Origin of the sequence: Streptomyces virginiae (assembly GCF_040638905.1) — a bacterium.
GTDB classification, from domain to species: domain Bacteria; phylum Actinomycetota; class Actinomycetes; order Streptomycetales; family Streptomycetaceae; genus Streptomyces; species Streptomyces virginiae_B.
This window is the reverse complement of the sequence record NZ_JBEZYV010000041.1, coordinates 1-55,869: the sequence shown is the minus strand read 5'-3', so window position 1 is coordinate 55,869 and position 55,869 is coordinate 1. Positions and strand designations below refer to the sequence as shown.

The window sequence follows — 55,869 nt, the reverse complement described above, 5'->3', positions numbered from 1 at the left end:
CCCCTGCCGCCGACCGAGGGGACCGATGGACACCGACCGTCTGCCCGGCTGCTACCGCCACCCGGACCGCGACACGGGGATCACCTGCACGCGCTGCGAGCGCCCCATCTGTCCCGAGTGCATGATCAGCGCGTCGGTCGGCTTCCAGTGCCCCGAATGCGTCCGCGAGGGCTCTGGGACCGGGCACCGCCCCACCGCCAACGCGGCGCGCACCATCGCGGGCGGCGTGGTCGCCGAGGATCCCCAGCTGGTCACCAAGATCCTCATCGGGATCAACGCCGCGGTCTTCTTCGCCGGCCTGCTGGCCCCGGCGTCGGCGGTGCAGCTGCAGCTGCTCGGCGGGTACGTCGACTACCCCGGCGGCCCCCTCCGGGGCGTCGCCGCAGGCGAGTACCACCGACTGCTGACCTCGGTGTTCCTGCACGTCGAGTGGTGGCACATCATCAGCAACATGATCGCGCTGTGGGTCATCGGCGGTCCGCTGGAAGCGGCCCTCGGCCGCAGCAGGTACCTCGCCGTATATCTGCTGTCGGGCCTGGGCGCGAGCGCCCTCGTCTATCTCCTGACCGAGCCCAACGTCCCGACCGTCGGTGCGTCGGGGGCGATCTTCGGCCTGCTCGGCGCGACGGTGGTGCTGGCGCGGCGGCTGCGGTACGAGATGCGGCCGCTGATCATCATGGTCGTGCTGATGCTGGTGCTGACCTTCGTACCGTTCGGCGGCTACCTGCGCGTGTCCTGGCAGGCCCACGTGGGCGGTCTGATCACCGGTGCGCTGGTCGGGCTGGGCATGCTCACGCCCACCGCCGCGAAGCATCGATCACTCGTCCAGTGGGGCACCTGTGCGGTGGTGTTCCTGCTGGCAGCAGGGCTGATCATGCTCCGTACGGCGGAACTCACCTGATCACACCGGCGTCAACTCTCCACAGAGTTATCCACAGATCTTCTGTCTTTTCCTCAGGTGTGGATGACGCTGTGGATAACTCATGGGGAGAGCTTCCGTCAGGGACTGCGGCGTGCTACTTCCACTGCGTGGAAACGCCGAATCCCGCCGCGATGAAGCCGAAACCGACCACGATGTTCCAGTTGCCCAGAGCCTCGACCGGCAGCTGGGTCTCGGTCACGTAGAAGACGACGATCCACGCGAGACCGATCAGGAAGAACGCGAGCATGACCGGGGCGACCCAGCTGCGGTTCGTCAGCCGGATGCTCTGCGGCTGCCGCGCGGGCGGCGGCGTGTAGTCGTCCTTCTTGCGGATACGTGACTTCGGCACGAGGGGCTCTCCTGTCGATGCGCTGGGGACCTTGCCTGCCCCGGGCGTCCGTTAGCGTAGTGGACCTGTGGCGTTGAAGGAGAAGGGTACGTTGAGCAATTCAGACGACTCCTCCGCGGGTCCCCGTCGCCGGGCCAGGCCGGTCCGGTTGCTGACGGCCGCCGTCTTCGCCCTCGCCGGGCTGCTCTTCGTCACCAGTTTCAACACGTCCAAGGGTACGAACATCCGGACGGACGCCTCCCTCCTCAAGCTGTCGGACCTGATCAAGGAACGCAGCCAGGACAACGCCGAGCTGGAGGAGAGTACCGGGGTGGCCCGCAGCCGCGTGGACGCCCTCGCCGACCGCGACGACGGCAGCACCAAGGCGGAGGACGCGAAGCTGGCCGCCCTGCGTGCCGCCTCCGGCACCGAGGAGCTCTCCGGCAAGGGCCTGACCGTCACCCTCAACGACGCCCCGCCGAACGCCACCGCCCGCATCCCCAACGTGCCCGAGCCGCAGCCCAACGACCTCGTGATCCATCAGCAGGACCTCCAGGCGGTGGTGAACGCCCTGTGGCGGGGCGGCGCCGAGGGCATCCAGGTCATGGACCAGCGGCTCATCTCCACCAGCGCGGTGCGCTGCGTGGGCAACACCCTGATCCTCCAGGGCCGGGTCTACTCGCCGCCGTACAAGATCTCGGCCGTCGGCGACCCCGCGGCGCTGAAGAAAGCCCTCGCCGCCTCCCCCGCCCTGCAGAACTACCAGCTGTACGTGAACGCCTACGGCCTGGGCTGGAAAGTGGACGAGCACAAGGCGCTGACACTTCCCCCCTACTCCGGCACAGTGGACCTCCACTATGCGAAGCCGGTGGCCACCACCCCGTGACCGGGCCCGTCCCGACGTCGTACTGCGCCTGGCCGTACGGGCGTTCAGCGAGGTGTGCCTGACCGCCGGCACGCTGATCGTGCTCTTCGTCGCCTACGTCCTGCTCTGGACCGGGGTCGAGGCGGACCGGGCCGCGGACGGCGAGATGGCCCGGCTGCGCGACCGCTGGGCGGCAGGAGCCCCGTCGGCGGCCGCCTCGGCGGCCCCGTCAGCGGCTCCGGCCGCGACCTCCGGGCCCGCCCCGCCACCGGCCGCTTCCGCCGCGCCGGAAGAGCCGCGGTACGCCCCCGGCCGGGCCTTCGCCGAGATGTACGTCCCGCGCTTCGGCCCGGACTGGGTCCGGCCCGTCCTGGAGGGCACGGACGCCGAGCTGCTGAAGAAGGGCCTGGGCCACTACGCCTCCACCGCCCGCCTCGGGGCCGTCGGGAACTTCTCCGTGGCCGGCCACCGCCGCACCTACGGAGATCCCTTCAAGGACTTCCCGAAGCTGCGTCCGGGGGACGAGGTGGTCCTCAGGGACGCGGGCACCTGGTACACGTACACGATCCGCGGCGGGCCCCTGCGCACCGTGCCCACCGACGTCGGGGTGGTCGACCCGGTCCCGCCGAAGTCCCCCTTCACCGCACCCGGCCGGTACCTCACGCTGACCACCTGCGACCCGGAATGGGGACACAGCCACCGGCTGGTGGTGTGGGCGGAACTGACCGGGACGCGCGCCGGCGGACAGGGCCGACCGGGGGGTTCGTCCAGGTGACCCCCTCCGCCGGGCCGCTGGCTTTAGTCTGTTCGCGTACCGCCCCCGCGGTGCAGTGAACGAATGTGGACGAAAAGGAATCAGGCGGCATGTACGGCTGGATCTGGCGGCATCTGCCGGGCAACGCGTGGGTACGCGCGCTGATCTCTCTCGTACTGGTCCTCGCCGTGGTCTTCGTGCTGTTCCAGTACGTCTTCCCATGGGCCGAGCCGCTCCTTCCGTTCAACGACGTGACGGTGGACGAGGGATCGGGAGCCACTCCGTGAGCGCACGCATTCTGGTGGTAGACAACTACGACAGCTTCGTCTTCAACCTGGTCCAGTACCTCTACCAGCTCGGAGCCGAATGCGAGGTGCTGCGCAACGACGAGGTCGCCCTCGCCCACGCGCAGGACGGCTTCGACGGCGTACTGCTCTCCCCCGGGCCGGGCACTCCGGAGGAGGCGGGCGTCTGCGTCGACATGGTCCGGCACTGCGCCGACACCGGTGTCCCCGTCTTCGGCGTGTGCCTCGGCATGCAGTCGATGGCGGTCGCCTACGGAGGCGTCGTGGGCCGGGCGCCCGAGCTGCTGCACGGCAAGACCTCGCCCGTGGAGCACGAGGGCCTGGGCGTCTTCGAGGGACTGCCCTCGCCGTTCACCGCGACCCGGTACCACTCCCTCGCGGCCGAGCCCGCGACCCTGCCCGACGTCCTGGAGGTCACGGCCCGGACCGAGGACGGGATCATCATGGGCCTGCGCCACCGGGAGCACGACGTCGAGGGCGTGCAGTTCCACCCCGAGTCGGTGCTGACCGAATGGGGCCACCGCATGCTCGCGAACTGGCTGGTGCGCTGCGGTGACGCGGGCGCGGTGGAACGGTCGGTGGGGCTGGCCCCGGTGGTGGGCAAGGCCGTCGCGTGACCGCGGTCGCGCCGTCCGCGCCCACGGAGGGCCGGGCCGCGCGACGCAGGGCAGCTCAGGAGGCCGCCAAGCGGGCCGCCAGGAACACCCGGAGGCGGGGCGGGCGGCGGGGCGGGCGGCGGCGCAAGCGGCCGGCGTCCGGCGGCCCGGCGGTCATCGCGAGCCGGCTGGGCGGGGAGCTCTTCATCACGGCGGGCCTGGTGATGCTGCTGTTCGTCGCCTACCAGCTCTGGTACACGAACGTGCTGGCCGAGCGGACGGCGAACGGCGCCGCCGGCTCCCTGCTGCAGAACTGGGAGCGCCGGCCGGACGGCGGCGCCGCCGCACCGCCCGTGACGGCCTTCGAGCCGGGCCAGGGCTTCGCCATCCTCCACATCCCCAAGCTGGACGTGAAGGTCCCCGTCGCCGAGGGCACCAGCAAGGCGAAGGTGCTGGACAAGGGGATGGTCGGGCACTACGGCGAGGGCGCGCTGAAGACCGCGATGCCGGCCGACAAGCAGGGCAACTTCGCGGTGGCCGGACACCGCAACACCCACGGAGAGCCGTTCCGCTACATCAACCGGCTGGTGCCCGGGGATCCCGTCGTGGTCGAGACCCGGGACGCCTACTACACGTACGAGACGACCTCGTCGCTGGCGCAGACGCCGCCGACCAACGTCGGGGTGATCAAGCCCGTGCCGGAGGGCTCGGGGTTCACTTCCGAGGGCCGGTACATCACGCTGACCACCTGCACCCCTGAGTTCACCAGCACCTACCGGATGATCGTATGGGGCAGGATGACCGAGGAACGCCCCCGCAGCCAGGGCCCGCCGCCCGCGCTGACCAGCTAAGGACGAATCAAGCAGTGTCTCGTGCCAGCCGCCGCGCCGCGGCCCCGCCCGCCGGCAGCCGCAGTGTGCTCGCCGGATTCCTGAGCCTGCTGGGCGAGGTACTGATCACGGTGGGCCTGGTGCTGGGCCTCTTCGTGGCCTATTCGCTGTGGTGGACGAACGTGCTCGCGGACCGGCACGCCGCGGCGCGCGGCGACGAGATCCGCCGGCAGTGGCAGGACCCGGCCCCCGGGCAGGCCGGGCCCGGAGCACTGGACACCCGGGGCGGGGTCGGCTTCCTGCACGTCCCGGCCATGAAGAACGGCGAGGTGCTCGTCAAGGCGGGCACCGCGCCGGACGTCCTCGACGACGGCGTCGCCGGCTACTACACGGAGCCCGTGAAGTCGGCGCTGCCGTGGGACGAGAAGGGCAACTTTTCGCTCGCCGCGCACCGCGACGGGCACGGCGCGAAGTTCCACAACATCGACAAGGTGAAGAACGGCGACGCGGTCGTCTTCGAGACCAGGGACACCTGGTACGTCTACAAGGTCTTCGCCGAGCTGCGCCAGACCTCGAAGTACAACACCGACGTGATCAACGCGGTCCCCAAGGAGTCCGGCAGGACCGCCCCGGGCCGCTACATCACGCTGACCACCTGCACGCCGGTCTACACCTCGAAGTACCGGTACATCGTGTGGGGCGAGCTGGTCCGCACCGAGAAGGTCGACGCGAAGCGCACGCCCCCGGCGGAGCTGCGCTGAGCCAGGCCCTGGAGGCCCCCAGAGCCCCCAGGGGCCCCCAGGAGCCACTGCGAGAGTCCCCAGGCCACAGGATCCCCAGGCGCACCCGACAGGGCCGCAGGCGGACGTCTGGCGGCACATCGGAGCCGGTCGTACGAAGCCACCAGCCGTACGAAAAGGTCCGGCCCCTCTCGACCGGAGGGGGCCGGACCTCATTCCTGCGCTGGTACCGCGGTCGGCGCTAGCGGCGGCCTCCGCCGCCGGTCAGGCCGCCGAAGAGGCCGCCGTTGTTCCCGCCGTCCTGCTGTCCGGCGACGGTGAACAGGTTCACGGCCTGCCCCGAGGTGCCCGGGGTGCCGGGCTGCGGGTCGGTGCCGAACACGATCGCGTTGTCGTCCGACGGACCGGTGACGATACCGACCCGCAGGTTGGCGCGCTTGAGGTCGTCCTTGTACTGGCCCACGGTGCGGTTGGCGAAGGGCGGGACGACGGTGGCCTGGGCGGCCTTGGCGATGCTGATGTTCACCGTCTTGCCCTGCTCCAGCTGCTGGCCCGCCGCGAACTGCTGGCTGATGACCGTGCCCGGAGCTGCTCCCGGCTGCTGGTCGGACTCCGTGACGCTGCCGAGCCGCAGGTTGACGGCCTTGAGCGCCTTCTCCGCCTCGTCCTTGGTCTTGCCCTTGAGCTCGGGGACCTCGGACTTGGACTGCTCCTTGGCGACCGTCAGCGTGATCACGCTGTTCTTCTCCGCCTCGGAGCCGGCCTTCGGGTTCTGCTCCAGGACGGTTCCCGGGGTGCGCTCGGACTCCTGGTTCTTGCGGTCGACCTGGAAGCCCTTTTCCCGCAGCGCCTTCTCCGCGTCCTCGAACTTCATGTTGAGCACGTCGAGGACGGACACCTTCGGGGCGCCCGAGGAGATGGTCACCGTGACCGTGGATCCCTCTTCGACCTTGAGGCCGGCCGCCGGGTCCTGCTTGCAGACGTTGCCCTTGGGCTGGTCGTCGCAGGGCTCGTCGGCGCCCTTGACCACCTTCAGCTTGGAGTTCACGCCGCTCTTCGTCGCCACTTCCAGGGTCTGGCCGACGAGTTTGGGCACGGTGGGCCGGTTGTCGGCCGTGTCCCCGAAGAGGGAGCGGCCGATGAGGATCGCGCCGACCAGGACGAGGATGCCGGCCGCCACGAGCAGCACGGTGGACGCCCTGCTCTTCTTCTGGTTCTGGCGGCGGTTCGAGCCCTGGTCGTAGCCGCCGTGGCCCTGGTCGCCGTAGCCGTAGCCGCCGTCGCCCGGGGGCATGGGCGGCATCATCGACGTCTGGGCGCCCGCGTCGGTGGCGCGCAGGGCGGTGGTGGGCTGGTCGTAGCCCTGCGGGCCGTAGCCGTGCCCCTGGTCCGGGTAGCCGTAGCCGGCCGCGCCCATGGCGGCGGTGGCGGCGACGGGCTGGCCGTCGAGGCAGGCCTCGATGTCGGCGCGCATCTCGTCCGCCGACTGGTAGCGGTAGTCGGGGTCCTTGACCAGTGCCTTGAGGACGATGGCGTCCATCTCGGGGGTGATCTCGGGGTCGAAGTTCGACGGGGGCTGCGGCTCTTCCCGTACGTGCTGGTACGCCACGGCCACCGGGGAGTCGCCGACGAACGGGGGTCGCACGCTGAGGAGCTCGTAGAGCAGACAGCCCGCGGAGTAGAGGTCGGAGCGCGCGTCGACCTGCTCGCCCTTGGCCTGCTCCGGGGAGAGGTACTGGGCGGTGCCGATCACGGCGGCCGTCTGCGTCATGGTCATGCCGGAGTCGCCCATGGCGCGGGCGATGCCGAAGTCCATGACCTTGACCTGGCCGGTGCGGGTCAGCATCACGTTGGCGGGCTTGATGTCGCGGTGCACGATGCCGGCGCGGTGCGAGTACTCGAGGGCCTGGAGGATGCCGATGCACATCTCCAGCGTGCGCTCGGGCAGCAGCTTGCGGCCCGAGTGCAGCAGTTCGCGCAGGGTGGAGCCGTCGACGTACTCCATCACGATGTACGGGATGGAGATGTTGTCGACGTAGTCCTCGCCGGTGTCGTAGACGGCGACGATCGCGGGGTGGTTCAGCGACGCGGCCGACTGGGCCTCGCGCCGGAACCGGGCCTGGAAGGACGGGTCGCGGGCGAGATCGGCACGCAGGGTCTTGACGGCGACGGTACGGCCGAGCCGGGTGTCGTGGGCGAGGTAGACCTCGGCCATGCCACCGCGGCCGAGCACGTGGCTCAGCTCGTACCGGCCGCCGAGGCGACGCGGCTCTTCCATAACGTTGCAGCCCTCTCCGTCAGTCCCGACCGCACCTGTGTGTGGTCCGGCGGTGTGCTGTTCGCGCAAAGGCTACCGGCCGATCGTCCGTGATCGGTTCGTGGCCACAGGCTGATACTGGACCGGTACCGTACGCTCGGATCCGGGTCGGATTCAGTGACCTGCGTCACGTATTCCGGCCTGTGATCCCCCTGTTCACCCCTGGCTTCCCAGCACCGCTTCCATGACCGCCTTGGCGACGGGAGCGGCGAGACCGCCACCGCTGATGTCGTCGCGGGCGGTGCCCTCGCTGTCCTCGATCACGACGGCGACGGCGACGGGCGAAGTGCCGTCCGGGTTCTCGGCGTAGGAGATGAACCAGGCGTACGGGCGCTTCTTGTTGCCCTCGCCGTGCTGGGCGGTACCGGTCTTGCCGCCGACCGTCACGTTCTTGATCCTGGCCTTCTCGCCGGTGCCCTTCTCGACGACGTTGACCATCATCTGCTGGACCTTCTGCGCGTTGCCCGCGGACAGCGGCCGGCTCATCTCCTGCGGCTCGTGCTTCTCGATGATGTCCAGGTTGGGAGCCGTGAGGTTGTCCACCATGTAGGGCTTCATCAGCTTGCCGTCGTTGGCGATCGCCGCCGTGACCATGGCCATCTGCAGCGGGGTGGCGGCGGTGTTGAACTGCCCGATCGCGCTCTGGGCGTTGCCGTCCTTGCCCATCTTCTTGTCGTAGACGCTGGCGAAGGCGCGGACCGGAGTGTCGATCTTGTCGTTGTTGAAGCCGAACTTCTCGGCCGTCTCCACCATCTTGTCGCGGGTGACCTTGTCGCCGAGGTTCGCGAAGACGGAGTTGCAGGAGATGCGCAGCGCCTCGTTGAGGCTGGCCTTCTCACAACCGGTGTGGGAGTTGGGCAACTGGGTCTTGGTGCCCGGGAGGATGTACGGCTCGGGGGTGTCCGTCGGGTCGTCGATCCCCTGGACCACGCCGTGTTCCAGCGCGGCCGCGGCGGTGACCACCTTGAAGGTGGAGCCGGGCGGGTAGGTCTCGCGCAGGGCGCGGTTGACGAGCTTCTTGTCCTCGCTGTCCTTCAGCTCGTTCCACGCCTTTCCGTCCGCCGTGGAGTTGCCGGCGAAGCTGGACGGGTCGTACGACGGCGTGGAGACCAGCGCGAGGATGGCACCGGTGCGCGGGTCGATGGCCGCGACCGCGCCCTTCTTGGTGCCCAGCTTCTCGAAGGCGGCCTGCTGCGCGGCGCGGTTGAGCGTGGTGACGACGTTGCCGCCCTGCTTCTTCTCGCCGGTGAACATGCCGATGGTGCGGTCGAAGAACAGCCGGTCGTCGTTGCCGGTGAGGATGCCGTCCTCGAGCGATTCGAGCTGGGTCGCGCCGAAGGCCTGCGAGGCGTACCCGGTGACCGGGGACCACAGCGCCCCGTCCTTGTAGGTGCGCTTGTACTTGTAGTCGCTGCCGTCGGTGACCGTGGAACCGGTGATCGGCTCGCCCTGGACGATGATGTTGCCGCGCTCGGTGGCGTACTGGGCGATCTGGACCCGTCGGTTCTCCTTGCGCGTGCTGAGTTCCTCGGCCTGGACGTACTGCAGCCAGTTGGTCCGGATCAGCAGCGCGAGGACGAGCAGCCCGCAGAACAGCGAGATGCGGCGCAGGGGCTTGTTCATGACGGGCGGACCACCTGGGTCATCTCGGAGTCGGGGGACGGGGCGGGAGCCGGTGCCGGGCGGCGGGCGGTGTCGCTGATCCGGATGAGGACGGCGATGAGGATCCAGTTCGCGAGGACGGAGGAACCGCCGGACGCGAGGAAGGGCATCGTCATGCCGGTGAGGGGGATGAGCCCCATGACTCCGCCGGCGACGACGAAGATCTGGAGCGCGAAGGCGCCGGAGAGGCCGATGGCGAAGAGCTTGCCGAAGGGGTCGCGGGCGGCGAGGGCGGTGCGCACGCCCCGCTCGATGATGAGCCCGTAGACCAGCAGGAAGGCCATTACACCGGAGAGGCCGAGCTCTTCGCCGACGGTGGAGAAGATGAAGTCGGAGTTGGCGGCGAAGCCGATGAGGTCGGAGTTGCCCTGGCCCCATCCGGCGCCGAGGACCCCGCCGGAGCCGAAGCTCATGATGGACTGGCCGACCTGCTCACAGGCGCCCGAGGTGGCGTAGCAGCCGAAGGGGTCGAGCCAGGCGTTGACGCGGGCCTGGACGTGGCTGGCGAAGGAGGCCACCACGACCGCGCCGCCGACCGACATCAGCAGACCGATGACGATCCAGCTGGTGCGCTCGGTGGCCACGTACAGCATGATCACGAACATGCCGAAGAAGAGCAGCGAGGTGCCGAGGTCGTTCTCGAAGACCAGCACCAGCAGGCTCATCGCCCAGATCATCAGGATCGGGCCGAGGTCGCGGCCGCGCGGCAGGTACAGGCCCATGAAGCGGCGGCTGGCCAGCGCGAGCGCGTCGCGCTTCACCATCAGGTAGCCGGCGAAGAAGATCGCAATGACGATCTTGGCGAACTCACCGGGCTGGATGGAGAAGCCGCCGACGCTGATCCAGATCTTTGCGCCGAAGACGTCGGCGCCCAGGCCCGGGACGACGGGCAGGATCAGCAGCACCAGCGCGCCGGCCATGGAGATGTACGTGAACCGCTGCAGGACGCGGTGGTCCTTGAGGATCAGCAGTACGGCGGCGAACAGGGCGATCGCCAGCGCGGTGTACATCATCTGGCGGGGCGCGGAGGGCGAGAAGTCGCCGAAGCTGCGCTTGGCGAGGTTCTGCAGCCGCTGGGACTGGTCCAGGCGCCAGATCAGGACGACGCCGAGGCCGTTCAGCAGGGTGGCGAGCGGCAGCAGCAGCGGGTCGGCGTACTTCGCGTACCGGCGTACGACGACGTGCGCTATCCCGGCGAGGACGGCGAAGCCCGCCCCGTACGCGAACATGCCGGGGGGCAGCTCGCCGTGGATCGCCAGACCCACGTTGGCGTAGGCGAAGATCGGGATGACCACGGCGAAGGCGAGCAGCACGAGCTCGGTGTTCCGCCGGCTCGGCAGCTCGATGGCGCCGATGGTGGTCGTATTGGTGACAACGCTCATGGTGTGGCAGGCCCCCTGTGCCCGCGGGCTACTTTCCGCACAGGCCGACCAGCTGCTGCTCCTCGGGAGTCAGGCTGGGGCCGGGTGTCTGGCTGTTCTGCGCCTCGGCGCCTCGGCGCTCTTCGTCCTTCTTGCAGGCTGTGACCTGGACGCCGAGGTCGTCCAGCTTCTTGCGGGCACCGTCGAGGCTGCCCTCGCTGATGGTGGCCTCGACCAGCTTGCGCTTGAAGGGCGGCAGGTACTTCAGTTCGATGTCGGGGCGGTCGGTCTCCACCTTGGAGAGCTCCAGCGGTCCGAGCTTCGGGCTGATGCCGCGGAAGAGTGCGACGTGCTCGCCCTTCACGCCGACGTAGAACTGGGTCTGGGTCCAGCGCCAGCCGGCGTAGAGGCCGCCGCCGATGACACCGGCGACGACGAGCAGGGTCAGTGTGCGGGTGGTCCACTTGCGCCCTTTGCTGCGGCGCCTGCGGGGGTGGTCGTACGTGTCGCCGTAAGCGGAGTCGGCGTCGTAGCCCTCGGCCTCGCCGAAGGAGCCGTAGCCGCCGCCCTGGCCGTGGTCGCCGTACCCGTAGCCGGCTCCTTCGCCGCTGCCGGGGGGGCCGAAGGAGCCCGCGGGCGGCGCAGCCTGGCGGCCGAGCCCGGCGGCGCGGCCGGCAGCGGACTGCATGGCGTTGCCCCCGTCGAAGAGCTGGTGCTGGTTCTCGGCGACCGCGCCGACGACCACCGGGGTGTCGCTGACCTGGGCGGCGAGGGTGTCACCGCTGTCGGTGTCGAGGACGTCGGCGACGATGCAGGTGATGTTGTCCGGCCCGCCGCCGCGCAGCGCGAGCTGGATCAGGGACTGCACGGTCTCGCGGGGGCCGTGGTAGTCGGCGAGGGTCTCCTCCAGGGTCTGGTGGGAGACGACGCCGGACAGCCCGTCGGAGCAGATCAGGTAGCGGTCGCCGGCGCGGACCTCACGGATGGAGAGGTCGGGCTCGACGATGTCGCCGCTGCCCAGCGCGCGCATCAGCAGGGAGCGCTGCGGGTGGGTCGTCGCCTCCTCCTCCGTGATGCGGCCCTCGTCGACCAGGCGCTGCACCCAGGTGTGGTCCTGGGTGATCTGCGTGAGGACGCCGTCGCGCAGCAGGTAGGCGCGGGAGTCGCCGACGTGGACGAGGCCGAGGCGCTGGCCGGTCCACAGCAGGGCGGTGAGGGTGGTGCCCATGCCCTCGAGCTGGGGGTCCTCCTCGACCATGACGCGCAGCTGGTCGTTGGCGCGCTGCACGGCGGTGGCGAGGGAGGTGAGGATGTCGGAGCCCGGGACGTCGTCGTCGAGCTGCACGAGGGTGGAGATCACCTCGGAGCTCGCGACCTCGCCGGCGGCCTGGCCTCCCATGCCGTCGGCGATCGCCAGGAGACGCGGGCCGGCGTAGCCGGAGTCCTCGTTCCCCTCGCGGATCATGCCCTTGTGGGATCCGGCGGCGAACCGCAGGGACAGACTCATGCGCACCTGCCCTGTCGACGAAGCTTCCTCCGGGTACAACCGGTCTCGAGCCACACTGCCCACCCTCCGGTCGGGAGCGCGCTCGTGTCCGTGTCCTCGGTGGCACGGATCACCGCCGCGCGCTCGCTCCGCTCGCTCATTCTCGTACTACTTCCGCAGCTCGATGACGGTCTTGCCGATGCGGATCGGTGCGCCCGGCGGAATGGGCGTCGGGGTGGTCAACCGGGTCCGGTCGAGATACGTGCCGTTGGTGGACCCGAGATCCTCGACGATCCACTGGCCGTCACGGTCGGGATAGATCCTGGCATGGCGGCTGGACGCGTAGTCGTCGTCCAGCACGATCGTGGAGTCGTGGGCGCGGCCCAGGGTGATCGTCTGTCCGGCGAGGGCCACGGTGGTTCCCGTGAGGATGCCCTCGGAGACGACGAGCTTGGTGGGCGCACCGCGCCGCTGGCGCTGCTGCGGAGGCGAGGCCTGGCGGCCGCCCTGCTGCGGGGCGCCGCCGGCGCCGCCGCGGCGGGACGAACCGCGCTGGGTCACTCTCGTACCGAAGAGATCGCTGCGGATGACCTGAACGGCCACGATGACGAACAGCCACAGAACGGCCAGGAAACCCAACCGCATGACCGTCAGGGTCAGCTCTGACATTGCCCCCGCTTCACCCTTCGGCTTGCCGGTAAATGATGGTGGTGCTGCCCACGACGATCCGCGAGCCGTCGCGGAGCGTAGCGCGGGTGGTGTGCTGCCCGTCCACCACGATGCCGTTGGTGGACCCGAGATCCTGGATCGTCGAGGGCGTTCCGGTCCGGATCTCACAGTGCCGGCGCGATACGCCGGGGTCGTCGATCCGCACGTCGGCTTCGGTGCTTCGGCCGAGTACGAGCGTCGGGCGCGAGATCTGGTGGCGGGTGCCGTTGATCTCGATCCAGTGCCGCCGCGGGCCGCCGGATCCCGCCGGGGCCGGGGCGCCGGGACCGCCCGGGGCCGGCCTGCGTCCGCCGGGTCCGCCCGGAGGCGGGCCGGCGGGCATGGGCGGTGCGGCGACCGGCGGGTAGCCGTAGCCGCTCGCCGGGGAGGGCGGCGCCCCTTGCGGCTGTGAGGTGCTGGAGGCCAGGGTGCGGCTGCGGACCCGGTAGAGCCCGGTGTCGAGGTCCTCGGCCTTCTCCAGGTGGACCTTGATGGGGCCCATGAAGCTGTACCGCTGCTGCTTGGCGTAGTCGCGGACGAGGCCCGCGAGCTCGTCGCCGAGCTGCCCGGAGTAGGGGCTCAGACGGTCGTAGTCGCCGGCGCTGAGCTCCACGATGAAGTCGTTGGGCACGACGGTCCGCTCGCGGTTCCAGATGGTGGCGTTGTTGTCGCACTCCCGCTGGAGGGCTCCGGCGATCTCCACCGGCTGGACCTCGGACTTGAACACCTTGGCGAAGGTGCCGTTCACCAGACCTTCGAGTCGCTGCTCGAACCGCTTCAGAACTCCCATGGGGCACCTCCTCCGTCGTTGTCGCCCTGTACTGCTTACTGATCGTATCCACGCGTGGCGGATTCGGGTGGTTCCCCATCGCTCCTGTGAGGACGAGTGTTGGTCCTCACAAGGGATCGTAGGGGCGCTCCGGGAACAGTGTCCCGCACCGGGAGCGGAGTGCGGGAGGGGCCGCCCGTGCCGGGGCCGGGAGCTGCGGGGAAAGCGATGTGAATCCACCCCGTCCTACGTGCTAATGTTTCGACGTCGCCAGGGGAACGGCCCGAAAGGGAAGAGCCACTGGGACGCTGCTCGGGCGAGTGGCGGAACGGCAGACGCGCTGGCTTCAGGTGCCAGTGTCCTTCGGGACGTGGGGGTTCAAATCCCCCCTCGCCCACATAGACGAGACGGTCGTCACTGCGAAAGCGGTGGCGGCCGTTTCGCTTTGCCTCCGCGACCGGGTGCGCGTGACCCATGCCATGTCGGCAGGTGCCGTCCGGTGTTCGGTGTTCGGTGTGTGGCGTCGGTCACGACGAGGCCGGCCGCAGGCGCGCGCGGCTCCAACTGCTCCCGCCCGATGCGACTTTCGTCGCGGCGGGCAAGACGAAAGAGGGCGGCCGGGGCCGGGATCGGGTCTCTAGGGTCGGGCGCGTGGATGTGATGGCGAAGACACGTGCGGGCTGGGACTGGCTCAGGGGGCCCGAACCGTGGACGCGGCGGATGCTGGCCGGGGACCTCGCGCTCGCCGGTGTGCTGGCCATCCTCGGACTGGGCGTGGAGGAGCTCGACGGGGGGTCCGGGCAGCGGATGCTGCTGGGCGCAGTGGTCGTGGTGACGCTGACCCTCCTGCGCAGGCGGCTGCCGGCGACGACGCTCGTGGCCGGTTCGGCGCTGAGCTCGGCCCTGCCGGGGCTGTTCTTCGTCCTGCCACTGCTGGGCTGGTCGTCCGGGCGGCGGATCGTCGGCGTGGGCCGGGCGCTGGGCTCGTTCACGCTGGCCTTCGTCGCGTCGCTCGCTTTCGGTGTCCTGGACCAGTGGTCGCAGATGCGACCGCTGCTGGTGGTCGTGTTCTCCACGCTGATGTTCCTGGCGGTCACCGTGATGCCGGGGCTGGCCAGTCGGTACTGGTCGCAGCGCCGGACCCTGCTGGCCGCGCTCCACGAGCGCAACGGCCAGCTGCTGCGCGAGCGGGCCATGGTCGCCGGGCAGGCGCGGCTGCGCGAGCGGCAGCGCATCGCCCAGGACATGCACGACAGCCTCGGCCACCAGCTGGCGCTGATCGCCGTGCACACGGGTGCGCTGGAGGTGGATCCCGAGCTCACCGACCGTCAGCGGGAGGCCGTGGGCGTGCTGCGGCAGGCCTCGGTGTCCGCGATGCACGAACTGCGTGAGGTCGTCGGCATCCTGCGCGACGGGGTGGAGGCGCCCCCGCCGGTGGAGGAGGCCCAGCCCGCGGCGCGCGGGGTGGCCGGCATCGCGGGGGTCGTGGAGGCTGCCCGGGGCGCCGGGACCGAGGTGCGGATGAAGACCTCGGGGCGGCCGAGGCCGCTGGTCGCGGCGTGCGACCACGCCGCCTACAGGATCGTGCAGGAGGCCCTGACGAACGCCTACAAGCACGCCCCGGGGGCACCGATCACGGTGGAGCTGCGCTACGAGGACGACTCGCTGGTGGTGGAGATCGCCAACGGGCCGTCGGCCGGCCCGGCCGAGGACGTGGTGTCGGGCGGGCAGGGGCTGACGGGGCTGCGCGAGCGGGCCCGGCTGGTCGGCGGCATGGTGCATGCGGGTCCCGCCGAGGGCGGCGGGTTCCGGGTGGCCGGCGTGCTGCCGTACGGCACGGAGCCGGCCGGCGCCCAGGACATGGCCGACGACTTCGGGCAGCAGGCGCAGGCGCAGAAGCTCACCCAGCCCCCGACGCGCGGGCGGCGCGGCGGGCAGCAGCCGATGGACTGGGCGGCGGTCGACCGGGAGCTGGCCGTACGGGTGCCCAGCCGCAGCGGCGGCATAGCGGTGGGCTGCGGGATCGCCTTCGCGGCGGTGGTGGTACTGGTGATCGTGATGGTCGCCGCGGCGGTCATGCTGATGGACTCGGCGGGCGACGCGATGATCGGCCGGGACGAGTACGACGCCGTGCACGTCGGCGAGACCGAGAAGGCGGTCCGCGAGCGGCTGCCGAGCGGCGAGAGCTTTCTGACCGCAGGCGCCGACCGGAAGGGGCCGCCCCGGCCGGAGGGCTCGGAGTGCCTGGTGCTGCTGGCCAGCGACCAGACCGGCAACACACTGTCCACGGACCTGGTTTTCCGGTTCTGCTTCAAGGACGGCAAGCTCGTGGACAAGCAGGCGTACGAGGTCAAGCAGTAGGAGCACGGGGTGACAGCCGAAGTGATCAGAGTGGTGATCGCCGACGACGAGCCGCTGATCCGGGCCGGGATCAGGATGATCCTGACCTCGGCGCCGGACATCGAGGTCGTCGCGGAGGCGGCGAACGGCCGGGAGGCGGTGGATCTGGCCCTCGCCCACGCCCCCGCGGTGATGCTCCTCGACATCCAGATGCCGGTGATGGACGGCCTGACCGCGCTGGGCGAGCTGCGGCGGGCCGCCCCGGAGGTACGGGCCCTGATCCTGACCACCTTCGGCGAGAAGGAGAACGTGCTGCGGGCGCTGGGCCAGGGCGGGGCGGGGTTCCTGCTGAAGGACTCGGCGCCGGGCGAGCTGATCGGGGCGGTCCGGGCGGCCGCGGCCGGGGACGCCTACCTCTCGCCGGGCGCCACCCGGCACGTGGTGGACCAGCTGGCGTCCGGGAGGGCCGCCGTGCGCGGTGAGGAGGCGCGCCGTCAGGTCGCCGAGCTGAGCGAGCGCGAGCGGGGCGTCCTGGCGCTGCTCGGGGAGGGTCTGTCCAACGCGGACGCGGGCCGGCGCCTGCACATGAGCGAGGCCACGGTGAAGACGTACGTGAGCCGCATCCTCGCGAAGCTGGGCTGCGAGAACCGGGTTCAGGCGGCACTGCTGGCCAGGGACGCCGGGCTGTAGATACGGTCAGCCCGTTCTCGAAGCGATCAAATTGAACGGGTGGGGGCGGCGCCGATGGCGGCGACAGCGGGACAGCGGATTCCGGACGTGGCGGGGTTCGCGCCGCGCGTGGCGGCGGACTCGCCGAAGGAGGCGGGCAAGGCGCTGCGCGCCCGCCTGCCGAGGGCGGCGCACGCCGGCTTCGAGGTGCCGGCCGGGCGGCCGGACGCGGTGCGGGCGGTGGAGGAGTCCAACGCCGGGCGGGTGGCGGAGCTGACACCGATACGGGTCGGCCGGATGGCAGCCAACCCCTTCGCGTTCCTGCGCGGGGCGGCCGGGCTGATGGCACACGACCTGTCCGGCGGACCGGTGACGGGCGTGGGCGCGCAGATCTGCGGCGACGCGCACGCGGCGAACTTCGGCCTGTACGGGGACGCCCGGGGCGGGCTCGTCATCGACCTGAACGACTTCGACGAGACCGTGTTCGGTCCGTGGGAGTGGGACGTGAAGCGGCTGGCGGCCTCGCTGGTGCTGGCCGGCCGGGTGGCCGGAGCGGACGAGGACACCTGCCGCGCGGCCGCGTTCGACGCCGCGGGCGCCTACCGGCGGACCATGCGACTGCTGTCCAAGCTCCCCGCGCTCGACGCCTGGAACGCCATCGCCGACGAGGAACTGGTCTCCCACGCCGATGCCCGCGATCTGCTGGGCACCCTGGAGCGGGTCTCGGAGAAGGCCCGCAACAACACCTCGGCCCGGTTCGCCACCAGGTCGACCGAGACCGGGCCGGACGGCGGCCGCCGCTTCGTCGACGCGCTGCCCGTGCTGCGCCGCGTCACGGACGCGGAGGCGGCGGCCGTGGCGGCCTCGCTCGGCCCCTACCTGCAGACCCTGCAGGGCGACCGGCTGCCGCTGCTGGCCCGGTACGCGATCCACGACGTGGCCTTCCGCGTGGTGGGCACCGGGAGCGTCGGCACCCGCTCGTACGTGGTCCTGCTGCTCGACCACCGGGACGAACCGCTGGTCCTCCAGGTGAAGGAGGCGCGGCCCTCGGTGCTGCTCCCGCACCTGCCCTCGCTGGGCTTCACCTCGGCGCCGGAGGAGCACGAGGGCCGCCGGGTGGTGGCCGGGCAGAAGCGGATGCAGGTGGTCTCCGACATCATGCTGGGCTGGACCACGGTGGAGGGGCGCCCGTACCAGGTCCGCCAGTTCCGCAACCGCAAGGGCAGCGTGGACCCGGCGGCGCTGGCACCCGACGAGATCGACGACTACGGGCGGATGACCGGGGCCCTGCTGGCCCGGGCGCACGCCCACAGCGCCGACCCCCGCCTGCTCGCCGGCTACTGCGGCAAGAACGAGGAGCTCGACGAGGCGATGGCGGCCTTCGCGGTGGCCTACGCCGACCGGACCGAGGCCGACCACGCCGACCTGGTGGCTGCGGTGCGGGCCGGCCGGATCGCCGCGGAGACCGGGGTGTAGGTCGCGCGGTCGCGCAGGCTGCTGCACGACGGGCGATGTTTCACGTGAAACATCGCCCACGGGGGCGGGCCGTACCCTGGCCGGGTGAGCGAGCAGACCGAGCACCCTGAGCAGACAGTCCCCGGCGGGTCCGGCGACTCCTCCGTCACTGGTGAGGAGCGCCCCGAGGCGCGCCTGGAGCGGGCCGTACGGGCCGCCGAGCAGGCGCTGATCGAGTTCGAGATCGCGGTGGAGACCTTCCGCGTGGAGGTGGAGAACTTCTCCCGCCTGCACCACCAGAAGCTCGGCCCCATGTACACGCGGCTCGACGAGCTGGACGCGCTGATCGCCGAGGCGAAGGCGGCGCGCACCGGTGAGGCCGAGGACCTGCGGCGGGCCCGGGACGCGCGCTCGCTGGTCATGCCGATGCCCGGGGTGGACGAGCTGTTCCACGACTGGCTGGGCTCCGAAGGCATCTCCGACGATGCCGCCGCGATGCTCACCGACCGGCCCGTGCGGCCGCCGGAGCGGGTCCGGCCCTCGGAGGAGGTACGCCGCCTCTACCGCGAGCTGGTCCGCCAGGCCCACCCCGACCTGGCCCAGGAGGAGGACGAGCGGGAGCGCCGCGACGCGTTCATCGCGCGGGTCAACGCCGCCTACGGGCGGGGTGACGAGGCGCTGCTGCGCGAGCTGGCCGACGAGTGGGCGGCCGGGCCGGTGCCCGAGGCCTCCGCACCCGGCGAGAGCGACGAGCTGTACGCCCGGCTGGAGTGGCTGGCCCGCCGCAAGGAGCTGCTGGCGCTCGTGGCGAAGGAGCTGGAGGAGAGCGCGATCGGGTCGATGCTGCGGATGGCTCCCGACGACCCGGACCGGCTGCTGGAGGAGATCGCGGAACAGCTGCTGGCGCAGGTCTCCGAGCGCGAGGCGCAGCTGGCGGCTGAGCTCGCCGCCGAGTGAGAGCCGGGTGGGTGCCGGGTGAGTGCCGGGCGGGACCGCGGCTGTCCGCGTGACGTGGCCGGATCTGCGGGTCGGATAGGTTGGCAGCAGACCTGTGAAGAGAGAAGGCGACAGTTATGAACTTCGGACCGCTTCCCTCGGTGGACGCCGCCGCGGTGCCCTCCGAAGGCTTCGTCCTCGACGTCCGTGAGGACGACGAATGGGCGGCCGGGCACGTCGAGGGCGCTCTGCACATCCCGATGAGCGACTTCGTGGCCCGCTTCGGCGAGCTGACGGAGGCCGTCGAGGACGGCCGCCGCGTCTACGTGATGTGCCGGGTCGGCGGGCGTTCCGCCCAGGTCACCCAGTACCTGGTGCGCCAGGACATCGACGCCGTGAACGTCGACGGCGGGATGCAGGCCTGGGACGGTGCCGGGCGGCCGATGGTGACGGACAACGGAAACCCGGCCTTCGTCCTCTGAGCGACCGCTCCGAGCCCTGCGGTCTCAGGCGAGGGGGTGGGCGGCCAGCAGGTCGCCCAGGGCCTCCTCGTGCGCGGCCGCCGGGCCCAGCTGGAGCTCCAGCTGCTTGGCCCAGGCGTGGTAGCGGTGCAGCGGGTAGTCGGTGTCGGCGCCGAAGCCGCCGTGCAGGTGCTGGGCGGTCTGTACGACCCTGCGTACGCCCTCCGAGGCCCAGATCTTGGCGACCGCCACGTCACCGGTGCTCGGCAGCGGACCGCCGGCGCCGCCCGTGGCGGCATCGAGCCGCCAGGCGGCCTGCCACAGCGTGACCTCCATGGCACGCAGGTCGATGTAGCGGTCGGCGGCCTGGACGGCGACCGCCTGGAAGGTGGCCACTGGGAAGCCGAACTGCTCGCGCTTGCTGGTGTACTGGCTCGTCATGCCGAGGACGGCCTCGCCCAGCCCGAGCGCCAGGGCGCAGGTGCCGGTGGTGAGGACCTGGTGGAGCCGCTCCCAGGCTCCCGGGGTGTCGATCAGGTGGGTGCGCTCCACCCGTACGCCGTCCAGGGCGAGTTCGGCGAACCGCTCCCCGCTGGTGGAGACCTGCTCGGCGAGGGCGAGGCCCCCGGCGGTGCGCGGGACCAGTGCGAGGACGGCGTCGCCCTCGCCGGTGTGGGCCGGTACGGCGATCCAGTCGGCGGTGTGCGCCCAGGGGACGGCGGTCTGGGTGCCCTCCAGAATCCACGCTTCGCCGTCGAGGCGTGCGGTGACGGAGAGTTCGGCCGGGTCGTGGCCGGAGCGGCCGTGCGCGGCGGCGGTCAGGACGAGCGTGCCGCGCCCGGCGGCGGGCAGCAGTGCGGCGGCCAGTTCGGGACTGCCGTGCGCCTGGACGGCCATGGCGGTCGCGCAGTGCTCCAGCAGCGGGACCCGGGCCAGCACCCGGGCGGCCTCGCGCAGCACGAGGCACAGGGCGAGGGTGTCCAAGCCCGCGCCGCCGTGCTCCTCGGCGAGGACGAGGCCCAGCAGGTCGGACGCGGCGAGCTTGGACCACAGCCGGCGGTCGAAGTCGTCGGCGACCGCGCCCGGGGTGAGGGCGGGGCTGGGCACGCTGTCGGGCGCGACATCCGCGAACACGGCCCTGGCCGCCTCGACGGCGGCCCGCTGCTCCTCGGTGAAGGTGAAGTCCACTGCCTGTCCTCCCGTTCTGACCTGACGGTGCGTCAAGATAGAACACGTTCCTGAAAATGGACAGGGGAGGACAGTCGGGGACAGCCGGCGCCGGGGACTAGCGGTCGAAGTCGATCTCCACTTCCTCGGTGACGGGGTGCGACTGGCAGGCCAGGACGAAGCCGGCGTCCGTCTCCTCCGCCTCCAGGGCGAAGTTGCGGTCCATCCGGACCTCGCCGGACACCACGAACGCCCGGCAGGTGCCGCAGACGCCGCCCTTGCACGCGTACGGGGCGTCCGCGCGGTTGCGGAGCACCGCGTCCAGCAGGGACTCCCCCTCCTGGACGGGCCAGGTGCCGGAGCGGCCGTCGAGCCGTGCGGTGACCCGGCCGGCCGCGGCGGCCGCGGACGCCGCCGCGCGGACCGGCGCGGGGGTGGTGTCCTCGACGTGGAAGATCTCTTCGTGCACCCGGGTACGGGCGACGCCGAGCGCGTGCAGGGCCCGCTCCGCGCCCTGCACCAGGCCGTAGGGCCCGCACAGGAACCAGCCGGTGACTTCTTCCACCGGCAGCAGCGCGGGCAGCAGGGACGTCAGCCGCTCCTCGTCCAACCGGCCGGAGGGCAGCCCGGACTCCTGCTCCTCCCGGGAGAGGACCGTGACCAGCTGGAACCGCGACGGGTAGCGGTCCTTCAGGTCGGCAACCTCCTCCAGAAACATCGTCGAGGCGGCCGTGCGGTCGCTGCGCACGAGGCAGAAACGGGCGTCGGCCCGCGCGGCCAGCAGGCTCGCGGCGATCGACAGCACGGGCGTGATCCCGCTGCCGCCGACGATCGCGGCGTAGTGCCCGCCGGCCGGGGCCGCGGCGGGGTCCAGCACGAAGCGCCCGGCCGGGACCATGACGTCCAGCACGTCGCCGGCCGCGATCTCCTTGTGCGCGAAGGTGGAGAACTCCCCGCCCTCCACCAGCCGCACCCCGACGCGCAGACGGGCGGGACCCGGGCCGTCGGACATCGGGGCGGGCGAGCAGATCGAGTAGGTGCGGCGGACCTCGACACCGCCTTCGGGGGCGGTGCGGCGCAGCGTCAGGTGCTGGCCGGGGGCGTGCCGGTAGTCCTCGCGCAGGTCCTCGGGAACCCGGAGGGTCAGCGCCACCGAGTCCTCGGTGAGCCGGTCGACTTCCGCCACCGTCAGCGGGTGGAACGCGCCGTGGCGGGGGGCGGCCATCTACAGCTCCTTGAAGTGGTCGAACGGTTCGCGGCAGGAGGTGCAGCGGCGCAGCGCCTTGCACGCGGTGGAGGAGAAACGGCTGAGCAGCTCGGTGTCGGTCGATCCGCAGTTCGGGCAGCGGACGGACAGGGTCACCGGGACCGGCCCGCCGGCCGCGTGCGGCCGGGGCGGGGCGATGCCGAACTCGGCCAGCTTGCGGCGGCCCTCGGCGCTGATGTCGTCCGTGGACCAGGCCGGGGCCAGCACGGTGGTCACCCGCACCTCGGGGATGCCGTGGGTGGTCAGAACCCGCTCGATGTCCGCCGACATGGCCTCGATGGCCGGGCAGCCGGTGTAGGTCGGGGTGAGGGTGACCTCGGCGTGGCCGTCGTCGTGCATGCGCACACCGCGCACCACGCCCAGCTCGCCGAGGGTGAGCACCGGCAGCTCCGGGTCCGGGACGGACCCTGCCAGCTCGGCCAGCTCGGCCTCCAGGCGGGTCGTCGTGGCGTCGGCGGTGGTCACCATGACGCCCCCGGGTGGCTGCGGTGCAGGTGCTGCATCTCGGCCAGCATCCGGCCGAAGGACTCGGTGTGCAGGCCCTGGCGGCCGGCCCCGGCCGCCCAGGCGCCGGTGCGCGCTCCCTCGGGCAGGGTGAGCCCCGCCCGCTCCACAACGTCGGTCAGCGCGGCCAGCCAGCGCTCTTCGAGGGCGGCCCAGTCCACGCCGTCGAGCCCCTCCACAGGCTGGAAGAGCTCCCCGGTGAACTTCCACAGCGCCTTCAGCGCCGCCTGCATGCGCGTCCGGCTCTCCTCGGTCCCGTCGCCGAGCCGCAGGGTCCACTGCTCGGCGTGGTCGCGGTGGTACGCCGTCTCCTTGACGGCCTTGGCCGCGAGCGGCGCGAACGGGCCGTCCCCGCGGGCGAGTTCCGTGTAGAGCTCGTGCTGGTGGACGGAGAAGTAGAGCTGGCGGGCGATGGTGTGGGCGAAGTCGCCGTTCGGCTGCTCGACCAGCTGCAGGTTGCGGAAGGACCGCTCCTCGCGCAGGAACGCCAGCTCGTCCTCGTCGCCGACCATGGACAGCAGGATGCGGGCCTGGCCGAGCAGGTCGAGGGCGATGTTTGCGAGGGCGACCTCCTCCTCCAGGACGGGGGCGTGCCCCGCCCACTCGCCGAGGCGGTGGGAGAGGACCAGCGCGTCGTCGCCGAGGGCGAGGGCCGCCGCGGTGGTGGTGGCGGGGTTGGTGTCGAGGCCGGTCACAGGTGGCTCACTCCCTCCGGGATGTCGTAGAAGGTGGGGTGCCGGTACGGCTTGTCGGCGGACGGGGCGAAGAAGGGGTCCCGCTCGTCCGGCGAGGAGGCGGTGATCGCGGTGGAGGGGACCACCCAGATCGAGATGCCCTCGTTGCGCCGGGTGTAGAGGTCGCGGGCGTTGCGCAGGGCCATCTCCGCGTCGGGGGCGTGCAGGCTTCCCGCGTGCGTGTGCGAGAGGCCGCGGCGCGAGCGCACGAACACCTCCCACAGGGGCCAGTTCTGCGTCATACCCGTGCCTCCTCGTTCTGTCCGGCGGGCTTCGCCGACTGCTGTGCCGCCTGCTTGCGCGCGTACGCGGCGGCCGCGTCGCGCACCCAGGCGCCTTCCTCGTGGGCCTTGCGGCGCTGACCGATCCGCTGCTCGTTGCAGGGGCCGTTGCCCTTGAGCACGTCCCAGAACTCGGCCCAGTCGATGGCGCCGAAGTCGTGGTGGCCCCGCTCCTCGTTCCACTTCAGGTCCGGGTCGGGCAGGGTCAGGCCGAGGGCTTCGGCCTGCGGGACGGCGATGTCCACGAACCGCTGGCGCAGTTCGTCGTTCGAGTGGCGCTTGATGCGCCAGGCCATCGACTGGGCCGAGTGCGCCGACTCGTCGTCCGGCGGGCCGAACATCATCAGAGAGGGCCACCACCAGCGGTTCACCGCGTCCTGCGCCATGGCGTGCTGCTCCTCGGTGCCCTTGGACAGGGCCATGAGGAGCTCGAAGCCCTGGCGCTGGTGGAAGGACTCCTCCTTGCAGATCCGGACCATGGCGCGGGCGTAGGGCCCGTAGGAGCAGCGGCAGATCGGCACCTGGTTGGTGATCGCCGCGCCGTCCACGAGCCAGCCGATGGCGCCGACGTCCGCCCAGGTCAGGGTCGGGTAGTTGAAGATCGAGGAGTACTTCTGCTTCCCCGAGTGGAGCTTGTCGAGGAGCTCGTCGCGGCTGGTGCCGAGGGTCTCGGCCGCGCTGTAGAGGTACAGGCCGTGGCCCGCCTCGTCCTGGACCTTGGCCATCAGGATGGCCTTGCGGCGCAGCGAGGGCGCGCGGGTGATCCAGTTGGCCTCGGGCTGCATGCCGATGATCTCGGAGTGGGCGTGCTGCGCCATCTGTCGGACCAGGGAGGCGCGGTACTGCTCGGGCATCCAGTCGCGCGGCTCCACGCGCTCGTCCGCCGCCACGGCGGCGTCGAACGCCGCTGCGAGCTGTGCGCCCAGGTCAGCCGTCATGCCCGTCCCGTCCGTCCCGTCTGTCCCCAGGGCCGCGTTCGGGCCCGTTTCCGGGGTCACTGCCACCATTCCGGCCCCTTGTCAGTGTTTGCCGACCGTCCGTCCAGCCGACCGACCGATCGTTCGGTTCATTCGCTTCAATGGTGAGTCGGCGGCCCGTAGGGTGTCAACCTCTGTGGTCAACCCTGTGGACGCCGGACGATCGGGGCGGGATGGATTCGAACGGGCACGAGCTCGCCGAAGGGGCCGCTCCGCCACCCCCGAGGGCGCCCGGAATCGCCGGTCTCTCCACGCCGTACCGGGTCGTGACCTCCCTGGTCCTGGGCGCCGTGTGCCTGGCCGCGTGCGCGCACCTCGCCCTTGTCTTCCTGCACGTGGCTCCGTCCAACACGGTGAGCAAGCAGCACGCGGGGACGATCGACGCCTGGATCTATCCCGAGTTTGAACAGAACTGGAAGCTCTTCGCGCCCAACCCGCTCCAGCAGAACATCGCCGTGGAGGTGCGCGCCGAGGTGCGTACGGCCGGCGGCGAGCTGATCACCACCGGCTGGCGGGACCTGAGCGCCGAGGACGCGGCGGCGATCCGGCACGGCCTGCTGCCGAGCCACACCGAGCAGAACGAGCTGCGCCGGGCCTGGGACTTCTACACCGGCTCCCACGGCGAGGACGAGAAGCCCGTCGGCGAGCGCGGCGAGCTGTCCGAGCAGTACCTGCGGCGCATCGCGGTGAACCGGCTCGCCCCGCACCACCGGGGCGGGCACGTCCTGCGGATCCAGCTGCGCTCGGCCACGACGGCCGTGCCCGCGCCGAAGTGGAGCACCGAGACCACCGACACCCAGACGTACTACCGGGAGCTGCCGTGGTGGAAGGTGTGAGACGGGTCCGCGCCGCGCTGACCAGGGCCGTCGCCACGGTGAGCGGGCAGGCGCTGGGCCCGTACCAGAGCGCCGTCGTGCGCATCGGGTTCGCCGGCACCTGGCTCTTCTTCCTGCTGCGGGAGTTCCCCCACCGGGCCGAGCTGTACGGCCCGGACGGGCCCTGGAGCCTGGACCTGGCGGAGCGGCTGCTGGACTCCAACGGCGCCTTCACGGTCCTGACGTGGTCCGGCTCGGCCCTGTGGTTCGAGACCGTCTACGCGGTGGCCGTGCTGGCGAGCGTCGGCCTGCTGCTGGGATGGCGGACGCGGGCGACGTCCGTGGTGTTCATGGCCGGCGTGCTCTCCCTGCAGAACCGCAGCGTGTTCATGGGCGACGGCGGGGACAACGTCATCCACCTCGTGGCGATCTACCTGGTGCTGACCCGGTGCGCGCAGGTGTGGTCGCTGGACGCGCGCAGGGCGCGTGCGCGGGGCTCCGCGACGGCGGGGGCGGCCGGGCCGGTGCTGTGGTGGGTGCTGGGGGCGGTCTTCGCGTACGGGGCGGCCACCGGGCGCTTCAGCCACGGCTGGCTCGCGGGGTTCGCGGCGGTGTGGGTGCTCTGCGGGCTGTGGTGGCTGGTCGACCGCTACGAGCCGGAGGGCGAGGGGCGGGCGGCCTTGGACGTCCTGGCGAACGTGCTGCACAACGCGGGCATGCTGGTGATCATGGCGGAGGTCTGCCTGATCTACGCGACGGCCGGCTGGTACAAGATCCAGGGATCGCGGTGGCAGGACGGGACGGCGCTGTACTACCCCCTGGGGCTGGACTACTTCACCCCGTGGCCGGCGCTGTCCGGGCTGCTGGCGGGCAGCGGGACGCTGGTGATGCTGCTGTCGTACGGGACGGTGGCGGTGCAGGTGGCCTTCCCGTTCACGCTTTTCAACCGGCGGATCAAGAACGTGCTGCTGGTTCTGATGATGCTGGAGCACGCGGGGATCGCGGTGCTGCTGGGGCTGCCGTTCTTCTCGCTGGCGATGATCGCCGCCGATGCCGTCTTCCTGCCGACCGGGTTTCTGGTGTGGCTCGGCGCCAGGGCTGCCGTGCTGCGGCCCCGGCGGAGCCCTGCGGGGCTTTCCCCCGCCCCGCCCCTTCCCGAAACCGGGCTCTGCCCGGATCCGGACCCCGATCCGGACGCGGCCCTCGAACGCCGGACGGGCTGAAGAGCCGGGGGCTCCGCCCCCGGACCCCGCGCCTCAAACGCCGGCGGGGCTGGAATGCGGAATGCGGGCCCCGTGCTGCGGACGGCGGCGGGGTTGCGTCGTAGGGTCGGGGGATGAGCGAGCGGGCGGGCGGGGACGAGACGGTGCGGCAGTGGCGCAAGGACGCCGGGCGGGCGGACCTCGTGCTCCTCGACGGGTTCCACGCGCTGAAGCACGCCCTGCGCTTCGGGGCCGACGTACGCCTGGTCGTCGCCGACGACCCCGGCGCCGTCCGGGCACTGGCCCGGGAGCTGGCGCCGGACGTCGAGGCCGACGTGGACCGCCTGGTGCGGCCGGCCGTGCTCAAGGAGCTGCTGCCCCGCGTCCACCCCACCGGGGTCGCGGCCCTCGCCGTACGCCCCGACCGCGCTGCGGGCCTCGCGGGCCTGCGGCGGACGCCCAGGCCCGCGCCCGTCGTCGTGCTCGACAACCCCCGCAACCTCGGCAACGTCGGAGCCGTCGTCCGGCTCGCCGCCGGTTTCGGCGCCACCGGCGTGGTGACCCGCGGCGACCTCGACCCCTGGCACCCGAACGTGGTCCGGGCCGGCGCCGGACTGCACTACGCCACCACCGTCGAACGCCTCGCCCTGGACGAGCTGCCGCCCGGGCCGCTCTACGCGCTCGACCCGGAGGGCGAGGACGTCCGCGGCACCACCCTCCCGGACGACGCGCTGCTGGCCTTCGGGTCGGAGCGGCACGGGATCTCCCCCGAGCTGCGCGCTCGGGCCGACCACCTGGTGTCCCTGCCGATGCGCCCCCAGGTATCCAGCTACAACCTCGCCACCAGCGTGGCCATGACCCTCTTCCACTGGGGCGGCCCCCCGCCCGCCGGCCAGGGCGCCCCGTAGTCCCCGCCCACGCGCCTGGTGCCCGAGGCACGGTGCCAGGCGACGCGGTCCTCTCCGCCCGGCGCAGGGACGGCCCCGTCCAGGGTTTGGACGGGGCCGGGCGGGCTAGGCCTGTCGGCGGACCTCCACCACGCGGAAGCGGTTCGCGACGAAGGCGCCGTCGCACAGCGCGGCGTTGGCCGCGGGGTTGCCGCCGGAGCCGTGGAAGTCCGAGAAGGCCGCCGTCTGGTTGACGTAGACCCCGCCGGTCAGGTTCAGGGAGAGCTGCGCGGACTCCTCCAGGCAGACCTCCTCGACGGCCCGCTCGGTGTCCGCGGAGGTGGTGTAGGCGCCCACCGTCATGGCGCCCTTCTCGCGCACGGTACGGCGCAGCAGGTCCAGTGCGTCCGCCGTGGAGTCCACGGCCACCGCGAAGGAGACCGGGCCGAAGCACTCGGACAGGAAGGGCGCCTCCGGGTCCGGCTTGGCGGCGTCCAGCTTGACCAGCACCGGTGTGCGGACCACCGCGTCCGGGAACTCGGGGTTGGCGACCTCGCGGGAGGCCAGCGCGACCTCGCCGAGGCCGGCCGCCGCCTCCAGGCGGGCCTTGACGTCCGGGTTGACCAGCGCGCCGAGCAGCGCGTTGGCCCGGGCGTCGTCGCCGAGCAGGCCGCCGACCGAGGCCGCCAGGTCGGCCACGACCTCGTCGTACGACTTGTGGCCGGCGTCCGTCGCGATGCCGTCGCGCGGGATCAGCAGGTTCTGCGGGGTGGTGCACATCTGGCCGCTGTAGAGCGACAGGGAGAAGGCCAGGTTGGCCAGCATCCCCTTGTAGTTGTCGGTGGAGTCCAGGACGACGGTGTTGACGCCCGCCTTCTCCGTGTAGACCTGTGCCTGGCGGGCGTTGGCCTCCAGCCAGTCGCCGAACTCCGTGGAGCCGGTGTAGTCGATCAGCTTGATCTCGGGGCGGACGGCGAGGTCCTTGGCGATGCCCTCGCCCGGACGCTCGACCGCGAGCGCCACCAGGTTCGGGTCGAAGCCCGCCTCCGCGAGGACCTCCCGCGCCACCTGCACGGTCAGCGCGAGCGGCAGCACGGCCCGCGGGTGCGGCTTGACCAGCACCGGGTTGCCGGTGGCCAGCGAGGCGAACAGGCCCGGGTAGCCGTTCCAGGTCGGGAAGGTGTTGCAGCCGATCATGAGGGCGATGCCGCGGGGGACCGCGGTGAAGGTCTTGCCGAGTTCCAGCGGGTCCTTCTTGCCCTGCGGCTTCGACCAGTCGGCCTGCCCCGGGACCCGGGTCTGCTCCTCGTACGCGTACGCCACGGCCTCCAGGCCGCGGTCCTGCGCGTGGGGACCGCCCGCCTGGAACGCCATCATGAAGGCCTGGCCGCTGGTGTGCATGACCGCGTGCGCGAACTCGTGGGTGCGGGCCGAGATGCGGGCCAGGATCTCGATGCAGACCAGGGCGCGTGCCTCCGGTCCCGCGTCGCGCCAGGCGGCCATGCCGGCCTTCATCGCGGGCAGCAGCACGTCCGCGTCCACGTGCGGGTACTCGACGCCCAGCTCGGGGCCGTACGGGGACTTCTCGGCGCCCGTCCAGCCGTCGGTGCCGGGCTGGCCGAGGTCCAGCCGGGTCCCGCGGAGCGCCTCGAAGGCGGCCAGCCCGTCGGCCGGGGCGGTCTCGCCGTACGCCTTGGGGTGTTCGGGATGCGGGGACCAGTAGGCGCGGCTGCGGATCGCCGACAGGGCCTGGTCCAGAGTGGGCCGGTGCTTGGCGGACAGCTGGGGGACGGTGAGCTCGGCGGCCATCAGGGACCAACTCCTCGTTGAGCCGGGCGAAGGAGAGCAGACTGGAGTTAGAGTAACCGAACGATCGGTCGGGACAAGAGGGCCCGGCGGACCTGTGGACAAGTCGGTGCGGGAGGATCAGGACATGACAGGAATCGAGCGGTCCCGCACTGTGGCGGTCGTCGGAGCGGGCACCATGGGCCAGGGCATCGCCCAGGTCGCCCTTCTCGCAGGTCACAGCGTGCTGATCTACGACATCGACGCCGCCCTCGCCTCCGACGGCGTCGGCATCGTGCAGGACCGCGTCGAGCGGATGGCCGCCAAGGGCCGTCTGGACCGGGCCGAGGCCGAGGATGCGGTCGGCCGGATCGCCGCCGCCGGCGCCCTGGCCGACCTCGCCGGGGCCGCCCTCGTCATCGAGGCGGTCGTCGAGAACGTAGGGATCAAGCAGACGCTCTTCGCGGCCCTCGAAGACGTGCTGGAGCCGGACGCGCTGCTCGCCACGAACACCTCCTCCCTCTCCGTCACCGAGCTCGCCGCCGGTCTCGCGCACCCGGGCCGCTTCCTCGGCCTGCACTTCTTCAACCCGGCCCCGCTGCTCCCGCTCGTCGAGGTGGTCAGCGGCTCCGCGACCGCCCCGGAGGCCGTCGAGCGCGCGTACCGCACGGTCCTCGGCTGGGGGAAGACGCCGGTCCGCTGCGCCGACACCCCCGGCTTCATCGTCAACCGGATCGCCCGCCCCTTCTACGCCGAGGCCTTCGCGGTGTACGAGGAGCAGGGAGCAGACCCGGCCACCATCGACGCCGTGCTCCGCGAGAGCGGCGGCTTCAAGATGGGCCCCTTCGCACTGACCGACCTGATCGGCCAGGACGTCAACGAGGCCGTGACCCGCTCCGTGTGGGAGTCCTTCTTCCGCAGCCCCAAGTTCACCCCGTCCCTCGCCCAGCGCCGGCTGGTCCAGTCGGGCCGCCTGGGCCGCAAGTCGGGGCACGGCTGGTTCCCGTACGGCCCGGAGGCCGTCGCCGCGCAGCCGCACACCGCCGGTCCCGAGGAGGCTCCGGACAAGGTGACCGTCGTCGGCGACCTCGGCCCGGCCGCCGAACTGGCCGACCTGCTGGAGGAGGCCGGGATCGCGGTCACGGCCACCGAGCAGGGCGGCCCGTACATCCAGCTGCCCGGGGAGGGGCAGCTGGTGCTCGCGGACGGCAAGACCTCCGTCGAGTTCACGGATGTCGTCTACTTCGACCTCGCGCTCGACTACCGGGGCGCCACCCGGGTCGCGCTCTCCGCCGGCGAGGACACCAGTGAGCGCACCCTGGCCGAGGCGATCGGCCTCTTCCAGAAGCTCGGCAAGCAGGTCTCGGTCATCGGCGACGTCCCCGGCATGATCGTCGCCCGGACCGTCGCGATGCTGATCGACCTCACCGCCGACGCCGTCGCCCGCGGCGTGGCCTCCGCCGAGGACATCGACACCGCGATGCGGCTCGGCGTCAACTACCCGCTGGGCCCCTCCGAATGGCACGAGCGGCTCGGCCAGGACTGGGCCTACGACCTGCTGCACCACCTCGACGAGCGCTGCCCCGGCGGCCGGTACGCGCCCTCGCTGGCGCTGTTCAAGCTGGGTTACGCGGCGGGCGACGAGGAGGGCACGCAGTGACGACGGTCAAACGCGACACCTACACCCCCGAGACGCTGCTGTCCGTGGCCGTCCAGGTCTTCAACGAGCGCGGTTACGACGGCACCTCGATGGAGCACCTCTCCAAGGCCGCGGGCATCTCGAAGTCCTCGATCTACCACCACGTCACGGGCAAGGAGGAGCTGCTGCGGCGGGCCGTCAGCCGCGCCCTCGACGGGCTCTTCGCAGTGCTGGAGGAGCCGGGGGCCGTCCGCGGCCGGGCCGTCGAGCGCGTCGAGTACGTCACGCGCCGCACGGTCGAGGTGCTGGTCTCCGAGCTGCCGTACGTGACGCTGCTGCTGCGGGTGCGGGGCAACACCCGGACCGAGCGGTGGGCGCTGGAGCGCCGCCGGGAGTTCGACCACCAGGTCGCGGACCTGCTCAAGGCCGCCGCCGCGGACGGCGACCTGCGGGCGGACGTGGACATCCGCCTCGCCACCCGCCTCCTCTTCGGCATGGTGAACTCGCTGGTCGAGTGGTACCGCCCGCACCCGGGCACCGGCTCGGAACAGCTCGCGGACGCGGTCGTCCACATGGCCTTCGACGGCCTGCGCACCACCCGCTGACCCCGCGGGTCCGCACCGCCCCGAAAGCGGCCGGAAACGGCCGCACCACCGGCGGCGTCACACCCGGACGGGCTACTGGACGGGCTACTCCTCCGCGATCGCGGGGCCGCCGCCCGGGCCGGGGCCGGGGGCCAGGAGGTCTGTTTCCTCGAAGACCAGCAGGGTGCGCGTCGAGAGGACCTCCGGGATGGCCTGGAGGCGGGTCAGGACCAGCTCGCGCAGGGTGCGGTTGTCCGGGGTGTGCACCAGGAGCAATACGTCGAAGTCCCCGCTGACCAGGGCGATGTGCGCGGCGCCCGGCAACTCGCGCAGCTGTTCGCGGACCGTGCGCCAGGAGTTCTGGACGATCTTCAGGGTGATGTAGGCGGAGGCGCCCTGGCCCGCGCGCTCGTGGTTGACGCGGGCCGTGAACCCGCGGATCACCCCGTCGTCGATGAGCCGGTTGATCCGCGCGTACGCGTTCGCCCGCGAGACGTGCACCTGCTCGGCCACCGACCGTACGGAGGCCCGGCCGTCCGCCTGCAGCAGCCGCATGATCGACCGGTCGATCGGGTCCAGGGGCCGGGGCGCGACGGGCGGGACCGCGGGGGCTCCCGGGGCGGCCCCCGGCGCAGCCGGTGCGGAACCTCCTGCGGCCATTTGTTCATCCGGCATTGCCCGATGCCTCCCTCTCCTGGACGTCCTGCGTCCATCCCAGGGCTCCGGCGCCCGTTTGTCCACAGCCTGGAGCCGCCTGTAGCCAAATTGCGCGGACAACCGAACAATCGGTAGGTGAGGGGCCTCACACCCGGGGCCACCCCTGCCCGCTTCCCACGAGGAGGTGTACGCCGCCATGACGGTCCAAGAGCTGCCCGGTGCCGGTGCGTCCCACCGTTCCACCCCGCCGCCCGCCTGGAGGCCCCGTACGGACGCCGCCCCGCTGCTCCCGGACGCCGAGCCCTACCGGGTGCTGGGCACCGAGGCGGCCGACCGGCTCGACCCCGCGCTGATGCGCCGGTGCTACGCCGAACTGGTGCGCGGCCGTCGCTACAACGCCCAGGCCACGGCGCTCACCAAGCAGGGCCGGCTCGCCGTGTACCCCTCGACCGTCGGCCAGGAGGCCTGCGAGATCGCGGCCGCGATGGTCCTGGAAGAGCAGGACTGGCTCTTCCCGAGCTACCGCGACACCCTGGCGGCCGTGGCGCGCGGACTGGACCCCGTACAGGCACTGACCCTGCTGCGCGGCGACTGGCACACCGGCTACGACCCGCGTGAGCACCGCATAGCCCCGCTCTCGACCCCGCTCGCCACCCAGCTGCCGCACGCGGTGGGCCTGGCGCACGCGGCGCGGCTGCGCGGCGACGACGTCGTCGCCCTCGCCATGGTCGGCGACGGCGGCACCAGTGAGGGCGACTTCCACGAAGCGCTGAACTTCGCCGCCGTCTGGCAGGCCCCTGTGGTCTTCCTCGTGCAGAACAACGGCTTCGCGATCTCCGTCCCGCTCGCCAAGCAGACCGCCGCCCCGACGCTGGCCCACAAGGCCGTCGGGTACGGCATGCCGGGCCGGCTGGTCGACGGCAACGACGTCGCGGCGATGCACGAGGTGCTCTCCGAGGCCGTCCGGCGGGCCCGGGCCGGTGGCGGCCCGACCCTGATCGAGGCCGTCACGTACCGCATGGAGGCGCACACGAACGCCGACGACGCGACGCGCTACCGCGGTGACGCCGAGGTCGAGGCGTGGAAGGCGCACGACCCGATCGATCTGCTGGAGCGCGAGCTGACGGCGCGCGGGATCCTCGACGAGGCGGGCATTACGGCCGCGCGCGACGAGGCCGAGGCGATGGCGGCGTCCCTGCGCGACGGGATGAACGCCGATCCGGTGGTGGACCCGATGGACCTGTTCGCGCATGTCTACGCGGAGCAGACCGACCGCCTGCGCGAGCAGGCGGCCATGCTCCGTGCCGAGCTGGAAGCCGAGGACCAGGCGTGACGACGGTGGCGGCGAAGTCCGCGAAGACGGGGGTCAAGCCCGCGACGATGGCGCAGGCCCTGACGCGGGCGATGCGCGACGCGATGGCCGAGGACCCGACGGTCCACGTCATGGGCGAGGACGTCGGGACGCTGGGCGGGGTCTTCCGCATCACGGACGGCCTGGCGAAGGAGTTCGGCGAGGACCGCTGTACGGACACCCCCCTCGCCGAGGCCGGGATCCTGGGCGCGGCGGTCGGCATGGCCATGTACGGGCTGCGGCCCGTGGTGGAGATGCAGTTCGACGCCTTCGCCTATCCGGCCTTCGAGCAGCTGATCTCGCACGTGGCGAAAATGCGCAACCGCACCCGCGGCGCCATGCCGCTGCCGATCACCATCCGCGTGCCGTACGGCGGCGGCATCGGCGGCGTGGAGCACCACTGCGACTCCTCCGAGGCGTACTACGTGGCGACGCCCGGCCTGACGGTGGTCACCCCGGCGACCGTCGAGGACGCGTACGGGCTGCTGCGCGCGTCGATCGCGAGCGACGACCCGGTGGTCTTCCTGGAGCCCAAGCGGCTGTACTGGTCGAAGGCCGACTGGTCGCCGGAGGCGCCGGCGGCCGTCCCCGGCATCGGCAAGGCCCTCGTCCGGCGGACGGGTACGAGCGCCACCCTGATCACCTACGGCCCTTCGCTGCCGGTCTGCCTGGAGGCGGCCGAGGCGGCCCGCGAGGAGGGCTGGGAGCTGGAGGTCGTCGACCTGCGCTCGCTGGTCCCCTTCGACGAGGAGACGGTCGTGGCGTCCGTACGCCGCACCGGCCGCGCGGTCGTCGTCCACGAGGCCGGCGGCTTCGGCGGACCGGGCGCGGAGATCGCCGCCCGTGTCACGGAGCGGTGCTTCCACCACCTGGAGGCCCCGGTGCTGCGGGTGACGGGCTTCGACATCCCGTACCCGCCGCCGATGCTGGAGAAGTACCACCTGCCCGGAGTCGAACGGATCCTGGACGCCGTGGCCCGCCTGCAGTGGGAGAACTGATGCCGCAGGTCATGGAATTCAAGCTGCCGGACCTCGGTGAGGGCCTGACCGAGGCCGAGATCGTGCGGTGGCTGGTGGCGGTGGGCGACGTCGTCGCCATCGACCAGCCGGTCGTCGAGGTCGAGACGGCCAAGGCGATGGTGGAGGTGCCCTGCCCGTACGGCGGTGTGGTCACCGCCCGCTTCGGCGAGGAGGGCGAGGAGCTGCCGGTCGGCGCCCCGCTGATCACCGTGGCGGTGGGGGCGCAGTCGGTGCCCGCCGAAGACGCGGAGGCCGCCGGGGCCGAAGGCTCGGGCGAGGCGCCCCGGCCGCTGATCGGCTACGGCTCGGACCACTCGCGCCCGGCGCGTCGGCGACGGGTGCGGCCCGTCACCGCCGCGGTGTCGGCGCCGGTGGCGCCGGTCACCGCCGCCCCGGCTCCCGTCGCGGTGGCTCCGGCCGCTCCGGCTGCCGCCGCCGGTCCGGTGCCCGTTATCTCGCCGCTGGTGCGCAAGCTCGCCAAGGACCACGGGGTGGACCTGCGCGCGCTGCACGGCTCCGGGCCGGAGGGCCTGATCCTTCGGGCCGACGTCGAGGCGGCCCTGGCCGCACTGCGCGAGCCGGCCCCGGCCCCCTCCCCCGCGACGGTCGCGGTGGCGGCCCAGGGCGAGCGGATTCCGCTCAAGGGGCTGCGCGGCGCGGTCGCCGAGAAGCTGTCGCGCAGCCGCCGGGAGATCCCGGACGCCACCTGCTGGGTCGACGCGGACGCCACCGAGCTGATGGCGGCCCGGGCCGCGATGAACGCGGTGGGCGGGCCCAAGATCTCGGTGCTCGCGCTGCTGGCACGGATCTGCACGGCCGCGCTGGCGAAGTACCCGGAGCTGAACTCCACCGTGGACCTCGCGGCCAAGGAGATCGTCCGGCTCCCGTCGGTGCACCTGGGCTTCGCCGCGCAGACCGAGCGGGGCCTGGTGGTCCCGGTGGTCCGGGACGCGCAGGGGCGCAACCCGGAGTCGCTGTCGGCGGAGTTCGCGCGGCTGACAGAGCTGGCCCGTGCGGGCAAGCTGGCCCCGGCCGACCTGACGGGCGGCACCTTCACGCTGAACAACTACGGGGTGTTCGGGGTCGACGGGTCCACGCCGATCATCAACCACCCCGAAGCGGCGATGCTCGGCGTCGGCCGGATCATCGACAAGCCGTGGGTCCACGACGGGCAGTTGGCGGTGCGCAAGGTCGTCCAGCTGTCGCTGACCTTCGACCACCGGGTCTGCGACGGCGGCACGGCGGGCGGCTTCCTGCGCTACGTGGCGGACTGTGTGGAGTCCCCGGCGGTCCTGCTGCGCAGCCTGTAGCCGTGCGGCGCGGGGCGGGGTCCCGGGGCTCAGCCCCGGACCTCGCGCCTCACACGCCGGCGAGGCCGGATCGAGCTGGTCTCACACCGTGAGCAGCAGTTTGCCCACGTGGGTGCTCGACTCCATGACCCGGTGGGCCTCGGCCGCTTCCCGCATCGGGAACGTCGCGTGGACCACCGGCCGCACCCGGCCGGCGGCCACCAGCGGCCACACGTGTTCGCGCACGGCGGCGACGATCGCCGCTTTCTCCTCCAGCGGCCGTGCCCGCAGCGACGTGGCGGTGATCGCCGCCCGCTTGGCCAGCAGCGCACCCAGGTTCAGCTCGGCCTTCACCCCGCCCTGGAGCCCGATCACCGCCAACCTGCCGTTCACGGCCAGAGCGTCCACGTTCCGGGAGAGGTACTTGGCGCCCATGATGTCCAGGATCACGTCCGCGCCGGCCCCGCCCGTCGCCTCCCGCACCGCGGCCACGAAGTCCTGCTCGCGGTAGTCGATGAGGACGTCCGCGCCCAGCTCCTTGCAGCGGGCCAGCTTCTCCGGTCCGCCGGCCGTGACGGCGACCGTCGCGCCCACCGCTTTGCCCAGCTGGATCGCCATCGTCCCGATGCCGCTGGCCCCGCCGTGCACCAGCAGGGTCTCGCCGGGGCGCAGTCCGGCCACCATGAACACGTTGGACCACACCGTCGTGACGACCTCGGGCAGCGCCGCGGCCGTCACCAGGTCCACCCCCGCCGGGACCGGCAGCAGCTGCCCGGCCGGGACGGCGACCCGTTGCGCGTAGCCTCCGCCGGCCAGCAGGGCGCAGACCTCGTCGCCCACGGACCAGCCGGACACCCCCGCCCCGACGGCGGCGATCCGCCCGGAGCACTCCAGCCCCGGATGGCGCGAGGCGCCCGGCGGCGGATCGTAGAAGCCCTGCCGCTGGAGGACGTCGGCGCGGTTCACGGCGCTCGCCGCGACCTCGACGAGGACCTCGCCCTCGCCCGGCACCGGATCGGGTACGTCGGCCCAGACGAGGGCCTCGGGGCCGCCGGGCTGCTCGATGGTGATCGCATGCATGGCCCGGAGGCTACGCCACGGCGCGGCTACTCGGCAGGACCCAGTGTCGTCTTCGGAGCGGTGGACGGCGCCGCCCGCACGATGGTGATGAGACGGTCCGTCAGCTGGAGGGGGCTCGCGTGCGGGTCGTCGTAGGGGAGCAGCCGGTGCCCGCGGAGCACGTTCACGACCAGGTCGTCGGTGTCGCGCACCGACTTGCCGACCTCGGACTTGCGGACGGGCCGCTCGATGAGGTCCAGGCCGCTGCCCTGCTGGATCAGGTCCTCCATCACGGTGCCCGCGCTCGGGCTGAGCACCGACAGGCCCAGCAGCCGGCCGGCCGCGCTCGCGCTCGTGATGACCGCGTCGGCCCCGGACTGGCGCAGGAGCGGGGCGTTCTCCTCCTCGCGCACCGCGGCGACGATCTTCGCTCCGCGGTTGAGCTGCCGGGCCGTCAGCGTGACCAGCACCGCCGTGTCGTCGCGTTGGGTGGCGATGACGATCTGACGGGCCTTCTGGAGCTCGGCGCGCAGCAGTACGTCCGAGCGGGTGGCGTCGCCGACCACGCCCGTGAACCCTTCGGCGTTGGCCATGTCGATGACCTTGGCGCTGGGGTCGACGACGACGACCTGTTCCTTGGAGAGGCCGGTGGCCAGCAGCGTCTGCAGGGCCGAGCGGCCCTTCGTACCGAAGCCGACGACGACCGTGTGCTCGCGCAAGTTCTTCCTCCAGCGCTTCAGCCGCCACTCTTCCCTCGTCCGTTCCGTCAGGACTTCGAGGGTGGTACCGACGAGGATGATCAGGAACAGCACGCGCAGCGGCGTGATCAGCATGATGTTGATCAGTCGTGCGCTGTCGCTGTAAGGGACGATGTCGCCGTAGCCGGTCGTCGACAGCGTCACCGTGGCGTAGTAGAAGCAGTCGAGGAGATCGACCGTCTCGTTGGCGTTGTCGTGGTAGCCGTCGCGGTCCAGCCACACGATGAAGACCGTGAGGAAGAGGACGAACAAGGCCATCAGCAGGCGCTTGGCGACCTGGCGCAGCGGATGCTCGACGATGCGCTTGGGCAGCTTGATGCGTCGGGAGACGAGCTTCTCGTCGGCCCCGCGGGCCATGGCGTCCTGTCCGGGCAGTTTCACGTGAAACATCCTCCCGAAGCCCACGGCAGGTCGAGGACCTCCAGCTCCTGCCCGGACCGGGCGCCCTTGGGCGGTACGACGGCCAGCGCGTCCGCGGCCGCCACGCCGCGCAGCATCGCGGGGCCGTGGTAGCGCAGCGGTACGGCGTGCTCGTCGTCGAGCCGGACCGGGACCAACCGCGTGTCGTACGGGTGGCCCGGTACGTCGCCCCGCACGGGCGCGGTGTAGCGCGGGCGCGGGCGGCGGCCCGCGAGGGCGCGCAGCAGCGGCTCGGCGAGGGTCAGCAGGCCGGAGACGGCGGCGAGGGGGTTGCCCGGGAGGCCGACCACGTGCCGCCCGTCCGCCCGGTCGCCGATCCGCGCCAGCAGCATCGGGTGCCCCGGCCGGACCGCCACTGCGTCGACCAGCAGCCGGGCGCCGGCCTTCTCCAGGACGGGGTGGACGTGGTCGACGGGACCGGAGGCGGTGCCGCCGGTGGTGACCACGACGTCGGCGGTGGAGGTGCTGACGGCCTCCAACAGGGCCGCGGCCCCGTCCGGGTCGTCGCCGAGCGTGCGGGCGGCGGTGACCTCGGCGCCCAGACGCGTGAGCCAGGGCCCCAGCATGGGGCTGAGGGCGTCACGGATCAGCCCGTCGTGCGGGCGGCCCTCGGTGAGCAGTTCGTCGCCCAGTACCAGGATCTCCACACGGGGGCGGGGCCTGGTGGTCAGCTCGTCGTAGCCCGCGGCGGCGGCGAGGCCGAGTACGGCGGGGGTGACCAGTGAACCGGCGGGCAGCAGCAGGTCCCCCGAGCGGCACTCCTGGCCGCGCGGGCGGATGTCCTGGCCGGTGACGACGGGCCGGCCGGCGAAGAGCTGCCCGCCCGCCTCGCTGCAGTGCTCGCTGCGGATGACCGCGGTGGCGTCGGCGGGGATCCGGGCGCCGGTGGCGATCCGGACGGCCTCGCCGTCGGCGAGCGGCTCCGGCCGGCCGGAGCCGGCCAGGACGCCGTCGCCGGCGCGGACGTGCCACGGGCCGGGGCCGGCCACGGCCCAGCCGTCCATGGCGGAGGTGTCGAAGGAGGGCAGGTCGGTCAGCGCGTCCAGGGAGGCGGCCAAGACCTCGCCGAGGGCGTCCGCGAGGGGCACGTCATGGGTACGGGCCCGCACCCCGGCCCCGGCATGCGCGGCGACCTCCCGGGCCTGCGGCCAGGAGGCGGCCCGGTGGCCGCCCGCACCGCCCCCTTCGGGGTTGCGGCTGACCAGGGCCAGGGCCTCGTCGAGGGCCTGCTCGGCGGAGTTCGTGGGGGTCATCCCGGGCCGTTCTCTCCGGCGGCGGCGTCGGCCTCCGCCTCGGCGGCCCAGCGCAGCGCCAGGTCGGCGGCCTTGCGGGAGGCCTCGGCCACGGCCCGGGCGGGGTCGGCGCCGGTGGCGGCGGCGTGGGCGGCCGCGTAACCGACCAGGAAGGTGGTCAGTGGGGCGGCGGGCCGGGCGACGCCGTGGGCGGCGTCCCGGGCGAGGTCGAGCAGGGTGTTGGTGTCGACGGCGAGGTCGATGCCCAGCTCGTTCTTGACGGCGGTGATCCATTGGTCCAGCACGGTTCCATGCTCCCTGATCCGGGCGCGGGCGACGGCGAGATCGTCCCAGGTGTCGCAGTCGAAGGCGGCGAGGGGCTGCGCCGCGACCGGAGTCAGCTCCAGTTCCGCGGTGAGCGCGCGCAGCGGGAGCCCGGCGAGGCCGCCGTGTTCGGTGGCGAGCAGCGCGATCTCACGGCGCAGGGGCTCCGCCCGGTAGGCGGCGACCAGCGGCTGGTCACGGCCGTCGGGATCCCGCAGCATCGCCCCGTCCGCGCCGTACGCGTCGGGAGCGGCCAGCAGGGCCCGCACGGTGTCCCGGTCCAGGAACGGCAGGTCCGCGGAGAGTACGAGGACCAGCCCGGCGGTGGTGTCGCGCAGCCCGGCGTCCAGCGCGGCGACGGGGCCGCCCCCGGGCGGGTCCTCGCGGGTCCACCGCACGGGGCGCGCGGTGGGCCGCCGGCCGCCGACCACGACGGTGCGGCGGGCGTCCGGGCAGGCGTCGAGGACGCGGTCGAGGAGCGCCCGTCCGCCGACGCTCAGCGCGGGCTTGTCCGCCCCGCCGAGTCGCCGAGCGGCGCCGCCCGCCAGCACGATCGCGTCATAGCTCATGTCCCGAGTATGGGGGGCCCATCTCCGCTGTGCGGAACCCCCCTTGCCCGGGGCTTGTCCCGCGGGCGCGGCGCCACTACCGGGGCTCCGCCCCGGAGCCCGCGCCTCAATCGACGGCGGGGCTGGGAGACGGCGGGGCCGGACAGGGGTACGGGCCCGGCCCGCGCCCGCAGGCGCGGACCGGGCCCGCTTGTTCCGCTGACTGCCGGCGGCTCAGAGGTAGGGGCCCGAGCGGACCGCGCCGTGGCCGCCGTCTTCTTCGTCGTCGTGGGGACCGCCCGGCGGGAGGGCGCGGCGCATCTGCTCCAACTGGGCGCGCGCGGCCATCTGCTGCGCGAACAGTGCCGTCTGGATACCGTGGAAGAGGCCTTCCAGCCAGCCCACCAACTGGGCCTGCGCGATGCGCAGTTCGGCCTCGGAGGGGATGGCCTCCTCGGTGAACGGGAGGGACAGGCGCTCCAGTTCCTCCACGAGTTCGGGCGCCAGGCCGTCCTCCAGCTCCTTCACGGAGGCGGCGTGGATGTCCTTGAGCCTGACCCGGCTCGCCTCGTCGAGGGGCGCGGCGCGTACCTCTTCCAGGAGTTGCTTGATCATGCTGCCGATCCGCATGACCTTGGCGGGCTGTTCGACCATTTCCGTCACCGGGACCTCGCGCGACTCGTCATCGGCGTCGCCGACCGCCGTCCCGTCCTGTCCCACGATCAGGACGTGCGGGGGACTGTCCTGCGACCGTTCACTCCTCGGCATCTCCATGCCGTCATTCTCTCGCACACCTTCGCTCTCACTCGGTGTGCCCCCGTACAGACGTGATCCACCCTGTACGGGGGCACCGGACTCAGCCCGCGGCCCGGCGGGCCAGCGCGCCGTTGGAGCGGGTGACCAGCGCCGCCAGCAGGGCCGCGCCCAGCGGGACCACCACGAGCAGCTGGGCGAGGGTCTCCCACGGCACGGATATCGGGACGTACGGGGCGGCCTCGCCCGCCAGGGAATAGCCTTCGTCGACGGCGCGCCGGGTGAGCGCCTCCAGCGCCCGTCGCTCCGTCAGGCGCAGGCCGATCGCGGGCAGGATTCCGGCCGCCGAGCCCAGGACGACGCCCATCAGGGCGACGACCCCGCACTGGAAGCCGCTCAGCGTCCGCCGCACCCGCGGCGGGGCGCCCACGGCGGCCAGCGTCTTCAGATCGGCCTCGGCATCGGCCTGCGAGAGCCCGGTGGCGATACCGGCCGCGCCGATGGTGACCAGGCCGGCGAAGACGGTCAGGGCGAGCAGGGCCAGGCTGTCGTCGCCCTGGTAGCCCGCTTCGATCCGCAGGGAGGCCTCCACGCCCATGCGGTCGATGTCCCCTGCGACCCTCTGCCGCTGCTCGGAGGACGCCGTCCCGTCGAGGGCGAAGTACGAGCCGACCGGTGCCGTGGTCAGCCCCGTGGCCTGGACCGCCGCGGGCGGCAGGACCAGTTCCAGCCCCCAGCCCTCGGTGCCCTCCGGGGCCAGGTGGACAGGGATGATCTTGTCCACGCCGACCGGTTCCTTGGGCGGACCGACGAAGGAGTCGGCCCCGTCCGGTCCGGACACGATCCGCAGGGTGAGCTTGCCGTCCTTGACCTGGCGCTTGTCGAAGGCGACGGCACGGCCCTCCTTGAGGGCGGACACGGAGCCCGGGTCGGTGACCGCGAGCACGCTCAGCAGCTTCTCGTCGGCGACGACCGTGGAGTGCTGTGCGCCGCGCCCGGCGTCTTTGCAGCGCCAGTCCTGGCGCAGCCGGCGGGCCTCCTGCGCGCTGAAGGCGTCGGAGCCCTCGGCGCTCTCGTAGAGCGGACACCGCTGGTCCTTGGGCGTGATGATCTCGGTGCGACCGCAGGCCGGGTCCTGGGAGAACGTCGCGCAGCCCGGCTTGCCGACGACCAGCCGTTCCACGTCCGCGCGCCGGGCCACCGGGAGCTGCTTGGTGAGGGACTCGCGCAGGGCGGGGACCTCCTTGTAGGCGCCGTTCTCGGTGGTCAGCAGCCGGCCGGTGCCGTGCGGCAGATCGGCGACGTACTCGTGCCGGCTCTGGATGTCACTGCTGTGCTGGTAGGTGGCCACCGCCACGGTGCCGGCGACGGCGGCCAGGACCGCGGCCACGGCGGGCGCCGTACGGCCCCGGTTGCGCACGGCGTCGCGCAGCGCGAGGCGCGGGGACAGCGGCAGCCAGCGTCCGAGCCGCCCGAAGAGGCCGACCAGGACCGGGGTGAGGGCGACGATCCCGAGCTCGGCGAGGGCGCTGCCGCCCGCCACGACGGTGGAGCCCAGGTCCGACGTGCTGCCGTACAGGGCGATCCCGGCGCCGGCGGCGACGGCGACCAGGCCGATGACCGGCAGCACCCGGTTGGAGCGGCGCACACCGCGGCGGCCGGTCAGCGAGGCCAGCACCGTCTGTCGGGAGGCGGTGACCGCGGGGACGATCGCGGACAGCAGTCCGGTCACCACGGCGAGCAGGGCGATGCCGGCCAGTTCCAGCGGGCGGAAGTCGAGGTCGCCGAAGCGGTTGCCGAGCTGCTCCTCCAGCACCGGCTGGAGCGCGACGGTCAGGGCGATGCCGATCGCGGTGCCGCAGACGGCGGCCGCGGCGCCGATGACCAGGCCGCCGGAGAGCACGATGGACCGGATGTGGCGGCGGTCGCCGCCGTTGGCGCCGACCAGGCCGAGCTGGCGGCGCGAGCGGCGGGCGCCGACCGCGAAGGCCGGACCGGCGAGCAGGCAGATCTCCAGCATGGCGAGGCCCACGACCGTGGCCAGGATGGCCATTTCGGTGGCTCCGCCGGCGCTGCGCTCGAACTGCTCCTTCGGCTGCTGCCGGTAGAGCGGGACGTCGGCGTCGGCGGGCGGACGGTTGGCGACGGCACGGGAGACGACGAGCAGGGACTTGGCGTTGGCCGCCTGGACCATGTTCCACGTGAAACCATCGCCGCCCACCTTGATCAGGTAGGAGTCCTCCGGGTGCACCCCGGTGCCTCCTGAGGCCTGGAGCGCCTTGTCGAGGGGGTCGATCAGGCTCCCGGGCGGGGCGGTGATCTGGTCCTTCTTGAGGTCGTTCGGCAGCTCGTACGCGCCGACGATCCTGTAGGCGGAGGTGGCGCCGCGCGGGGTGACCGAGGAGCCGACGAACAGGCCGGAGTTCTCCAGGAAGGCGTTGGTCGCGACGACCTCGCCCGCCCGCTCGGGCAGCCGGCCGCGGTCGAGCGTGAACAGGCCCTCCGCCAGCGGGTCGTGCAGGTCGATCTCGCGCAGATCGGCTTCGAGCAGCCCGTGCTTGGTGCGGACCTTGCCGAAGCCGGCGGAGTCCTTCAGGAGCCGGCTCCCGGGCGGGAGCGCGGCGGCCACCTGGGCCGGGGAGTCCTCCTCCGGTCTGGACGGAAGGTGGGCGCCGTCGTAGCCGCCGACGGGCACGTAGTGCGATCCGTCGGGCACCTGGTAGACGGGCTTGCCCGCGTGCGAGGTGCTGACCCGGGCGTCGGCGGCGCCGACCACACGGCTCACGGCTTGGTCGGGGGAGAGTTCGGCGCTGCGCAGGGTGAGGTCGGCGGCGCTCACGCCGACGATCGGCAGGGCGATCATCGCGAGGACCAGGGAGCTGCGGCCCTTGGCGCGCCAGGCGTCGCGGCGCGCGATGCGCAGGGCCGCGACCCAGGAGTGGTACCAGCCTTGGAGCGAGGAGGTCACTGGCCGCCCGCCTGCCCGGAGAGGAGGGAGTCGGCGTGGCTGCGCAGGGTCTCGTCGACCACGCTGCCGTCGCGGAGGAAGACCACGCGGTCGGCCCATGCGGCGAAGCGCGGCTCGTGGGTGACGAGGATCCCGGCCGCGCCCGCGTCGCAGCGGGAACGCAGCAGGCCGAGGACGGACTCGCCGGTCTCGGAGTCGAGGGCGCCCGTGGGTTCGTCGGCGAGGACGAGGCGCCGGTCGCCGACGAGGGCGCGGGCGATGGCGACGCGCTGCTGCTGGCCGCCGGACATCTCGTCGGGGAAGCGGTCGGCGAGGACGCTCAGATTCATCTCCGCCAGCGCCGCGAGGGCCGCGACGCGGGCCTTGCGGGCCGAGGTGCCGTCCAGTTCGAGCGGCAGGGCCACGTTCTCCGCGGCGGTCAGGGCCGGGATCAGGTTGTAGTCCTGGAAGACGTACCCGATGCTGCGGCGGCGCAGCGCGGCCAGCTGCTTGCGGCTCGCGGTGGTGATGTCGGTGCCTTCGACCAGCACCCTGCCGCTGGTGGGGGTGTCGAGGCCGCCCGCGAGGGTCAGCAGCGTGGACTTGCCGGAGCCGGAAGGGCCCATGACGGCGACGAGTTCGCCGGGGTGGACGGCGAGGTCGATCCCGCGCAGGGCGTGCACTTCGGTGGCGCCGCTGCCGTGGGTGCGGACGAGCCGCTCCAACTGCAGTACGGGTTGCCGGGACTGGCGCTGGTCGGACATGAGGGTTCCCCCCTGGAACGGTGGTTCAGGCGCGCCGCGTGCGGGCGGTGCGGGGCCGGTCGGTGGTGGTAGGGGCCGTGGTCTCGGCGGCGGCCTGGGGCGGCTCGGGTGCGGTGGCTCTCCGGTCGGCCGGCAGGGAGAGCCGGACGAGCCGGGCTTCGCAGTGGTCGAGCCAGCGGGCCTCGGCCTCGGTCTGGAAGATCAGCTGTTCCAGGACGAGCAGCCAGGCGACGTCGTCGCGTTCGCGGGACTGCCCGCTCTCGACCGCCGCGAGCGCGGTGGCCTTGAGCCGGGTGTAGTCCTGCATCGCGCGGATCGTGGCGTGCCGCTGGGACTGGATGACGGCGCGGATGTCCACGCCCGGGGCGCCCACGGCCATGGCGAGCTTGATGGACAGCTCGTCTCGGGGCGGGTTGGCCCGGTCGACGGGGCGCTCGTACCACTCGCGCAGCTCGGTGCGCCCGGTGTCGGTGATGGCGTACAGCGTGTGCCCCGCGGCGTCCTCGCCGTCGGGTGCGACGAGGCCGTCGCGTTCGAGGCGGGCGAGGGTCGTGTACACCTGCCCGACGTTGAGCGGCCAGGTGGAGCCGGTGCGGGATTCGAACTCGGTGCGCAGCTGGGAGCCGTACCGAGGACCCCGTTCCAGTAGGGCCAGGAGCCCGTGACGGATCGACATACTCGGTATGTATACCGAGTATGTTCACGCAGGGCAACCATCCCGGGGTGTGCTGCGGAGCGGGGAAGGGGCCCGGGCGGTGCTACGCGCCCCGGCGCAGCCGTACGCCCAGATAGCCCAGACCCAGTCCCATCAGGGCGAATCCGGTTCCCAGTGGCAGTATGTGCGCGGCCAGGTCCGCAGCGCGGTCGTTCGGCTCGGTGCCGAGTGCGGTGACCGTGTCACGCACCGTCGGGGCGGCCGCCGTTGGCCGTCCCTGGGCCTGCGGCGGCCGCGGCGGCAGCGGCGTCGGGGGCTGCGCGGGCGGCGGGGGTGGCGGGGGTGGCGGTGTGGGCTCGGTGCGGGGGCGCACGGGCAGCGGCCTGGAGGCGATGAGCAGCTCCGGGTTGGCGGGCTCACCGACCGGCCGGCCCGGCCGCTCGCGGCCGACTCCGGCGGCGCTCCCCGCCAGCTCCCCGTGGGGGTGGTCGCCGTCGCCCTCGTCCCTCTCGAAGGCCGCGGTGTGCGCCGCCAGGGCCGCCAGGGCCGCCCGTGCCGCCTGGGCCTCACGTACCGCATAGGCCGTCCGTGCCGCCCGTGGGTCGGCGCGCTCGGCGGGGGTGCGGTGCGGCTGGGACGGGCTGAGGGGCCCGGCGTACGCGGAGGCGGCGGGCGCGAGGGCGGCGGCCGCCAGTGCGGCGCAGGCCAGCCAGCGCGAAGGGCGGAAGCCTTGGATCACGGGGTGCCCCTCCCGTCCCGAGCGGCCGGCGTGCTCGCTGGAGTCAGCGATATGCGCTCAGATTTACATGGTGGGGCAAAACCGGCATCCCGGACGCCCTATCGGGTGTCCGGGATGCCGGTGTGTCGTGAAGTCCGCGCGGGCCGGCTACTCCGGATTGCCGGTGGACACGGTGAGCGTGTACTCCGTGCCCTCCTTGTTGATCTTGTCTCCGGCGGCGGGGGACTGGCTCAGCACCGTGTCCTTGCCGTACACGGCCTCGTCCTTCGGGACGATGTTGTACTTGCCGCCCGACGCCTGGATGCAGGCCTTCACCGAGAGCAGGTTCTTGTACTTGAGGTCCGGCGCCGAGTACTTGCCGGACTCGCTGTAGTGCTTCGTGGGCTCCGAGCACTTCTTCGGGTCGATCGTGCGCGTGACGTCGGGGCCCTTGAACCCGGCCTTCGCCGACGCGGACGTGGAGGCGCCCGGATCGGCCGTGGTGCCGCCCTTGTCCTTGTCGTCGCCGTTCATCGAGATCGCCGCGATCAGACCGCCGACGGCCAGCAGCGCCACCGCGATCGCGCCCACGACCACCGGCATGTTCCGCTTGCCGTCACCGCCGGAGCCCGACGGGCTCGCCGTGCCCGTCGGGGAGATCGTGTACGGGGGCGGGGTCTGCGGCGCGTACTGCGCCTGCGGCGGGGGCGTGTGCGGGTAGGCGTAGCCGCCCTGCGCGTGCGGCTGCGGGGCGGGCGTCGGCGCGTACGGGGCCGGCGTCGGGGTGTGCGGCGCCTGGTAGGGCTGCTGCACCGACTGCGGCGGGGCCTGGAAGCCGGAGTCCACCGGCGGGAACACGGCCGAGGACACGCCCGCACCGCTGCTCAGGGGCCCGTTGCCCTGCACGATGACCGGCGCCCCGGTCTGCCCGGAGCCCAGCACCCGCGCGACCTCGTCGCCCATGGCCGCGGCCGTCGGGAAACGCTCGTTCGGGTTCTTCTTCAGCGCACGGGCCACCAGCGCGTCCATCGCCGGGGTCACCGACCGGTTGATGGAGGACGGGGCGACCGGCTCCTCCTGCACGTGGGCGTACGCGATGGCCAGCGGCGAGTCCGCGTCGAAGGGGATCCGCCCCGTCAGCAGCTGGAACAGCATGATGCCGACCGAGTACAGGTCGGACCGGGCGTCGACGCCGCGCCCCAGGGCCTGTTCGGGCGAGAGGTACTGCGGGGTGCCGACGACCATGCCGGTCTGCGTCATCGAGGTGACCCCCGACTGCATGGCGCGGGCGATGCCGAAGTCCATCACCTTGACCACGCCGCGCTTGTTGACCATCACGTTGCCGGGCTTGATGTCGCGGTGGACGAGCCCCATCTCGTGGCTGGTCTCCAGGGCGGCCAGCACGTCGGCCGTCACCTTCAGCGCCTTGTCCGCCGGCATGGCCCCGTACTGCCGGATGTCCGCTTCGAGCACCGAGCCGAGCGGCTTGCCCTCCACGTACTCCATGACGATGTACGGCATCACCGCGCCGTCGCCGGAGCGGCCGCCGCCGAACGTCACTTCGCCTTCACCGGTGTCGAAGACCGAGACGATGTTCGTGTGCGACAGTTTCGCTACAGCCTGGGCCTCGCGGCGGAACCGCTCGCGGAAGGACTGCTCCCGGCCGAGATCGCTGTGCAGGGTCTTGATGGCGACCTGCCGGTCGAGCGCCGAGTCGTACGCCAGGTACACGGAGGCCATGCCGCCGGCCCCCAGCAAGTCCCTTAGCTGGTAACGGCCACCGGCCAGAGAGCCGCCCGCGTACTGGCCCTGAGTGCCGTCCTGGCTCATGACTGTTGCTTCCCCTCGGCGTGTGTCCCCGCGCCCCTGGCATGGCGCACGTGGCGCCCAGTCTGCCCCAGGGCAAGCACACGTCAAGCCAGGTGCCCGTTCCGTGACCACACCTGCACAGGGTGGCCTTGTCCGAACGGTGACCGGTTCGGAGGCTGTAGCGTTCACCGGAGCACCAATAAAGAGGACTACCGCTGAGCGGCGGCCGAGAGATACGACGGCGAGGACTGATGGCACCCGAACCCGAGGGAAACGGCGCCGGGATGACCGATGGTCCTGAGCACTGGGGCGACGGTGGCGTGGTGGGCGACGGCCGTTACCGGCTGACGCACCGGCTGGGCCGCGGCGGCATGGCGGAGGTGTTCGCGGCCGAGGACGTACGCCTGGGCCGCACCGTCGCCGTGAAGCTGCTGCGCGCCGACCTGGCCGAGGACCCGGTGTCCAAGGCCCGCTTCACCCGCGAGGCCCAGTCCGTCGCCGGGCTCAACCACCACGCCGTCGTCGCCGTGTACGACTCGGGCGAGGACCGGGTCGGCCCGAACACCGTCCCGTACATCGTGATGGAGCTGGTCGAGGGCCGCACCATCCGCGACCTGCTCCTCAGCGCCGAGGCGCCGGGCCCGGAGCAGGCGCTCATCATCGTCTCGGGCGTGCTCGAAGCCCTCGCGTACTCGCACCAGCACGGCATCGTCCACCGCGACATCAAGCCGGCGAACGTCATCATCACCGACGCCGGCGCGGTCAAGGTGATGGACTTCGGCATCGCCCGCGCCCTGCACGGCGGGCAGGCGACGATGACCCAGACCGGCATGGTCATGGGCACCCCGCAGTACCTGTCGCCCGAACAGGCCCTCGGCAAGGCCGTGGACCACCGCTCCGACCTGTACGCGACCGGCTGCCTGCTGTACGAACTCCTCGCGCTGCGACCCCCGTTCACCGGCGAAACCCCGCTCTCCGTGGTCTACCAGCACGTCCAGGACGCGCCCGTACCCCCTTCGCAGCTGCCGGAGGGCCACCACATCCCGCAGGAGCTCGACGGCCTCGTCATGCGCTCCCTCGCCAAGGACCCGGACGACCGGTTCCAGAGCGCCGAGGAGATGCGCGGCCTGGTCCAGTACGCGCTCCAGATGCTGCACGACCAGGGGCCGAACACCGGTACCTGGAACACCGGTCCGGTCACCATGGCGCTGCCGCACGGACGCGGCGGCGCCGCCGCCACCACGGCCATGCCCGTGGGCGGAGGCGGCGGCGGGCACGGGTACGCCTCGAACGCCTCGACCTCGCAGTTCCAGCAGCCGATGGTGCCGCCGCTGAACCCGGACGACGGCACGGCCTTCCCCGGCGGTCCCGGCGGCGGCCAGGGCGGTCACAGCGGCGGTTACGAGGTCTACGACGGCGGCGGCAACGGCAGCCGCTGGAAGATGTGGCTGTTCGCGGTGCTCGCGATCGTGGCGATCGCGGGCGGCGTGGCCTACGCCGTCAACAACTTCGGCGGCGGCAAGGGCGGCCAGAAGCAGGACCCGGGGACCAGCCAGACCACGCCCAGCGCGAAGCCGAGCGCTTCCGACTCGCCGGACCCCACGCAGTCGCGTCAGACGACGGACAACACGCCGTCGAACAACGACACCCCGCCTCCGGCGACCCGCACCCGGACGCAGACCGCCAGCCAGTCGCCCACGGCGTCGGCGTCGCAGTCGCCGACCGCGACGGCGACGAAGAGCGCCACGGCGACGGCGACCGCCACGGCGACCAAGACCGCTCCGGTCACCACGCCGCCGACCAAATCCCAGCCGCCGCCGGGACCCGAGAGCGCGGAGTGAGCACGGGACGGGCCCGGCGGAATCAATTCCGCCGGGCCCGTTCCTGTACGACGCCCGGTCAGCCGGCGGCTTGGTACAGCCGGTCGGGATTGCCGTTCCCGGCGAGCGAGTGCACGGTGATGAACCACAGTTCGAACCGCATGCGGACCGGGTCGAACACATCGCCGTCCACGAAATGCGGACCCGGACCGAAGAGTTCCAGTGTTCCGCGGTCGGCTCGACGACCTGCGCCGTTCCGGTGAACCGCACCGACCGGAGCCGAGGGTCCGGGGAATAGGAATTGTGGGCCCCGTACGAACCACGCTCGGGTTGCACACCTGGCGCCCCTCCCGTTACCGGCACCCCCGCCCGTGGAGCCGGATCGCGGTCGGACCGGGTGCTACCGCTTCTCCGCCTGCAGCCGGGCCACGTAGGCGGCGGCCTGGGAGCGGCGCTCCATGCCCAGCTTGGACAGCAGGCTGGAGACGTAGTTCTTGATCGTCTTCTCGGCCAGGTGCAGGCGCTCGCCGATGACGCGGTTGGTCAGGCCCTCGCCGATCAGGTCGAGGATCTTCCGCTCCTGCTCGGTGAGGTTGGCGAGGCGGTCGTCGCCCTTGCCGCCCTTGCCGTCGCGCAGCCGCTCCAGTACGCGTGCGGTGGCGACCGGGTCCAGCAGCGACTTGCCGGCGGCGACATCACGCACGGCGCTGAGCAGCTCGTTCCCGCGGATCGCCTTGAGCACGTAGCCCGAGGCGCCCGCCATGATCGCGTCGAAGAGGGCCTCGTCGTCGGCGAACGAGGTCAGCATCAGGCACTTGACGTCCTCGCTCCGGGAGCGCACCTCGCGGCACACCTCCACACCGCTGCCGTCCGGCAGGCGGACGTCGAGGACGGCCACGTCGGGGCGGGTGGCGGGGATGCGGACCATGGCGTCGGCGGCCGTACCGGCCTCGCCGACGATCTCGATGTCCGCTTCGACCGACAGCAGCTCGTGGACGCCGCGACGGACCACTTCGTGGTCGTCCAGGAGGAATACCTTGATTTTTCCGTCTTCGCGCACGAAGTCAGTTTCACACACTCACCCCTTCCCTGCCGGAGTTACCCGGGATAACGTGCCGTTGTTCCCGGCCCCTGCAAGGCTGTGACCAGTGGTTGTTCCCGTCGCTGCGCATTTACTTGGAAATCCAAGCAAAAACGCAGGTCAAGCGGGGTTTCGCAGTTATGCGGCGCACTGGGTAACGTGCATTGCGCAGGGCACTCGCCGGGACGCCTGTCACGCCTGAATCCCGTACGCGACGCGCACCCACCCCGTGCGCTCGTTACGGATGCAGGTGAGCCGCACTGGACCCCGGAGAACCCGGGTGCCGGACCGACGGAGGAGCACAAGTGACCGTGGAGAGCACTGCCGCGCGCAAGCCGCGACGCAGCAGCGGCACCAAGCGGGCGGCAGGTGCGGCAAGCGCCGCCAAGCCCGCCGCTGCCACCGCGCAGACGCAGGACGTTGAACCTCAGCTCGTACAGCTGCTGACGCCCCAAGGGGACCGGGTCGACCACGCTGAGAACGCGGAGTTCGCATCCTTCGTCGCAGACATCACCACCGAGGACCTGCGCGGCCTGTACCGCGACATGGTCATGACCCGCCGCTTCGACGGTGAGGCGACCGCCCTGCAGCGCCAGGGCGAGCTGGGCCTGTGGGCCTCGCTGCTGGGCCAGGAGGCCGCGCAGATCGGCTCCGGCCGGGCGCTGAACGACGCGGACTACGTCTTCCCGACCTACCGCGAGCACGGCGTGGCCTGGTGCCGCGGGGTCGACCCGACCAACCTGCTCGGGATGTTCCGCGGCGTGAACCACGGCGGCTGGGACCCGAACCTCAACAACTTCCACCTCTACACGATCGTCATCGGCTCGCAGACGCTCCACGCGACCGGTTACGCGATGGGCGTGGCCAAGGACGGCGCCGACGCGGCCGTGATCGCCTACTTCGGCGACGGCGCGTCCAGCCAGGGCGACGTGATGGAGGCCTTCAACTTCTCCGCGGTCTACAACTCCCCCGTGGTGTTCTTCTGCCAGAACAACCAGTGGGCGATCTCCGAGCCGACCGAGCGCCAGATGCGCGTGCCGCTCTACCAGCGCGCGCAGGGCTTCGGCTTCCCCGGCGTCCGCGTCGACGGCAACGACGTCCTGGCCTGCCTGGCCGTGACCCGCTGGGCCCTGGACCGGGCGCGCCGCGGCGAGGGCCCGACCCTGGTCGAGGCGTTCACGTACCGCATGGGCGCCCACACCACCTCCGACGATCCGACGAAGTACCGGCGGGACGAGGAGACGGCGGCCTGGGAGTCCAAGGACCCCATCCAGCGCCTGAAGGCCCACCTGCTGGCCACCGGAGGCGCCGACGAGGCGTTCTTCACCGAGCTGGAGGCCGAGAGCGAGGCGATGGGCAAGCGCGTGCGCGAGGCCGTGCGCGCCATGCCCGACCCGGACACCATGGCGATCTTCGAGAACGTCTACGCGGACGGGCACGCGCTCGTCGACGAGGAGCGCGCCCAGTTCGCCGCCTACCTCGCGTCCTTCGAGTCGGCCGAGGAGGGTCACTGATGGCTGCCCAGAAGATGTCGATCGCCAAGGCGCTCAACGAGTCGCTGCGCAAGGCCCTGGAGCAGGACCCGAAGGTCCTGATCATGGGCGAGGACGTCGGCAAGCTGGGCGGTGTCTTCCGGATCACCGACGGCCTGCAGAAGGACTTCGGCGAGGAGCGGGTCATCGACACCCCGCTCGCCGAGTCGGGCATCGTCGGCACCGCCATCGGCCTGGCCCTGCGCGGCTACCGGCCGGTCGTGGAGATCCAGTTCGACGGTTTCGTCTTCCCGGCGTACGACCAGATCGTCACGCAGCTCGCGAAGATGCACGCGCGGGCCTTGGGCAAGATCAAGCTGCCGGTCGTCGTGCGCATCCCGTACGGCGGCGCGATCGGCGCGGTCGAGCACCACTCGGAGTCCCCCGAGACGCTGTTCGCGCACGTCGCGGGCCTGAAGGTGGTCTCCCCGTCGAACCCGAGCGACGCCTACTGGATGCTCCAGCAGGCGATCCTCAGCGACGACCCGGTGATCTTCTTCGAGCCGAAGCGCCGCTACTGGGACAAGGGCGAGGTCGACACCGAGGCCATCCCGGGCGAGCTGCACAAGTCGCGCGTGGTGCGCGAGGGCTCCGACCTCACCCTGGCCGCCTACGGCCCGATGGTGAAGGTCTGCCTGGAGGCCGCGGCCGCGGCCGCCGAGGAGGGCAAGTCGGTGGAGGTCCTGGACCTGCGCTCGATGTCCCCGGTCGACTTCGACGGGATCCAGGCGTCGGTGGAGCGGACCCGCCGGCTCGTGGTCGTCCACGAGGCGCCGGTCTTCCTCGGCGTGGGCTCGGAGATCGCCGCCCGCATCACCGAGCGGTGCTTCTACCACCTGGAGGCCCCGGTGCTGCGCGTGGGCGGTTTCCACGCCCCCTACCCGCCGGCCCGCCTGGAGGACGAGTACCTGCCGGGCCTGGACCGGGTGCTCGACGCCGTCGACCGCTCGCTGGCGTACTGAGGAGCCACGTTCCATGACCATCCGCGAATTCAAGATGCCCGATGTGGGCGAGGGCCTCACCGAGGCCGAGATCCTCAAGTGGTACGTCCAGCCGGGTGACACGGTCACCGACGGCCAGGTCGTCTGCGAGGTCGAGACGGCCAAGGCCGCCGTCGAGCTGCCGATCCCGTTCGACGGCGTCGTGCACGCGCTCCTGTTCGAGGAGGGCACCACGGTCGACGTCGGCCAGGTGATCATCTCGGTGCAGACCGGTGAAGCCGGCGCCGAGGCCCCGGTCCAGACGGCGGCCGCGCCCGTCGCCGAGGCCGCTGCGTCGGCCGAGGAGCCCGTCGCCGAGGCCCGCCAGCCCGTCCTGGTCGGCTACGGCGTCTCCACCGCCTCCACCAAGCGCCGCCCGCGCAAGGCCACGGCGGCCCCGGCCGCGCAGAACGGCACGGCCGCTCCGGCCGCGCCCGCGGCTCCGGCCGCCCCCGCTGCCCCGGCCGCGCCGGTGCTCCCCGCGGTCCCGGCGCAGCCCATCGGCGAGCGTCCGCTGGCCAAGCCGCCGGTGCGCAAGCTCGCGAAGGACCTCGGCATCGACCTGGCCTCGGTGGTCCCCACCGGTGACGGCGGGGTCGTGACCCGGGAGGACGTCCACGCGGCGGCCGCCGCGGCGATCGCCCTGCAGGCCGTGCCCGCCGCCGCGGCTCCCGTCGCGGCGCAGGCCCAGGCCCAGACCCCGGCCCCGGTGGCCGAGGCCGCGCCGACCGCCGAGACGTCGGCCCGGGAGACCCGCATCCCGGTCAAGGGCGTCCGCAAGGTGACCGCCCAGGCCATGGTCGGCTCGGCCTTCACCGCACCGCACGTCACCGAGTTCATCACCCTCGACGTGACCCGCACGATGAAGCTGGTCCAGGAGCTCAAGGACGACCCGGACCTCGCCGGTCTGCGGATCAACCCGCTGCTCCTGATCGCGAAGGCCGTCCTGGTGGCCATCCGCCGCAACCCGGACGTCAACGCGTCCTGGGACGAGGCGGCCCAGGAGATCGTGCTCAAGCACTACGTGAACCTGGGCATCGCGGCGGCCACCCCCCGCGGGCTGATCGTCCCGAACATCAAGGACGCCCACGCCAAGACCCTGGGCGAGCTGTCGGAGTCCCTGTCCTCGCTGGTCGCCACGGCCCGCGACGGCAAGACCTCCCCGGCCGACATGCAGAACGGCACGATCACCATCACCAACGTCGGCGTCTTCGGCGTCGACACCGGTACGCCCATCCTGAACCCCGGCGAGTCCGCGATCCTCGCGGTCGGCGCGATCAAGCTCCAGCCGTGGGTCCACAAGGGCAAGGTCAAGCCGCGCCAGGTCACCACGCTGGCGCTGTCGTTCGACCACCGTCTCATCGACGGCGAGCTCGGCTCCCGCTTCCTGGCCGACATCGCGGCGGTCCTGGAACACCCCCGCCGCCTGATCACCTGGTCGTAGCGGACCCCGGTACGAAGCCGACGGCCGGTCTCCCGCGAGGAGGCCGGCCGTCGGCCGTTCCGCTCCCGAATTCCCTGGTCGGCCGCCGGGCTACGTGTGATCATCGGCGGATGCTCTTCCGCGCTGCCACCGCAGACCCCGCAGACCTCGACCAGGCCGTCGCCTACCCGGCCGACGGCCCCGTCCCCGCCCTCACCGCCGAGAAGGTCCGTGAGGAGCTCGCCGAGAACCGGATCCGCCCCGAGTGGATCTGGATCGCCGAGGACGAGGAAGGCGAGATCCTGGCCCGTGCGCTGTGGTGGGGCCGCGGTGACAGCGAGCGGCCCATCGCGCTCGACTGCCTGCAGGTACGGGCCTCCGTGGCCGACCCGGCCGCGGTCGCCGCCGAACTGCTGCAGGCCGGGCACGCCGCCTTCGGCAAGCGCCCCGGCTACAACATCTCCCTCCCCCGCGGCTGGCGCGCCGACCCGGAGCTTGCCGCGGCGGTCGCCTGGCGCCAGGAGGCCGCGAACCGGACCGGGCTGACCCGTGAGATCGAGCGCCTGCGCTACGAGTGGACCCCGGCCGCCGGGACGGCCGGGCCCACCGGACGGCTCGTCTTCCGCGACGGCACCGACGAGGAGTTCCTGGACGCCTTCATCCGGCTGTCCGCCGGCAGCCTCGACCTGCACACGCAGACCGAGCTCCAGTCGGTGGAGGCGGAACAACTGGCCCGCGAGGACATCGAGTTCTACCTCGACTGCCCCGGCGAGCGCTCCTGGTGGCGGCTCGCCCACCTCCCGGACGGCACCCTCGCGGGCATGGCCATCCCGTCGGCGACCCCGTACCACCGCAACGTCGGCTACCTGGGCGTCGTGCCCGAACAGCGCGGCCAGGGCCTGATCGACGAGATCCTGGGCGAGATCACCCGCTTCCACGCGGCCGAGGGAGCGCAGCGCATCACCGCGACCACGGACACCGTCAACATCCCGATGGCCGCCGCCTTCGACCGGGCCGGCTACGAGGTCACCGAGATCCGGCTGGTGTGGGAGGAACCGTCCGGGGTCTGAGGAACGTTCCCCGCCCAAGCCCTCGTACGCCGAACAGCTCAAAGACGGCATGGACTACCTGGAGCTCGCGGAAACCCACCTGGCCGGCGGCGTCATCAAGGGCCCGAACTCGTTGACGAGCGCGGCGGACTGGCCTGGCGCAGCCGCTCCACACTGTGGGGATCCACGGCCTGGAACCGGGACGCCACGGCCTACACGCCGCTGCGCTTCCCCGGCCAATACTTCGACGCCGAATCAGGCCTGCACCACAACTACTTCCGCACGTACGACCCCGAGACCGCCCGCTACCTGAGCCCGGACCCGCTGGGCCTGGC

The 55,869-nt window shown here is 72.2% G+C and carries 50 protein-coding genes, 1 tRNA gene and 2 pseudogenes; 27 read left to right on the top strand and 26 right to left on the bottom strand.

The window, feature by feature from the left end; genetic code table 11:
• Window positions 1–25 precede the first annotated feature (25 nt).
• A complete protein-coding gene (locus AB0F82_RS33790; RefSeq protein ID WP_362634564.1) occupies window positions 26–901 on the top strand; it encodes a rhomboid family intramembrane serine protease in 876 nt (291 codons plus the stop codon).
• 115 nt (window positions 902–1,016) lie between these two features.
• Here AB0F82_RS33790 and crgA read toward each other — a convergent pair whose 3' ends face one another.
• On the bottom strand, window positions 1,017–1,271 hold the full coding sequence (gene crgA, locus AB0F82_RS33785) for a cell division protein CrgA (RefSeq protein WP_031155982.1): 255 nt from the start codon (window positions 1,269–1,271) through the stop codon (window positions 1,017–1,019).
• A gap of 91 nt (window positions 1,272–1,362) precedes the next feature.
• Between crgA and AB0F82_RS33780 the strand changes: the two genes are divergently transcribed.
• The 6 genes and pseudogenes from AB0F82_RS33780 (at window position 1,363) to AB0F82_RS33755 (ending at window position 5,361) form a co-directional block, all read left to right on the top strand.
• The gene (locus AB0F82_RS33780; protein WP_356814449.1) at window positions 1,363–2,136 is read left to right on the top strand and encodes a DUF881 domain-containing protein; all 774 of its coding nucleotides are present in this window, start codon (window positions 1,363–1,365) and stop codon (window positions 2,134–2,136) included.
• On the top strand, window positions 2,108–2,890 hold the full coding sequence (locus tag AB0F82_RS33775; RefSeq protein WP_362634560.1) for a class E sortase: 783 nt from the start codon (window positions 2,108–2,110) through the stop codon (window positions 2,888–2,890). Before AB0F82_RS33780 ends, AB0F82_RS33775 begins: the two co-directional genes overlap by 29 nt.
• Before the next feature lie 89 nt (window positions 2,891–2,979).
• Window positions 2,980–3,156, top strand: a complete 177-nt coding sequence (locus tag AB0F82_RS33770; protein WP_030011120.1) for a hypothetical protein — start codon at window positions 2,980–2,982, stop codon at window positions 3,154–3,156.
• Window positions 3,153–3,791: an aminodeoxychorismate/anthranilate synthase component II gene (locus tag AB0F82_RS33765; RefSeq protein ID WP_356814451.1), complete on the top strand. Its 639-nt coding sequence runs from the start codon at window positions 3,153–3,155 to the stop codon at window positions 3,789–3,791. Before AB0F82_RS33770 ends, AB0F82_RS33765 begins: the two co-directional genes overlap by 4 nt.
• Window positions 3,773–4,621: pseudogene (locus AB0F82_RS33760) on the top strand (class E sortase); the annotation flags it as partial. The gene AB0F82_RS33765 and the pseudogene AB0F82_RS33760, both read left to right, overlap by 19 nt.
• A 14-nt stretch (window positions 4,622–4,635) precedes the next feature.
• On the top strand, window positions 4,636–5,361 hold the full coding sequence (locus AB0F82_RS33755) for a class E sortase (protein ID WP_362634556.1): 726 nt from the start codon (window positions 4,636–4,638) through the stop codon (window positions 5,359–5,361).
• 220 nt (window positions 5,362–5,581) lie between these two features.
• On the opposite strand, the gene pknB is transcribed toward AB0F82_RS33755, so the two are convergent.
• From pknB to AB0F82_RS33725, 6 genes are all read right to left on the bottom strand, one after another.
• Window positions 5,582–7,618, bottom strand: a complete 2,037-nt coding sequence (gene pknB / locus AB0F82_RS33750) for a Stk1 family PASTA domain-containing Ser/Thr kinase (RefSeq protein ID WP_356814453.1) — start codon at window positions 7,616–7,618, stop codon at window positions 5,582–5,584.
• Window positions 7,619–7,813: 195 nt separating this feature from the next.
• A complete protein-coding gene (locus tag AB0F82_RS33745) occupies window positions 7,814–9,280 on the bottom strand; it encodes a peptidoglycan D,D-transpeptidase FtsI family protein (protein WP_362634554.1) in 1,467 nt (488 codons plus the stop codon).
• A complete protein-coding gene (locus AB0F82_RS33740) occupies window positions 9,277–10,701 on the bottom strand; it encodes an FtsW/RodA/SpoVE family cell cycle protein (RefSeq protein WP_362634552.1) in 1,425 nt (474 codons plus the stop codon). Before AB0F82_RS33740 ends, AB0F82_RS33745 begins: the two co-directional genes overlap by 4 nt.
• A gap of 28 nt (window positions 10,702–10,729) precedes the next feature.
• Window positions 10,730–12,241 (bottom strand): PP2C family protein-serine/threonine phosphatase, encoded by a 1,512-nt coding sequence (locus AB0F82_RS33735; RefSeq protein ID WP_362634550.1) that lies wholly within the window; start codon window positions 12,239–12,241, stop codon window positions 10,730–10,732.
• Between the two features lie 93 nt (window positions 12,242–12,334).
• Entirely contained in the window at window positions 12,335–12,835 is a 501-nt protein-coding gene (locus AB0F82_RS33730; protein ID WP_356814457.1) for an FHA domain-containing protein FhaB/FipA, read from the bottom strand.
• 10 nt (window positions 12,836–12,845) lie between these two features.
• On the bottom strand, window positions 12,846–13,664 hold the full coding sequence (locus AB0F82_RS33725; RefSeq protein ID WP_356814458.1) for a DUF3662 and FHA domain-containing protein: 819 nt from the start codon (window positions 13,662–13,664) through the stop codon (window positions 12,846–12,848).
• A 293-nt stretch (window positions 13,665–13,957) separates the two neighbouring features.
• Between AB0F82_RS33725 and AB0F82_RS33720 the strand changes: the two genes are divergently transcribed.
• From AB0F82_RS33720 to AB0F82_RS33695, 6 genes are all read left to right on the top strand, one after another.
• Window positions 13,958–14,040, top strand: a tRNA-Leu gene (locus AB0F82_RS33720).
• A 263-nt stretch (window positions 14,041–14,303) separates the two neighbouring features.
• Window positions 14,304–16,004: a sensor histidine kinase gene (locus AB0F82_RS33715; protein ID WP_362634547.1), complete on the top strand. Its 1,701-nt coding sequence runs from the start codon at window positions 14,304–14,306 to the stop codon at window positions 16,002–16,004.
• A gap of 9 nt (window positions 16,005–16,013) precedes the next feature.
• On the top strand, window positions 16,014–16,673 hold the full coding sequence (locus tag AB0F82_RS33710; protein WP_362634544.1) for a response regulator transcription factor: 660 nt from the start codon (window positions 16,014–16,016) through the stop codon (window positions 16,671–16,673).
• A 54-nt stretch (window positions 16,674–16,727) separates the two neighbouring features.
• Window positions 16,728–18,128, top strand: a complete 1,401-nt coding sequence (locus AB0F82_RS33705) for a DUF2252 domain-containing protein (protein WP_362634542.1) — start codon at window positions 16,728–16,730, stop codon at window positions 18,126–18,128.
• 174 nt (window positions 18,129–18,302) lie between these two features.
• Window positions 18,303–19,064 (top strand): hypothetical protein, encoded by a 762-nt coding sequence (locus AB0F82_RS33700; RefSeq protein WP_362634573.1) that lies wholly within the window; start codon window positions 18,303–18,305, stop codon window positions 19,062–19,064.
• Window positions 19,065–19,180: 116 nt separating this feature from the next.
• Window positions 19,181–19,525 (top strand): rhodanese-like domain-containing protein, encoded by a 345-nt coding sequence (locus AB0F82_RS33695; RefSeq protein WP_078094686.1) that lies wholly within the window; start codon window positions 19,181–19,183, stop codon window positions 19,523–19,525.
• A gap of 24 nt (window positions 19,526–19,549) precedes the next feature.
• Here AB0F82_RS33695 and AB0F82_RS33690 read toward each other — a convergent pair whose 3' ends face one another.
• The 6 genes from AB0F82_RS33690 to paaA form a co-directional block, all read right to left on the bottom strand.
• Complete coding sequence (locus AB0F82_RS33690) at window positions 19,550–20,692, bottom strand: acyl-CoA dehydrogenase family protein (protein ID WP_362634540.1); 1,143 nt, start codon at window positions 20,690–20,692, stop codon at window positions 19,550–19,552.
• A gap of 97 nt (window positions 20,693–20,789) precedes the next feature.
• The gene (locus tag AB0F82_RS33685) at window positions 20,790–21,896 is read right to left on the bottom strand and encodes a 2Fe-2S iron-sulfur cluster-binding protein (protein ID WP_362634538.1); all 1,107 of its coding nucleotides are present in this window, start codon (window positions 21,894–21,896) and stop codon (window positions 20,790–20,792) included.
• Window positions 21,897–22,406 carry a 1,2-phenylacetyl-CoA epoxidase subunit PaaD gene (gene paaD / locus AB0F82_RS33680; RefSeq protein WP_356814464.1) on the bottom strand — a complete coding sequence of 170 codons (510 nt, stop codon included), beginning with the start codon at window positions 22,404–22,406 and terminating at the stop codon, window positions 21,897–21,899.
• A complete protein-coding gene (gene paaC / locus AB0F82_RS33675) occupies window positions 22,400–23,137 on the bottom strand; it encodes a 1,2-phenylacetyl-CoA epoxidase subunit PaaC (RefSeq protein ID WP_362634536.1) in 738 nt (245 codons plus the stop codon). The genes paaD and paaC overlap by 7 nt, the downstream gene beginning before the upstream one ends.
• Window positions 23,134–23,418 (bottom strand): 1,2-phenylacetyl-CoA epoxidase subunit PaaB, encoded by a 285-nt coding sequence (paaB, locus tag AB0F82_RS33670; RefSeq protein WP_030026914.1) that lies wholly within the window; start codon window positions 23,416–23,418, stop codon window positions 23,134–23,136. The genes paaC and paaB overlap by 4 nt, the downstream gene beginning before the upstream one ends.
• Entirely contained in the window at window positions 23,415–24,464 is a 1,050-nt protein-coding gene (gene paaA / locus AB0F82_RS33665; protein WP_390075398.1) for a 1,2-phenylacetyl-CoA epoxidase subunit PaaA, read from the bottom strand. The genes paaB and paaA overlap by 4 nt, the downstream gene beginning before the upstream one ends.
• 143 nt (window positions 24,465–24,607) lie before the next feature.
• Between paaA and AB0F82_RS33660 the strand changes: the two genes are divergently transcribed.
• The 3 genes from AB0F82_RS33660 to AB0F82_RS33650 all read left to right on the top strand — a co-directional run bounded on the left by AB0F82_RS33660 (window position 24,608) and on the right by AB0F82_RS33650 (window position 27,359).
• Complete coding sequence (locus AB0F82_RS33660) at window positions 24,608–25,270, top strand: DUF5819 family protein (RefSeq protein ID WP_362634532.1); 663 nt, start codon at window positions 24,608–24,610, stop codon at window positions 25,268–25,270.
• Window positions 25,255–26,472 carry an HTTM domain-containing protein gene (locus AB0F82_RS33655; protein ID WP_362634529.1) on the top strand — a complete coding sequence of 406 codons (1,218 nt, stop codon included), beginning with the start codon at window positions 25,255–25,257 and terminating at the stop codon, window positions 26,470–26,472. The genes AB0F82_RS33660 and AB0F82_RS33655 overlap by 16 nt, the downstream gene beginning before the upstream one ends.
• A gap of 113 nt (window positions 26,473–26,585) precedes the next feature.
• Window positions 26,586–27,359: a TrmH family RNA methyltransferase gene (locus tag AB0F82_RS33650; protein ID WP_362634526.1), complete on the top strand. Its 774-nt coding sequence runs from the start codon at window positions 26,586–26,588 to the stop codon at window positions 27,357–27,359.
• Between the two features lie 105 nt (window positions 27,360–27,464).
• Here AB0F82_RS33650 and paaN read toward each other — a convergent pair whose 3' ends face one another.
• The gene (gene paaN / locus AB0F82_RS33645; RefSeq protein ID WP_356814469.1) at window positions 27,465–29,147 is read right to left on the bottom strand and encodes a phenylacetic acid degradation protein PaaN; all 1,683 of its coding nucleotides are present in this window, start codon (window positions 29,145–29,147) and stop codon (window positions 27,465–27,467) included.
• Window positions 29,148–29,271: 124 nt separating this feature from the next.
• On the opposite strand from paaN, the gene AB0F82_RS33640 reads away from it, so the two are divergent.
• Both AB0F82_RS33640 and AB0F82_RS33635 read left to right on the top strand, forming a co-directional pair.
• A complete protein-coding gene (locus tag AB0F82_RS33640; protein WP_362634522.1) occupies window positions 29,272–30,783 on the top strand; it encodes a 3-hydroxyacyl-CoA dehydrogenase in 1,512 nt (503 codons plus the stop codon).
• Window positions 30,780–31,367: a TetR/AcrR family transcriptional regulator gene (locus AB0F82_RS33635; protein WP_053611666.1), complete on the top strand. Its 588-nt coding sequence runs from the start codon at window positions 30,780–30,782 to the stop codon at window positions 31,365–31,367. The genes AB0F82_RS33640 and AB0F82_RS33635 overlap by 4 nt, the downstream gene beginning before the upstream one ends.
• A gap of 84 nt (window positions 31,368–31,451) precedes the next feature.
• Here the strand turns inward: AB0F82_RS33635 and AB0F82_RS33630 are convergent, their stop codons facing one another.
• Window positions 31,452–32,021 carry an Lrp/AsnC family transcriptional regulator gene (locus AB0F82_RS33630; RefSeq protein WP_362634519.1) on the bottom strand — a complete coding sequence of 190 codons (570 nt, stop codon included), beginning with the start codon at window positions 32,019–32,021 and terminating at the stop codon, window positions 31,452–31,454.
• A gap of 178 nt (window positions 32,022–32,199) precedes the next feature.
• On the opposite strand from AB0F82_RS33630, the gene pdhA (AB0F82_RS33625) reads away from it, so the two are divergent.
• Genes pdhA (AB0F82_RS33625) through AB0F82_RS33615 form a run of 3 tightly spaced genes read left to right on the top strand, consistent with a single transcriptional unit; the run spans window position 32,200 to window position 35,683 of the window.
• Window positions 32,200–33,336, top strand: coding sequence for a pyruvate dehydrogenase (acetyl-transferring) E1 component subunit alpha (pdhA, locus tag AB0F82_RS33625; protein ID WP_362634516.1), 1,137 nt, complete (start codon window positions 32,200–32,202; stop codon window positions 33,334–33,336).
• Between the two features lie 47 nt (window positions 33,337–33,383).
• A complete protein-coding gene (locus AB0F82_RS33620; protein WP_356814476.1) occupies window positions 33,384–34,352 on the top strand; it encodes an alpha-ketoacid dehydrogenase subunit beta in 969 nt (322 codons plus the stop codon).
• Window positions 34,352–35,683, top strand: a complete 1,332-nt coding sequence (locus AB0F82_RS33615) for a dihydrolipoamide acetyltransferase family protein (RefSeq protein ID WP_362634514.1) — start codon at window positions 34,352–34,354, stop codon at window positions 35,681–35,683. Before AB0F82_RS33620 ends, AB0F82_RS33615 begins: the two co-directional genes overlap by 1 nt.
• Before the next feature lie 81 nt (window positions 35,684–35,764).
• Here AB0F82_RS33615 and AB0F82_RS33610 read toward each other — a convergent pair whose 3' ends face one another.
• The 10 genes from AB0F82_RS33610 to AB0F82_RS33565 all read right to left on the bottom strand — a co-directional run bounded on the left by AB0F82_RS33610 (window position 35,765) and on the right by AB0F82_RS33565 (window position 47,670).
• A complete protein-coding gene (locus AB0F82_RS33610; protein WP_362634512.1) occupies window positions 35,765–36,742 on the bottom strand; it encodes an NAD(P)H-quinone oxidoreductase in 978 nt (325 codons plus the stop codon).
• Between the two features lie 26 nt (window positions 36,743–36,768).
• Entirely contained in the window at window positions 36,769–37,869 is a 1,101-nt protein-coding gene (locus tag AB0F82_RS33605) for a potassium channel family protein (RefSeq protein ID WP_362634509.1), read from the bottom strand.
• Complete coding sequence (locus tag AB0F82_RS33600) at window positions 37,857–39,152, bottom strand: molybdopterin molybdotransferase MoeA (protein ID WP_362634507.1); 1,296 nt, start codon at window positions 39,150–39,152, stop codon at window positions 37,857–37,859. The genes AB0F82_RS33605 and AB0F82_RS33600 overlap by 13 nt, the downstream gene beginning before the upstream one ends.
• Complete coding sequence (locus AB0F82_RS33595) at window positions 39,149–40,024, bottom strand: NTP transferase domain-containing protein (RefSeq protein WP_362634504.1); 876 nt, start codon at window positions 40,022–40,024, stop codon at window positions 39,149–39,151. Before AB0F82_RS33595 ends, AB0F82_RS33600 begins: the two co-directional genes overlap by 4 nt.
• Before the next feature lie 213 nt (window positions 40,025–40,237).
• On the bottom strand, window positions 40,238–40,777 hold the full coding sequence (locus AB0F82_RS33590; RefSeq protein ID WP_356813612.1) for a bacterial proteasome activator family protein: 540 nt from the start codon (window positions 40,775–40,777) through the stop codon (window positions 40,238–40,240).
• An 82-nt stretch (window positions 40,778–40,859) separates the two neighbouring features.
• On the bottom strand, window positions 40,860–43,619 hold the full coding sequence (locus tag AB0F82_RS33585) for an ABC transporter permease (RefSeq protein WP_362634571.1): 2,760 nt from the start codon (window positions 43,617–43,619) through the stop codon (window positions 40,860–40,862).
• Between the two features lie 101 nt (window positions 43,620–43,720).
• Window positions 43,721–44,467, bottom strand: coding sequence for an ABC transporter ATP-binding protein (locus AB0F82_RS33580; RefSeq protein ID WP_362634500.1), 747 nt, complete (start codon window positions 44,465–44,467; stop codon window positions 43,721–43,723).
• A gap of 25 nt (window positions 44,468–44,492) precedes the next feature.
• On the bottom strand, window positions 44,493–45,143 hold the full coding sequence (locus AB0F82_RS33575) for a PadR family transcriptional regulator (RefSeq protein WP_362634497.1): 651 nt from the start codon (window positions 45,141–45,143) through the stop codon (window positions 44,493–44,495).
• An 82-nt stretch (window positions 45,144–45,225) separates the two neighbouring features.
• Window positions 45,226–45,861, bottom strand: coding sequence for a hypothetical protein (locus tag AB0F82_RS33570; RefSeq protein WP_362634494.1), 636 nt, complete (start codon window positions 45,859–45,861; stop codon window positions 45,226–45,228).
• Window positions 45,862–46,008: 147 nt separating this feature from the next.
• Window positions 46,009–47,670, bottom strand: coding sequence for a protein kinase domain-containing protein (locus AB0F82_RS33565; RefSeq protein ID WP_362634491.1), 1,662 nt, complete (start codon window positions 47,668–47,670; stop codon window positions 46,009–46,011).
• A 230-nt stretch (window positions 47,671–47,900) separates the two neighbouring features.
• Here AB0F82_RS33565 and AB0F82_RS33560 point away from each other — a divergent pair, with 230 nt between their 5' ends.
• Window positions 47,901–49,490: a protein kinase domain-containing protein gene (locus tag AB0F82_RS33560; RefSeq protein ID WP_356813606.1), complete on the top strand. Its 1,590-nt coding sequence runs from the start codon at window positions 47,901–47,903 to the stop codon at window positions 49,488–49,490.
• A 379-nt stretch (window positions 49,491–49,869) separates the two neighbouring features.
• On the opposite strand, the gene AB0F82_RS33555 is transcribed toward AB0F82_RS33560, so the two are convergent.
• Window positions 49,870–50,529, bottom strand: coding sequence for a response regulator transcription factor (locus AB0F82_RS33555; protein ID WP_362634488.1), 660 nt, complete (start codon window positions 50,527–50,529; stop codon window positions 49,870–49,872).
• A 326-nt stretch (window positions 50,530–50,855) separates the two neighbouring features.
• Here AB0F82_RS33555 and pdhA (AB0F82_RS33550) point away from each other — a divergent pair, with 326 nt between their 5' ends.
• From pdhA (AB0F82_RS33550) to AB0F82_RS33530, 5 genes and pseudogenes are all read left to right on the top strand, one after another.
• Window positions 50,856–52,064, top strand: a complete 1,209-nt coding sequence (gene pdhA, locus AB0F82_RS33550) for a pyruvate dehydrogenase (acetyl-transferring) E1 component subunit alpha (protein WP_362634485.1) — start codon at window positions 50,856–50,858, stop codon at window positions 52,062–52,064.
• On the top strand, window positions 52,064–53,044 hold the full coding sequence (locus AB0F82_RS33545) for an alpha-ketoacid dehydrogenase subunit beta (protein WP_356813602.1): 981 nt from the start codon (window positions 52,064–52,066) through the stop codon (window positions 53,042–53,044). Before pdhA (AB0F82_RS33550) ends, AB0F82_RS33545 begins: the two co-directional genes overlap by 1 nt.
• Window positions 53,045–53,057: 13 nt before the next feature.
• A complete protein-coding gene (locus AB0F82_RS33540; RefSeq protein WP_362634481.1) occupies window positions 53,058–54,506 on the top strand; it encodes a dihydrolipoamide acetyltransferase family protein in 1,449 nt (482 codons plus the stop codon).
• Window positions 54,507–54,616: 110 nt separating this feature from the next.
• On the top strand, window positions 54,617–55,555 hold the full coding sequence (locus tag AB0F82_RS33535) for a GNAT family N-acetyltransferase (protein WP_362634478.1): 939 nt from the start codon (window positions 54,617–54,619) through the stop codon (window positions 55,553–55,555).
• Between the two features lie 105 nt (window positions 55,556–55,660).
• Window positions 55,661–55,869, top strand: a pseudogene (locus tag AB0F82_RS33530) (RHS repeat-associated core domain-containing protein); the annotation flags it as partial.

Excerpts from the sequence above, each read along its gene's own strand:
- AB0F82_RS33790 (WP_362634564.1), top strand. The coding sequence starts at position 26 with ATGGACACCGACCGTCTGCCCGGCTGCTACCGCCACCCGGACCGCGAC.
- AB0F82_RS33775 (WP_362634560.1), top strand. The coding sequence starts at position 2,108 with ATGCGAAGCCGGTGGCCACCACCCCGTGACCGGGCCCGTCCCGACGTC.
- AB0F82_RS33770 (WP_030011120.1), top strand. The coding sequence starts at position 2,980 with ATGTACGGCTGGATCTGGCGGCATCTGCCGGGCAACGCGTGGGTACGC.
- pknB (WP_356814453.1), bottom strand. The coding sequence starts at position 7,618 with ATGGAAGAGCCGCGTCGCCTCGGCGGCCGGTACGAGCTGAGCCACGTG.
- AB0F82_RS33745 (WP_362634554.1), bottom strand. The coding sequence starts at position 9,280 with ATGAACAAGCCCCTGCGCCGCATCTCGCTGTTCTGCGGGCTGCTCGTC.
- AB0F82_RS33740 (WP_362634552.1), bottom strand. The coding sequence starts at position 10,701 with ATGAGCGTTGTCACCAATACGACCACCATCGGCGCCATCGAGCTGCCG.
- AB0F82_RS33730 (WP_356814457.1), bottom strand. The coding sequence starts at position 12,835 with ATGTCAGAGCTGACCCTGACGGTCATGCGGTTGGGTTTCCTGGCCGTT.
- AB0F82_RS33725 (WP_356814458.1), bottom strand. The coding sequence starts at position 13,664 with ATGGGAGTTCTGAAGCGGTTCGAGCAGCGACTCGAAGGTCTGGTGAAC.
- AB0F82_RS33715 (WP_362634547.1), top strand. The coding sequence starts at position 14,304 with ATGGCGAAGACACGTGCGGGCTGGGACTGGCTCAGGGGGCCCGAACCG.
- AB0F82_RS33705 (WP_362634542.1), top strand. The coding sequence starts at position 16,728 with ATGGCGGCGACAGCGGGACAGCGGATTCCGGACGTGGCGGGGTTCGCG.
- AB0F82_RS33695 (WP_078094686.1), top strand. The coding sequence starts at position 19,181 with ATGAACTTCGGACCGCTTCCCTCGGTGGACGCCGCCGCGGTGCCCTCC.
- AB0F82_RS33685 (WP_362634538.1), bottom strand. The coding sequence starts at position 21,896 with ATGGCCGCCCCCCGCCACGGCGCGTTCCACCCGCTGACGGTGGCGGAA.
- paaD (WP_356814464.1), bottom strand. The coding sequence starts at position 22,406 with ATGGTGACCACCGCCGACGCCACGACGACCCGCCTGGAGGCCGAGCTG.
- paaB (WP_030026914.1), bottom strand. The coding sequence starts at position 23,418 with ATGACGCAGAACTGGCCCCTGTGGGAGGTGTTCGTGCGCTCGCGCCGC.
- paaA (WP_390075398.1), bottom strand. The coding sequence starts at position 24,464 with ATGGTGGCAGTGACCCCGGAAACGGGCCCGAACGCGGCCCTGGGGACA.
- AB0F82_RS33660 (WP_362634532.1), top strand. The coding sequence starts at position 24,608 with ATGGATTCGAACGGGCACGAGCTCGCCGAAGGGGCCGCTCCGCCACCC.
- AB0F82_RS33650 (WP_362634526.1), top strand. The coding sequence starts at position 26,586 with ATGAGCGAGCGGGCGGGCGGGGACGAGACGGTGCGGCAGTGGCGCAAG.
- paaN (WP_356814469.1), bottom strand. The coding sequence starts at position 29,147 with ATGGCCGCCGAGCTCACCGTCCCCCAGCTGTCCGCCAAGCACCGGCCC.
- AB0F82_RS33640 (WP_362634522.1), top strand. The coding sequence starts at position 29,272 with ATGACAGGAATCGAGCGGTCCCGCACTGTGGCGGTCGTCGGAGCGGGC.
- AB0F82_RS33630 (WP_362634519.1), bottom strand. The coding sequence starts at position 32,021 with ATGCCGGATGAACAAATGGCCGCAGGAGGTTCCGCACCGGCTGCGCCG.
- pdhA (WP_362634516.1), top strand. The coding sequence starts at position 32,200 with ATGACGGTCCAAGAGCTGCCCGGTGCCGGTGCGTCCCACCGTTCCACC.
- AB0F82_RS33620 (WP_356814476.1), top strand. The coding sequence starts at position 33,384 with ATGGCGCAGGCCCTGACGCGGGCGATGCGCGACGCGATGGCCGAGGAC.
- AB0F82_RS33615 (WP_362634514.1), top strand. The coding sequence starts at position 34,352 with ATGCCGCAGGTCATGGAATTCAAGCTGCCGGACCTCGGTGAGGGCCTG.
- AB0F82_RS33610 (WP_362634512.1), bottom strand. The coding sequence starts at position 36,742 with ATGCATGCGATCACCATCGAGCAGCCCGGCGGCCCCGAGGCCCTCGTC.
- AB0F82_RS33605 (WP_362634509.1), bottom strand. The coding sequence starts at position 37,869 with ATGTTTCACGTGAAACTGCCCGGACAGGACGCCATGGCCCGCGGGGCC.
- AB0F82_RS33600 (WP_362634507.1), bottom strand. The coding sequence starts at position 39,152 with ATGACCCCCACGAACTCCGCCGAGCAGGCCCTCGACGAGGCCCTGGCC.
- AB0F82_RS33595 (WP_362634504.1), bottom strand. The coding sequence starts at position 40,024 with ATGAGCTATGACGCGATCGTGCTGGCGGGCGGCGCCGCTCGGCGACTC.
- AB0F82_RS33590 (WP_356813612.1), bottom strand. The coding sequence starts at position 40,777 with ATGGAGATGCCGAGGAGTGAACGGTCGCAGGACAGTCCCCCGCACGTC.
- AB0F82_RS33585 (WP_362634571.1), bottom strand. The coding sequence starts at position 43,619 with ATGATCGCCCTGCCGATCGTCGGCGTGAGCGCCGCCGACCTCACCCTG.
- AB0F82_RS33580 (WP_362634500.1), bottom strand. The coding sequence starts at position 44,467 with ATGTCCGACCAGCGCCAGTCCCGGCAACCCGTACTGCAGTTGGAGCGG.
- AB0F82_RS33575 (WP_362634497.1), bottom strand. The coding sequence starts at position 45,143 with ATGTCGATCCGTCACGGGCTCCTGGCCCTACTGGAACGGGGTCCTCGG.
- AB0F82_RS33565 (WP_362634491.1), bottom strand. The coding sequence starts at position 47,670 with ATGAGCCAGGACGGCACTCAGGGCCAGTACGCGGGCGGCTCTCTGGCC.
- AB0F82_RS33560 (WP_356813606.1), top strand. The coding sequence starts at position 47,901 with ATGGCACCCGAACCCGAGGGAAACGGCGCCGGGATGACCGATGGTCCT.
- AB0F82_RS33545 (WP_356813602.1), top strand. The coding sequence starts at position 52,064 with ATGGCTGCCCAGAAGATGTCGATCGCCAAGGCGCTCAACGAGTCGCTG.
- AB0F82_RS33540 (WP_362634481.1), top strand. The coding sequence starts at position 53,058 with ATGACCATCCGCGAATTCAAGATGCCCGATGTGGGCGAGGGCCTCACC.
- AB0F82_RS33535 (WP_362634478.1), top strand. The coding sequence starts at position 54,617 with ATGCTCTTCCGCGCTGCCACCGCAGACCCCGCAGACCTCGACCAGGCC.